We start from the raw sequence: 57,671 nt of genomic DNA, 5'->3' as shown, positions 1-57,671 counted from the left end.
TGGGAGCGATGCTGGTCTACGAGACCGTCGTGGGCCCCCTCGTCCGGCCGCCCGACCGAGTCCTGCTGTCCGGCTGCCGCGCGCCGCACGTACCGCGCGCGCTGCCCGCCATCCACACCCTGCCGCCGGAACGGTTCCGCGCGGAACTCGGCAGGCTGGCCGGAACGCCCGCCGCCGTCCTCGCCGACCCCGCCTTGATGGCCCTGCTCGACCCGATGCTCCGCGCCGACATCCGGCTCGCCGAGCTCTGGGCGCATCCCGTACCGGCCCCGCTGCCCGTGCCCGTCACCGCGTTCTGGGGCGCGGACGACGAGGTCGCGCCACCGGACGCGGTCGCCGCCTGGCAGACGCTCGCGCCGCACGGGTTCCGCGCACACCGCATCGACGGGGGCCACTTCTTCCTGCACGAACGTGCCCGGGACCTGCTCGGGCTGCTCGCCGACGAGATCACCCCGCCCCCGGCGCGACGACGAAGGAGCGACAGCTCGTGAGGTCACCCTATTTCGACGACGGCCATGCGGTGTTCCGCGAGGAGGTCCGCGCGTTCCTGGCCGCCGAGGTGCTGCCGTACGCCGCCGATTGGGAGAACCAGGACACCGTGCCCGGCGCCGTGTGGAAGCTCCTCGGCGAGCGCGGCTACCTGGGACTGCTGCACCCGCGGGCCGTCGGTGGCGGCGAACGCGACCTGTTCACCTCCATCGTCTTCCTGGAGGAACTCGGCCGCACCGGATGCGGCGGGCTGCGGGCCGCCGTCTCCGTCCACGCCTACATGGCCACCCACTACCTCGCCCAGGTCGGCGGCGACGACCTGCGCCGGACGTACCTGGCGCCCGCCGTCCGGGGCGAGCGCCTGGCGGCCCTGGCGATCACCGAACCAGGAGCCGGCGCCGACCTGTCGGGACTGGGCACCACGGCTGTCCGGGACGGCGACCACTTCGTCGTCGACGGCGCCAAGTCGATGGTCAGCAACGGCATGACCGCCGACTTCCTGGTCACGGCGGTTCGCACCGGTACCGCCGTACGCAGCCCCCGCGGCGCGACCGGCCTGTCCCTGCTGGTGGTCGACACCGCCCTGCCCGGTGTCGCCAGGACCCCGCAACGCACCCTCGGCTGGCGCTCGGCCGGCACGGCCACCGTCACCCTCGACGCGGTACGGGTCCCCGCCGACCGGCTCATCGGCCGGCTCCACAACGGCTTCTACTACCTGATGCGTGGACTGCAGTTGGAACGCCTCGTCGCCGCCACCCTGGCACTCGGCGGGATGGACCACACCCTGGACGACCTGCGCGGATTCCTGCGCGCCCGGACCGTCGCCGGCGACGCCCTGGCCCGGAAGCAGGCACTCGTGCACCGCGTCGCCGACCTGGCCACCGACCTGGCCGCCGCACGCCTCCTCGTGCACCACACCGCCTGGCTGTACGCGCAGGGCGAGCTGCCCGCCGTGGAGTGCTCGATGGCCAAGCTGCACACCACCGAGCTGGCCTGCCGGCTGGCCGACACCGCGCTGCAACTGCAGGGCTCGCACGGCTACGTGGAGAGCTCCGCGGCGGCCCGCGCCCATCGCGACGCCCGCGCCGCCACCATCGCCGCCGGGCCCAGCGAGGTGATGCGTGACCTCATCGGCCGCGCCGTGCTCAACGAGCGTGCCACACACCTACTCTGATTGCGCGTCAGGTCACTCTCCCTGGCGCGGGCCCTCGTACTCCATGCCGCACCCGGGGGGACGGCCCCGGGGCGGGCCGCCGGAAGGCGCCCCGCCCCGGGCGCGAGCAGGAACTGCCCTGAGCGCACCTCCGCTCAGCCGGGCCGCACGGACTCGTCCCGCACACTGGTGCGCAGCAGCCCGTCCCGGTGCAGTCGCTGCTCCAGCTCCAGCACCTCCTGCGCCGCCTGCCGCGGACACGGCCCCGCCACGCCGATCAGACCCCAGCGCCCGGCCACCGACGTGATCGCCCGCGCCCACCCCTCGGAACGGGGGCGCTCGACGGCGTCCTGCAGCCGCTTCAGATCCGTCTCCGCGGTCGGCCGCACCACCTTCGTCGCCGCGTACACACCCTGTGGCCGGCCGAGCACCTGCCTCGCCTCGGCGAGGAACGCCCGGACGTACTCCGCGCCGTTCGACGAGAGGTTCAGGTCCTGCATGGCGACAACCGGGGTCTGGCCGAAGCGTCCACCCAGTCGGGCGATGGCGAAGTCCACCCCGCCCTTGACGAACCCCAGGTCGCGCCCCTGCCCCTCGAAGGCGCCGTGCAGTGCCGCCACCCCCTCCCGCGCGGCACGGAACTGGGCGGGCGTGATGTCGAAGCGGGCGCAGGTGTCCTCGTCCACATAGACACTCCCCTCCCAGACGCTGCCCCGGGTGATCTGGACCGTTCCGCCTTCGGCGGGCCGGCCGGCCACCACGTGCGCGGAGGGCGCGAGGATGAACTCGTAACCGGGGACCCGGTGGCGCAGGTAGTGGGTGTGCGCCTCCAGGACGTAGTCCTCCTCCGTCTCCATCGCCTGGCGGGCCAGCGCGTCGAGCGCCGCGACATCGTTCAGCGGCACCGCCATCCGGATCCTGCTGCCGGTGAGCGCCTCGGCCGGCTTGAAGCAGCCGAGTTCCAGCCCGTACCGTTCGCGCAGCAGCCGGCCGGCGGTGCGCACCCGGTGGCGCAGCAGTTCCCCGTCGGCCCCGCGGCGGGAGATCGAGTAGCCGGGCAGGCGCGGCAGCAGTACGCCGAACTCCCGGTAGAACGCGGTGACTTCGGCCTCCGTGTCCAAGGTGGCGCGCGGGTCGTCGGTCACCTTCGGCTCGGCGAGGACCACCGCGTCCTCGACCGTCGGGTACAGCGTCGTCTTCCGGTTCCACCGCTCGGCGATCTCGGGCCCGTTGGCGTCCACCCGCAGCCGGGACAGTCCCGCGGCGCGCTTCAGCCACAGCAGCAGCACCCGCGCCTCGGGGTCGATCGCGAAGAGCCGCACCACCGTCTGCGGCGCGGTGCGCAGCTGCTGGACCAGGCGCGCCAGGGGTGCGGCCGGCCGCTCCGCCGGTGAGTCGAGCGCCATCGCCAGCAGGGCGTGGGTCAGGTAGTAGTAGCGCAGCTCGGGGACCTCGACCGGAACGGCCTCGGAGGCCGCCACCGCCTGCCGCCACGGCTCGCCACGCCCCACGACCAGGTCACCCGGCGTGGCCAGGTACACCGACCGGGCCTCGTTGTAGGCGGAGAAGTCGTCCGGCGACCGGCCCAGGGCCAACTGGGCGACGTCGGCCTCGAAGCAGCCCTTGAGCGTGGAGGCGGTGCCCAGGACGATGGCCGGCACCTCCCCGCGCGGCGCCCCGAACGGCTGCAGTTCCTCCCCTGCCGCCTCCTCCGCGCCGGCGAGATCCACGCCGAGCAGACGCCGCGAGACCTCCTCCAGCTGGTCGCGCGTCAGCAGGCCGGGCCCCGTGCAGAACCCCTCCCACGCCAGCGTCCTGCCACGGTAGGTGACGGTCTGTTCCTGTTCCTGCATCCACGGCTCCCTGAATCGGTGAGGACAGTGACAGGTGGATCACATTCTGTGTGCACTCGCAGGATAGCCAGACCGCCCGCCGCCCATGACGGCTTCACGGGCCCCGGCCGGCCGGACCCGCCACCGGCACGGCGCACGCCGGGGCCCGCCGAGGCCGGTGGCCTCGCCCTGGACCAGTTCGCCGAAGCGCGACAGGTTGACGGCGAAGGCCGTGTTGTGGAGTCAGCAGCCGATGCGGCGCCGGAAGCGGGTTCGGCGCGGAGCGCGTCCGGCGCGGTGACGCGACGCCGGCAGCGGTACCGGATGGCGTGGCGGTGAAGTGGCCCTTTCCGGGCGACAGCTGCCCCGAGCCGGCGGCCACGTCGGACCCGATGTACGCCGTGGCGGCCCAGCGGGCGCGGGGGTCGGAGGTGGACCCCCGGGGACCGGCGGCCGCCCGGGGGCCGCCCGGGGGCCGTCGGTCCCCGGGGTTCGGAACCGCCTCCGGCCTCAGGCCGACTGCAGCCTCTCGACGATCAGTTCGCAGAGCTCGTGCGTGCGCAGGGCGTCGTGGGCGTCGATCGCCTTGCCGGTGCGGACGGCGTCGAGGAAGGTCAGGACGACCTGCTCGATGCCGCGCTGGCGGGCCACCGGGACCCAGTCGCCGCGGCGGCGGACGGTGGGCTGGCCGCGGTGGTCGATGACGTCGGCCAGGTTGTGGACCTCGCGCTTGGAGTCGCCGCCGGAGACCTGGAGGATCTCCTCGGTCGATCCGGAGACGCGGTTCATGATGCCCAGCGCCGTGAACCCCTCGCCGGCGAGGGTGAGGACGACGTGCTCGACCAGGCCGTCGCGCACCCGGGAGCGGACGTCCACGTGCTCGATCTCGCCGGGCACCAGGAAGCGGAGCACGTCCACGACGTGGATGAAGTCGTCGAAGACCATCGGGCGGGGCGCCTCCGGGAGGCCCTCGCGGTTCTTCTGCAGGATGATCAGGTCGCGCGGCCGTTCCTTGGCCTGGACGTAGCCGGGCGCGTAGCGGCGGTTGAAGCCCACCATCAGGGAGCGCCCCGTGCGGTCGGCGAGCTCGACCAGCCGGCGGGACCCGTCCAGGGTGTAGTCGAGGGGCTTGTCGACGTAGACGTCGACCCCGGCGGTGAGCAACTGCTCGACGATCGGGACGTGCTGGTCGGTGGCGGCGTGCACGAAGGCGGCCCGGATGCCGCTGTCGATCAGCGCGCCCAGGTCGGTGAAGCGGTGTTCGGGCGCGATCCGGTGGGTCTCGCCGAGCCGGTCGAGCTTGGCCCGGTCCCGGGTCATCAGCCGCAGGTCGAGGCCGGGCAGCGCGGTGAGGACCGGGAGGTAGGCCTTCTGGGCGATGTCGCCGAGCCCGATCACCCCGACCGGGAGCAGTGCGTCAGGGGTGGGGGTCAGGCTCATCGGGTACTCCAGTGGTCCAGACAATCATCGGCCGGGCCCACCCTACTCGCCGCCCGCTCGCGGCCGTGCCGCCGCCGGGGCGAGGCGCGGCGGCGGGTGGCGGGGGTGCCGGCCACGGCCGGCACCCCCGCCACGGTTCGTCCGTCAGGCCACGTCGAGCGCCACCGTCAGCGGGAGGTCCGCCGCGTTTCGGCCGGCCGAGACCGTGTAGACACCCGGGCGGGTGGCCCAGCCGTGCGCGGCGGTGTCCCAGGTCTGCACGGCGCGCAGCGGGATGCTCACCCGGGCGGTGACGGCCTCGCCGGGGCGGGCCTCCAGTACGGCGAATCCGGCCAGTTGGAGGTCGGGGCGGGTCCGGTCGACGCCGTCCGGGGCGAGGTAGACCTGGACCACCTCGCGGCCGGGCCGGTCCCCGGTGTTGCGCACCCGGACGGCGACCTCGGCGACCGTGTCGCGATCGCCGACGAAGCGCGCCTCCAGGCCCTCGTAGGTCCAGTCCGTGTAGCCGCCGCCCGCGCCGAACCAGTAGGCGGGCGCCGCGCCGGACCGGCGCCGCCAGGCCCGGTAGCCGATGAACAGGCCTTCCGTGTAGGCCAGTCGGCCTTCGGTCGGGTCGACCTCCCAGACCGGGCTGTCGGCCTCGTCCGCGGGCCAGGTGGTGGGCAGCCGGCCGCCCGGCTCGACGGTGCCGAGCAGGACGTCGGCGAGCGCCTCGCCGGCCTGCTGCCCGGGGAACCAGGCGAGCAGCACGGCCGCGGCCGACTCGCGCCACGGCATCAGGACCGGGGCGCCCGCGTTGACCACCACCACGGTGCGCGGGTTGGCGGCGGCGACCCGGGCGACCAGTTCGTCCTGGCGGCCGGGCAGCCGCAGCCCGGCCCGGTCGATGCCCTCGCTCTCCACCTCCTCGGTGGTGCCGACCACGACCACCGCGACCTCGGCGGCGCGGGCCGCCTCGACGGCCTGCTCGATCAGCTCGTCCTCGGAGGCGGTCGGCGCGGCGTGGCCGAGGGTGAAGGAGACCAGGCCGAAGCCGGCGACGGCGGCGCCCTCGGGCGTCGTGTACGTCAGGGTGACCGCGGTCCGCGTGCCCGCCGCGAGGTCCAGCCCGAAGCGGCGCTCCGGCGGGTTGAGGAAGGCCGCGGCCGGGTCCTCGCCCTCGGGCAGCAGCGGTCCGTCGAAGAGCACCTCGCCGTCCGCCTCCAGCCGGAACCGGCCGACGCCGCGTACGGACAGCTGGTGCCGCCCGGCCTCGGCGACCAGGAGGTCCCCGGCCAGCCGGACCTCGGCGAGGTCGGCGAAGGAGACCTCGCCGGGCAGCCCGCCCAGCCAGCGGACGCTGCCGTCGGGCAGTCCGGCCGTGCCGAGGGTGCGACCGTCGGCGCCGAGCAGTTCGGCGGTGCGGACGAAGGCGGCCGCAGGGAGGAAGGTGCGCGGGTCGACGCCGACCGCGTGGACGAGGGCCGTGCCCTCGCCCAGCGCCGCGCGCAGGCCCTCCAGCGGGCTGACCACCCGGGTCGGGAAGACCTGGGCGCTGCCGCCGCCGCCGATCCGGGCCTCGGCGGCGGCCGCGCCGATCAGCGCCACGCGGGCCGGCGCCGGGTCGAGCGGCAGGACGCCGCCCTCGTTGCGCAGCAGGACGAAGGAGCGTGCCGCGAGTTCGCGGACCAGTGCCTCGCCGTCGATCGGCGCGGGCAGCCGGTCGGCCGGGACGGCGGCCGGCGCGCCGGCCAGCAGGCCCACCCGGGCGGCCAGCCGCAGCACACGGCGGGCCAGGGCGTCCACGGTGGTCTCCGGGACCAGCCCCTCGCGGACCGCCCGCACCAGGTGCTCGCCGTAGACGGTGGCCGGGCCGGGCATGGCGATGTCGAGGCCGCCGAGCGCCGCCCGGACGGTGTCCCGGGCGCCGGTCCAGTCCGAGACCAGGACGCCGTCGAAGCCCCATTCCTCGCGCAGCACCCGGTTGTTGAGTTCGTCGTGCTCGCTCATCGACGGGCCGTTGACGCCGTTGTAGGCGGCCATCAGGCCCCACGGGTGGGCCTTGGCGACGATCGTCTCGAACGGCGCCAGGTACAGCTCCCGCAGGGTCCGCTCGTCCACCCGGACGTCGACGGTGTAGCGGTCGGTCTCCGAGTCGTTGGCGACGAAGTGCTTGGGCGTGGTGGCGACGCCGCCGTCCTGGACACCGGCGACCAGGGCCGCGCCGACCTCGCCGGTGAGCAGCGGGTCCTCCGCGTAGCACTCGAAGTGGCGGCCGCCGCGCGGCGTGCGGTGCAGGTTGACCGTCGGCGCGAGGACGACGTGGGCGCCCTTGCGGCGGGCCTCCTGGGCGAGCAGCCGGCCGGCCCGGCGGATCAGGTCGGTGTCCCAGGTGGCGGCGAGCGCGGTCGGCGAGGGCAGGGCCACGGACGGGTCGTCAGCGGTCCAGTGCTCGCCGCGGACGCCGGCCGGGCCGTCGGACATCACCAGCCGGCCGAGGCCGATCTCCTCGTTGGCGGGCAGCGACCACATGTCGGCCCCGCTGAGCAGGGCGACCTTGGCGGTCAGGTCCAGCCGCGCGAGGGCGGCCTCGACGGCGGCCTCGCGCCGGGCGTCGGCGGTCATGGCGGTCTCCTCGTGGTCGTTCATCGTTCAGATCCAGCCGTCGAACGCGGTCAGGAAGCCGTCGTGGTCGTCCCGGTGGACGGTGTGGCCGGCGCCGGGCACGGTGCGCACCTCGAAGCCGCGGGCGCGCAGCAGTGCGGCGTCCTCGTCGCCGACCAGGAAGCTGCCGTCGGCCAGGATCACCAGCGAGGGCACGGCGGGGACGGCCGGCAGACCGCTCTCCTGGCCGGACAGCGCCAGGGCCGAATCCTCGTCCCAGGCGGCGAGGGTGGCGAGCTCGACATCGACGTCGGCGGCCTCCCAGCGGGGGTTCAGCTCGGCGATCTGCTCCCGGGTGGCGTGCCGGAACTCCACGAACATCCGCGGGTCGACGCCCTGGACGCGGCCGAACTGCCAGGCCGGGTCGACGTACACGGCGCGGGCCGGCCTGAGCCGCTCGACCGCGCCCAGCAGGCTGATGCCGCCGAGCGAGTGGCCGACGGCCAGCTCGGCCCCCATCGGCAGGGTCTCGACCAGGTCGTCGGCGTACGCCTCCAGGGCGTAGCGCTCCTGCGGGGTGCGGCCGGTGCCGCGCGGGCTCTCACCGTGGCCGCGCTGGTCGACGGCGATGACGCGGTAGCCGCGCTCGGCCAGGGCCGGGCCGACCCGCCGCCAGGTGCGGTGGTCGGACATGATGCCGTGCACCAGCAGGGCGACGCGGTCGCCGGAACCCCACTCCTGGGTGTGCAACTTCATGGGAGGAACCTTTCGGGGAGTGCCTGGGCGTGGGGGCACGCCCGGGCGGGGAGGAGGCAGGCGCGAAGACGGCGGAAGGCCCGGGTTTCGCGAAGCGCTCAGCGGACGCCGCGGATCGGCATCAGCGCGAGTGCGCCGAGGACGGCGAGAACCGCGCCGAGCAGGAACAGCGGGGTGTAGCCGCCGAGGCCGACGACGACGGAGGCCACGAAGGGCGCGAGGATCTGCGGCCCGGCGTTGGCGATGTTGAGCACGCCCATGTCGCGGGCGGCGTCCTGCGCCTTGGGCAGCACCATGGTCACCAGCGCGGTGTCGACGGCCATGAAGCAGCCGAAGGCCAGGCCGTTGACCACGGAGAAGACGAGCATGCCGGGCCAGGTGGGGCTGACCACCGGGATCAGCAGGGCGACCGCAGAGAGCACGGCCGAGACCGCGACGAAGAGCTTGCGGCGGTCCAGCCGGTCGGAGAGCACCCCGCCGGCCACCGTGGAGACGGCCATCGCCACCGCGGAGACCGGGGTCAGGACGGCCACCGCGTCGGCGGCCGCCATCCCGTCGGGCAGCGTGATGTGGTCCTGAAGGATGTAGAGCTGGTAGCCGACCACCGCGAAGTAGCCGAGCACCAGCAGGAACCGGCCGATGAAGGCCCAGCGGAAGTCGGGTGTGCGCAGCACGCCGAGGAAGGCGGCCGCCTGGTCCCGCAACGGGGTCGGTGCCTTGGCCGGCATCCGCTGTTCCTTGGCACAGGACGTGAAGAGCACCGCGGCGGCCGCGACGATCAGGCCGAGCAGCAGGTAGCCGGTGCGGTAGTGGTCGGCGAACGCGGAGCCGATCACCACGCCGACGGTGCTGCCGACCGGCAGGCCCAGGCCGACGGCGGCCGAGGCCGCGCCCCGCCGCGCCGTCGGGACCCGGTCGGGGACCACGGAGGTGAGGGCCGCCTGGTAGAAGTTCATCACGGCCTGGCCGAGGCACCAGACGATGGCGAGCAGCAGCACGGTGTCCACGCTGCCGAGCAGGGCCATCGCGCCGACGGCGGCCAGCCCGCCGCCGAGGATCCAGGGATTGCGGCGGCCGGAGCGGTCGGAGAGCGCGCCGGCGAAGGGGTTGAAGACGGTCGCGAAGATCGCGGAGACACCGCTGACCAGGCCGAGGTTGGCCACCTTGGCGGCGGGGTCGATGTGCTCGATCTGCAGGGGCAGCAGGACGCCGCCGACGCCGAGGTAGAGCGCGTACATCGCGGCGTTGCCGGTGAACAGCAGGGGGAGGAGGCCCCGGCCGGGGGTCGTGCCGGACCCGTGGTCCGCCGCGGCGCCGGGGGTCGGGTCGGGGGTGACGCCGGCTGCCGGGTCCGGTCTGTTCTCGGGTCTGTCGTCGGGTCTGGTGGGGGAAAGGGCCACGTTGCCCTCCAGGGGGAGCGCCCGGCGGATGGGTGGGGGGCCGGGCGGGCGGAAGAGAGGTTCGGGCGGCTCAGGTGGTGACACGAGACATGCTTACACGTGTTACCACCGCCATGAGGAGATATCTATCAGGGGATCCGCCTCCACGCCAGCCCCCGGCCGTGAAAAGATTCCAACCGTTATGGCCATCCACACGAATCCGAGCACGCCGCCGACCAGCGCCGATGTCGCACGCCTGGCGGGGGTGTCCCGCGCCACGGTGTCCTTCGTGCTGAACGACACCCCGGGCGGCCGGGTCGGCGAGCAGACCAGGCAGAAGGTCCGGGCCGCCGCCGAGGAGCTCGGCTACGTCCCGCACGCCGCGGCCCGCTCACTGCGGGCCGGGCGGAGCGCGATCGTGCTGCTGGTCGGCCACTCCTGGCCGATCGGGCCGCTGTTCAGCTCCTTCTACCGGGAGTTGCAGCACGCCCTCCAGCGGCACGGGTACACCGGCGTGCTGTACGGCCGGAGCCCGGACGCCGGGGACGATTCCGCGCGCGCCTGGGCCGAGCTGCGCCCGGCGGCGGTGCTCTGCCTGGAGCCGGTCCTCACCCCCACCGGCGTGCGGACCCTGCACCGGGCCGGCACCCGGGCGGTCGTGACCCTGGGCATTCCCCCCGTCGAGGGTGCGCACAACCTGGTCCTGGACCAGAGCGAGGTCGGCGCCGCCGCCGGAGCGCACCTCATCGCCACCGGCCGCCGCAGGATCGGGGTCGTCGTACCGACCGACCCCGGCCTCGACGCGTTCAGCGCGCTGCGGCTGGCCGGGGTCCGGGCCGCCGCGGCCCCGGGCGGGCCGGCCGCCGCCGTACACGTCGAGCCGCTGCCGCTCGACTACACCGAGCAGAGCGCCGGCGAACTCGCCGAACGCTGCCGCGCCCTGGCCCTGGACGCGGTGTTCGGCTACAACGACGAGTACGCCATGCTGGTCCAACGCGCCCTCCAGGACGCCGGTTTGGACGTACCGGGCCAGGTCGCCGTGGTCGGCGCCGACGACCTCATGCTGGCCCGGCTACTGCGCCCGCGGTTGACCACCGTCCATCTGACCCTGCCCGACGGCGAGGAACTCGCCGCCCTGGTGGACCGGTTGGTGACCGAGCCCGACCAGGCGCCCACCACGCAGAACCTGCTGGGTGTGCGCATGGTCGTGCGCGATTCCGCCTGACGCCCGGCGCCACCCGAACGGCGCCGCCGTGCGCGGCGGTGACGACGGCCGACCGGCCGGTGCCGCCACACCATGGTGGTGGCACCGGCCGGCCGGGGGCGGCGCTTCAGGTGGCGATACTGGCCACCGGCTCCAGACCGTACGTCCGGGCGTAGCCGTTCTCGGTGCCCACGAGCAGGTCCACGACGTCGAAGTAGCGGTCCCAGAAGGGGGTTTCGCGCAGCGCGTCGATCAACAGCCGGTAGGCGTCGTGGTCGTCCGCCTCCCAGACCCAGATGTCGGTGACCCGCGCCGAGTAGAACTCCGTGTCGTAGAACCGGGAGCGGACGCCGCAGGTGCGGGCCTCGATCACCGGGACGACCTGGGTGGTGAAGGCGTGGACGCGTTCGGTCACGGTCATCGCCAGCCACTCGGGCGTGGTCTTGACCAGCATGAACGCGGTCACCGGCGGTTCGGTTCGGTCAGCGGGCATCGGCTGCCTCCGGTGCGGCGGCGAGGACGGCGGGCTTGAGGGTCTGCGCGCACCACTGCGCGAACCCGGTGGCCGGGACCGCCCGCGACGAGCGGTCCACGCCCGCGTCCAGGCCCCGGTCCTTGGCGCGCTTCATGTCGACCATGCCTTCCACGAACGCCGGGTCGAGGCCGTAGCCGAGCATGGTGGACCGCAGTTCGTCGAGCGACTCGCGCCGATAGCGCACCGGACGGCCCAACTCCTCGGTCATGATGCGGGCCAGGTCGTCGGGCGACAGGTCCTGCGGGCCGAGCACCGGCACGCTGCCGACGCCGCTCCAGGAGCGGTCCAGCAGCAGCCCGGCCGCCGTCGCGGCGATGTCCGCGACGGCCACCATGGGGGCCGGCCGGTCCGCGGCGGCGGTATCGGTGAAGACGCCGTTCTCGCGGATCGAGTCGGCCTCCTCCAGCAGGTTCTCGAAGAAGGACGGGTTGGCCAGGGCGCGGTAGGCGACGCCGGAGCCGGCGATCAGGTCGTCCATCGCCAGCGAGGCGGTGACCAGCCCGGCCTCGGCGGCCTGCGGGGTGCCGCGCCCGAGCGCCGAGACGCCGACCACATGGCCGACGCCGTGGGCGGCGAACGCCCGGGCGGCCGGGCGGGTGAATCCGCTGTACGCCTCGTCGGGCGTGACCGAGGCGTCCGGGGGCACCAGCCAGAAGACGGCGTCGGCCCCGGCGAAGGCGCGCTCGACGGTCGCGGCGTCACCGTGCGAGCCGGTGATCACCTCGACCCGTCCGCGCACGGTTCCGGGGAGCCGGGCGGGGTCGCGGACCACGACCCGCAGCTCCTCGCCGTGTGCGGGCGCGGCCTCGACCAGCAGCGACAGCAGCCGCCGGCCGATGTTCCCGGTGGGGGCGGTTATGACGATCATGAAATCCTCACGGTCTGTAGCGGATCGGTACGACCCCCTCATCGTGCGGATCCGCACCGCATTGCCACAATGGGAACTTCAGCAACCCATCATTGCCTGAAACGGAATAATGCCGGTGACCAGCCCAGATCCGAAGCTCGACGCCACCCTCGACGCCAATCTCGCCGTCGCCCTCGACGCCCTGCTGACCGAACAGAGCGTCACCCGTGCCGCCGCGCGGCTGCACACCTCCCCCGCGGCGATGAGCCGCACCCTGGCCCGGCTGCGCCGGGTGCTCCAGGATCCGCTCCTGGTGCGGGCCGGACAGACGATGGTGCCCACACCCCGCGCCGAGGCGCTGCGGGACGAGGCCTCAGCGGTGGTGCGCCGGCTGGAGGCCCTGCTCACCCCGAGCGGCGGGGTCGACCCCGCCGCACTGCGGCGCACCTTCACCGTCCAGACCGCGGACCTGGTCGGCGCGGCGCTGGCGCCGGGTCTGCTCGGGCTGGCCCGGCGCCGGGCGCCCGGCGTCTCGCTGCGGGTGCTGGCCGAGGAGTGGGAGGCGGGCCCGGCCCTGCGTGACGGGCGGATCGACCTGGAGATCGGGGCCATCGACCACGTCGACCCGGAGACCCGGGTCGAGGAGCTGGTCACCCTGGGGATGGCGGCCGGCGTCAGGGCCGGGCACCCGCTCGCCGAAGGAACTCTCACTCCGGCCCGGCTGGCCGCGGCCGAGCACGTGGCGGTCAGTCGCCGGGGTCGCTTCACCGGCCCGCTGGACGCGGCCCTGGCCGAACAGGGGCTCAGCCGGCGGGTCGGCGCCGTCCTGCCCGGACACCTGGCGGCGATGGCGCTGGCCGCGGTGGGCGACGTGGTCTGCCTGGTGCCGACCGCGCTGCCGGGTGAGCCCCCTTCACCGCTCAGCGACGCGGCGCACGCGCTGGGACTGCGCCTGCTGGAAATCCCGCTGCCGCTGCCGCCGTTGACGATCGGCATGGCCTGGCACCCGCGGCACACCGCCGACGGGGCCCATCAGTGGCTGCGCGGCGCCGTGCGCCGGGTGCTCCGTCCGGCCGCCCGGGAGCGGTAGCCCACGGCCCGGGTCCGCGCGGACCCGGGCACCCCTCGCGCCCCGGCAGCCGGACGCCTGCCCGGACCCGACGGCCGCCGGGACAGCCGTGCGTCCCCGGGGCCGCACGGCCCCGGGGACGCCCCGGGTCGGAGTTCGAACAGCGGTTCAGAGCTTGAACATGGCGGTGTACGGCTGGGTGATCCGCTCCTGCCGTGAGCCGAAGTCGACGAGTACCGCGATGTCGCCGTCGCCCTCGACCGCGATGGCCCGACCGAGGCCGTAGGTGTCGTGGGTGACCCTGTCGCCCACGGCGAACCTCTTGAGTGGTGCTTCGACCCTGGCCTTGAAGGGGCTGGTGGGCAGGGTACGCCGGACTGCTGCTGATTTCGTCATCTCCCCCAGTATGCGCCGGATCATGCGGGAGCGGGCCGTTCGGAAGGTCTCGAATTCGCACATAAACGGAATCGGAACGATGCTCTTCGCGGCTCCGCCGACCGGAATTGCGGCCGCCGGCGGGCCGGCGCCCGGGCGGCGGCCCGGCCGGCGACGGTGCCCGCGCCAACGGCCCCGCACCCGTCTCCGCCGGTATTCACGGAGCGCCGACGGCCCGGACCGGCCTGCTCGCCGGTCGCCAACTCCGCCGGACCGGCCACCCATTGGGTGGGCCGGCGCGGTCGCGGAAGTCACCTCCGGGAGGCCGTCCGGAGGCGTCGGGGGTGAAATCCTTCACCACGGCGACCCCCGGCCTGCTAGAGTCGACTGAGTTGCAGTAGTGGTTCCCATGAACTTTGTGTGCGCCTGCTGAGGTATCGCAGGCACATTTTCTGTTTCCCGGCTCTTCCCCGGGTGGGTCATCATCGCGGCATCTCGGAGCACGCACGGTGCGGGCTCCGGACAGCCCCTTGAAGGAGATTTCTTTATGGCTAATGGCACTGTGAAGTGGTTCAACGCGGAAAAGGGCTTCGGCTTCATCGAGCAGGAGGGTGGCGGTCCTGACGTGTTCGCCCACTACTCGAACATCAACGCCAACGGCTTCCGTGAGCTGCTCGAGGGCCAGAAGGTCGAGTTCGACGTCACGCAGGGCCAGAAGGGCCCGCAGGCCGAGAACATTCGTCCGCTGTAGTTTTCGCCGCGGCACCCGCCCGGCAGCGAGGGGCCCGCACCGCGTACATGCCGGTGCGGGCCCCTCGGCATTGCAGGACCACCGACGCCCGGTCACCCGGGCGCGCCCGGCTCCGCCACCGGCGGCCTTCCCCACGCGAGTCGCTCCGCACCGCGTCCGGGTCGGCCCCCCGCCGTGACTCTCACGGTTCGAGGTTCTTCGCTCCCGCCCCGTGCGCCGAGCTCAGACCGTAGGTGACGTGCCGCACGGTTTCACCGTCCACGCCCCGCTCGTCCCTGTTCCGGCCCGTTCCTTGCAGCCTCCGCCCGGGTATCCGTGGGCGCGGAGCCTTCCTCGTGACGTGCCACCTTGAGGAAGGTCTCCATATGAACCGTTCCAGTCGCTCCTCGTACCAGAATGCCGATTCCCGCTCCGGCGGCGGCTCGTACGGCTCCCGCTCCGGCGGTGGCTCCTACGGCTCCCGTTCGGGTGAGGGCTCCTACGGCTCCCGCTCCGGTGACGGGGCGTACGGCTCCCGCTCCGGCGGCGGCTCGTACGGCTCCCGTTCGGGCGGTGGCAGCGGCTACGGCTCGCGCTCCGGCGGCGGGCCGCGGCGGCGCCAGGGCTCCTCCGTTCAGGGCGAGTTCGCGATGCCGGTCAGCACCACCCCGGCGCTGCCCGCCGTCGAGTCCTTCGACGAGCTCGACATGCCCAGGGCCCTCCTGTCGACGCTCACCCGCCAGGGCGTCACCTCGCCGTTCCCCATCCAGGCCGCGACGCTGCCGAACTCGCTGGCCGGCCGTGACGTCCTCGGGCGCGGCCGGACCGGGTCCGGAAAGACCATCGCGTTCGGGCTCGCCCTGCTGGCCCGCACCGCCGGCCGGAAGGCCGAGCCCGGCCGCCCGCTGGCACTCGTCCTGGTCCCGACGCGTGAGCTCGCCCAGCAGGTCACCGAGGCGCTCACCCCGTACGCCCACGCGGTGCGGCTGCGGATGGCGACCGTGGTCGGCGGTATGTCGCTCGGCCGCCAGGCACAGATCCTCGGCCGCGGCGCCGACGTCGTCGTCGCCACCCCCGGCCGGCTCAAGGACCTGATCCAGCGCGGTGCCTGCCGGCTCGACAGCGTCGGGATCACCGTGCTCGACGAGGCCGACCAGATGGCCGACATGGGCTTCCTGCCCCAGGTCATCGAACTGCTCGACCAGGTCGAGTCGGACGGCCAGACGATGCTGTTCTCCGCCACCCTGGACCGCAACGTCGACCGTCTGGTGCGCCGGTTCCTCAAGGACCCGGTCACCCACTCCGTGGACCCCTCCGCCGGCGCGGTCAGCACCATGGAGCACCACGTCCTGCACGTGCAGAACAGCGACAAGAACGCCACGATCGCCCACATCGCCTCCCGCGAGGGCGGTGTGATCATGTTCATCGACACCAAGCACGGCGCCGACCGACTGGTGGACGAGCTGCTCGCCAGCGGGGTGAAGGCGGCCGCGCTGCACGGCGGGAAGTCCCAGCCCCAGCGCACCCGCACCCTCCAGCAGTTCCGCGACGGCCAGGTCACCGCGTTGATCGCGACCAACGTCGCGGCCCGGGGCATCCACGTCGACGGCCTCGACCTGGTCGTCAACCTGGACCCGCCGACCGACCACAAGGACTACCTCCACCGCGGCGGCCGCACCGCCCGGGCGGGCGAGTCCGGGACCGTCGTCACGCTCGTGCTGCCCAACCAGCGCCGTGAGACGGCCCGCATGATGGCCACCGCCGGGATCACCCCCGAGGCCACCCGGGTCCACCCCACCGACCCCGAGCTCGCTCGGATCACCGGCGCCCGCGTGCCCACCGGCGTGCCGGTCGTGATCGCCGACCCCGTGGTCGAGCGGCCCCGTCGCGGTGGCTCGGCGGGTCGCAACCGCCGCGGCCGCCCCGGATCCTCGGACCGTACGTCGCAGAGCCGGACGTCGCAGGGTGGCACGTCGCAGGGCCGTACGTCGCAGGGCGGCAACGGCCCCCGCCGCGGCGGGCCGAGGCGCGTCGACCTGGCCGCGTAGCACGCCCGGAGCAGCATCGGCGGCGGCCGTCCCCAGGGGCGGCCGCCGCCGCGGCTCTCGGGCGGGCCCGCTCAGCCGGCGGCCAGGGCGGCACGTCGCAGGGCCGTACGTCGCAGGGTGGCAACGGCCCCCGCCGCGGCGGGTCGAGGCGCGTCGACCTGGCCGCGTAGCACGCCCGGAGCAGCATCGGCGGCGGCCGTCCCCAGGGGCGGCCGCCGTCGCGGCTCTCGGGCGGGCCCGCTCAGCCGGCGGCCGCGGCCACCTCGGTGAGGGCCGCCAGCACCGGGCGGATCAGCGGGTGGCCGTCCCCGCCCGCCCGGACGGCGGCGAAGACCCGCCGGGTGGCGAGAGCGCTGTCCACCGGCCGCACCGCGACCCGGCCGAGCTCCACCCCGAGCAGCGCGGAGCGCGGTACCAGGGCCACCCCCGCACCGGCCGAGGCGAGGGCGACGACAGCGCGGAAGTCGTCCGAGGAGTGCACCAGGCGCGGCTGGAACCCGGCGTACTCGCAGGCCAGCAGCACCACGTCGTGACACGGATTGCCCGGGTAGGGCCCGATCCACGGCTCGTCGGCCAGGTCGGCGACGGCGATCGGGCCCGCGCCGGCGGCGAGCGGGTGGCCGAGCGGCAGCACCGCCTCGAACGGCTCGGCGTACAGCGGTACCCGGGTGAGCCGGGCGTCGTCGGCCCGCGGCGCACCCCGGTACTCGACGGCCACCGCCAGGTCGGCGCGCCCGTCCAGGACCATCGGCAGGCTGGCGTCGCCCTCCGCGTCCAGCACCTTCAGCCGGACCCCGGGCGCCTTGTCGGCGAGCGTGCCGATGGCGGGCGCCAGCACCAGGGAGATCCCGGTGGCGAAGGAGGCCACGGTGACCTCGCCGGCCACACCGGCACTGTAGGCGGCGAGATCGGCCTCGGCCCGCTCCAGTTGGGCGAGGACGGCGTCGGCGTGCCCGAGCAGGATCTCGCCGGCCGCGGTGAGCCGCACCCCCCGGCCCTCACGGGCGAGCAGGTGGTGCCCGGTCTCCTGCTCCAGCGCGGCCAGCTGCTGGGACACCGCCGAGGGGGTGAGGTAGAGGGCGGCCGCCGCGGCGGTCACGGTGCGGTGGTCCGCCACGGCCCGCAGGGTCCGCAGCCGTCGTGCGTCGATCACACGCCAATTCTGCCAGCGTGCCGCAGGGCGCCGGACCACCGGAGGACCGGCCGCCGGGACGGCACGGCGCGACCGGCGGCGGGAGCGCGTCCGGAAGCCCGCCCGGAACGGCAGCGGAAGCACGGCGGGCATGGTGGAAACACTCCAAGGCCGGCTCATGATCATTGTCCCCGGCGGTGCCACTGCCCGTGTCCGCGCTGTCGCAGACTTGCGGGACGCGGTGGCCCGACCGGTCGCCGCGTCCCTGTCCCCGGCCGACCCAAGGACCGCACCCGTGACCGAGCGCGTTCTCACCCCCCGCAACCGGGGCTTCCTCTTCCTCGACTCCCACCCGGCGGGCTGCGAGCAGTCGGTGACGGACATGTGGCAGGCCTGCCCCGACCCCGCCGACGCACCGGAGGGTGCCGGGCCGGTGGCCCTGGTCATCGGCTCCTCGGCCGGGTACGGCCTGGCGGCCACGCTCGCCGGACTCAAGCGCGCCGGCATCCGGGGCGTCATGGTCTCCTTCGAGAAGGCCCCCACCGAACGGCGGACCGCGACGGCGGGCTGGTACCGCACCGCGGCCACCGCCGAGCTGGCCCGCACCGCCGGGCGGGATCTGGTCTTCCTCAACGGCGACGCGTTCTCCGACGCGATGAAGGACCAGGTCGCCGACCTCGTCGAGCAGCGCTTCGGCGGCAGGCTGGACTACCTGATCTACTCGGTGGCCGCGCCCCGGCGCACCGATCCCGACACCGGCCTCACCCACTCCTCCGTCCTCAAGCCGATCGGCCGGGCGAACCGCACCAAGACCCTCCTCTTCGACGGCCAGGGCGTTCCCGAGGTCCGCGAGGTCGAGACCGGGCCGGCCGAGGGTGACGACGTGGAGCAGACCGTGGCCGTGATGGGCGGTGCGGACTGGGAACGCTGGATCGACCACCTCGCCGGCCGGGGCCTGCTCGGCGAGGGCTTCACCACCGCCGCGCTGTCGTACATCGGATCGCCGCTGACGGCGGCGATCTACCGGCAGGGCACCATCGGCGTGGCCAAGGCCCACCTGGAGGCCACCGCCCGCACCCTGGACGCGCGACTCGCCAGGACGGTGGGCGGGCGGGCCCTGACCTCCGTCAACGGCGCCGCCGTCACGCAGTCCTCCACCGCCATCCCGGGCATCGGCCTCTACACCGGCCTGCTGCGCGGCGTCCTCGGCACGGGCCTGGTGCCGCCGGTCCACCAGCTCGCCGCCCTGTGGGACCAGCTCACCGGCGCGGCCCCGCTCGCGCCGGACGACGAAGGCCGGATCCGCCTGGACACCTGGGAACTCACCGACGGCGTCCAGGCGGCCGTCGCCGAACGCTGGGCGGCCGCCACCACCGACAGCATCGCCGGCCTCGCCGACCTCGGCTGGTTCCGGGACGAAGTCCACCGCCTGTACGGATTCGCCGTGCCGGGCGTCGACTACACCGCCGCCGTCGCCACCGACGTCCCCTGGCCCGACCACACCTCCTGACCGGTCGGGCCGGGCACGGCCGGGAGGGGTCCCGGCGGCCGTGTGCCGACGGTCCTGCGGCCCGGGCACCGTCCCGCTCCGCGCGTCCCGTCGCCGGACCGCCGCGGCCGTGTGCCGCTGGAGGCCCCTCCTCGACCGAAACCCCGGAGCGGGACATCGGCCGGGCCGACGTCCCGCTCCGGGGCGGGAGGGTGGGGCAGTTGGTCTGTGGTGGTGTGCCGTGCGGGGGAGGCGGTCCGGGCCGGCCCCCGCCGCACGGCGGTCCGGGTGCCCGTGGCACGTCCGGTTCCGAGCGGACGTGCCACGGGCGGTCCTCGGGGCGGCCCGGGAGCACCGGGGTGCTCGGGCCGGGGACGCGGTCCGGGTCATCGGGCCGGGCACCCGGTCCCGGCTCCTGGGCGCGGGCGCCCGACGGGGCTACTCCCCCAGTGCGGCGCGCGCGTCGACGAAGGCCGCGACGGCGCGCTCGACGTCCTCGGTGGAGTGCGCGGCGGACAGCTGCACCCGGATCCGGGCCGCGCCGTGCGGCACGACCGGGAAGGAGAAGCCGATCACGTACACGCCGCGCTCCAGCAGCAGCTCGGCGAGCCGGCCGGCCTTGGCCGCGTCGCCGATCATGACCGGAGCGATCGGGTGGTCGCCGGGCAGGATCTCGAAGCCGGCCTCGGTCATCCTCGACCGGAACAGCGCCGTGTTGGCGGCCAGCTTCTCGCGCAGCTCGGTCGAGCGCTCGACCAGGTCGAGCACCTTCAGCGAGGCGGCGGCGATCACCGGGGCGAGCGAGTTGGAGAACAGGTAGGGCCGCGAGCGCTGGCGCAGCAGCGCGACGATCTCGCGCCGCGCCGCGACGTAGCCGCCGGAGGCGCCGCCGAGGGCCTTGCCGAGGGTGCCGGTGATGATGTCGACGCGGTCCATCACACCGTGCAGCTCCGGGGTGCCGCGCCCGTTCGGGCCGACGAAGCCGACCGCGTGCGAGTCGTCGACCATGACCATGGCGTCGTAGCGCTCGGCCAGGTCGCAGATCTCGCGCAGCGGGGCCACGTAGCCGTCCATCGAGAAGACGCCGTCGGTGACGACCAGTCGGCGGCGGGCGCCCTGGGCCTCCTTGAGCTGCTGCTCCAGGTCGGCCAGGTCGCGGTTGGCGTAGCGCAGCCGGCGGGCCTTGCAGAGGCGGATGCCGTCGATGATGCTCGCGTGGTTCAGGGCGTCGGAGATGACGGCGTCGCGCTCGTCGAGCAGGGTCTCGAAGACCCCGCCGTTGGCGTCGAAGCAGGAGGAGTAGAGGATCGTGTCCTCCTGGCCGAGGAACCCGGACAGGCGGTCCTCCAGCTCCTTGTGCACGTCCTGGGTGCCGCAGATGAAGCGGACCGAGGCCATGCCGTAGCCCCAGCGGTCCAGCGCGTCCTTGGCGGCGGTGAGCACCTCGGGGTGGTCCGCGAGGCCGAGGTAGTTGTTGGCGCAGAAGTTCAGCACCTCTCCGGGCCGCCCGCCGGCGGTGACGGTGACGGCGGCGCTCTGCGGGGAGCCGATCACCCGCTCGGGCTTGAAGAGGCCGGCCTCGCGGATCTCGTCGAGGGTGGCGGCCAGGTCGTCGCGCACGTTGTCGAACACGGTGTCTCCCTAGAGGGGGTCAGACGGTCTCAGACGGTCCAGTCGAGGATGATCTTGCCGCAGCGGCCGCTCGCGGCCTCGTCGAAGGCGGCCTCGTAGTCCGCGGCGGCGTAGCGGCCGGTGATCACGGGGCTGAGGTCGAGCCCGCCCTCCAGCAGGACGGACATCGCGTACCAGGTCTCGAACATCTCGCGGCCGTAGATGCCCTTGATGGTGATCATCGACGTGACGACCGAGGCCCAGTCGACGGGGAACTGCTCGGCGGGCAGCCCGAGCATGGCGATCTTCCCGCCGTGGGTCATGTTGGCGATCATCGACTGCATCGCCTCGGGGCGGCCGGACATCTCCAGGCCGACGTCGAAGCCCTCGCGCAGGCCGAGCTTCTGCTGGCCCTCCTCGATGGTGTGCTCGGCCACGTTGAGGGCGAGCGTCACACCGACCTCACGGGCCAGGTCGAGGCGGTACGGCGAGACGTCGGTGATCATCACGTTGCGGGCGCCGGCGTGCTTGGCGACGGCGGCGGCCATGATGCCGATCGGGCCGGCACCGGTGATCAGCACGTCCTCGCCGACCAGCGGGAAGGACAGCGCGGTGTGCACGGCGTTGCCGAAGGGGTCGAAGATCGCCGCGACGTCGAGGTCCACCGGGACCCGGTGCACCCAGACGTTGGAGGCGGGCAGGGCGACGTACTCGGCGAAGGCGCCGTCGCGGCCGACCCCGAGGCCGACGGTGTTGCGGCAGAGGTGGCGGCGGCCGGCCAGACAGTTGCGGCACTTGCCGCAGACCAGGTGGCCCTCGCCGCTGACCAGGTCGCCGACCGAGATGTCCGCGACGGCCGCGCCGATCTCGGCCACCTCGCCGACGAACTCGTGGCCGAGCACGAGCGGGGTCCGGATGGTCTGCTGCGCCCAGCCGTCCCACTTGCGGATGTGCAGGTCGGTGCCGCAGATGCCGGTGCGCAGCACCTTGATCAGCACCTCGCCGGGGCCGATGGCAGGCTTCGGGACGTCCATCAGCCAGAGTCCCGGCTCGGCCTTCTGCTTGACGAGTGCCTTCACTGCGGCGGCTCCTGACGCATGGTGGGGCGGCCTGGTGTGGGCAGGCCGACGGGGCCCGGCGGGGTGGCTGCTCCTGCCCCCTCGCACCTGGCATGGAGCAATCTGCCTGGTGGGAGGGGGTGCGGTCCATCGAGGAATTCTTAACGGGCGCCACAGCTGGGCTGAACGATCGTGCCCGAGCCGGGCCCGGCGGCCGTCGCGGCGTGCCGGTGGCCACCCGTTCGGCGCAGCGCCCGGGGCGTACTCGGGCCGGGCCCGGCACCCCGGGGAGCGGGGAGCCGGTCGGACCCGGCGGGCCGCCGTCCGGGCGCGCGGGCGCGCGCCGGGACCGCGCGGGGCGGCCGGGGGTGGGGCCGTTCGGGCCAGCGGCGCGGCGGCCCGCGCGCGGGCCGGTCACGGCGCGCATACCGTGGCGATCGCTCCCCCCATGGCCTCGTGGAGCGCCGCTCCGGGGCCGTTCGGCCCAGAGAGGCGCCTCGATCATGACGAAGACACGACGGCCGCTCGCCCCACGGCCCCGCCGGTACGGGCGGGCGGCCACCGCGGCACTGGCCCTGACCGGTCTGCTGGCCGCCGCCGGCTGCTCCGGCGGGGCGGCGTCCGACGCGCCGGCCGCCGGAGCGATCACGGCGGTGCCGGCCGCGCTCAGCCCGTCGGCCACCACCCCCGGCCCGTCGAGCGGCCCGTCGAGCGGATCGCCGAGCGGGTCGCCGAGCGGCTCGGGCACGCCGGGCGCGAGCGCGTCCGGCTCCTCGCCCTCCTCCGGCGGCACCGTGGTGGCCCTCACCCCGGACGTCACCGCGCGGCTGGACTCGGCGGTGCAGCGGGTGTTGAGCGAGGCCTCCGTGCCCGGCGTGATGGTCGCGCTGACCACGCCCGACGGTGCCTACCTGAAGGCCTTCGGCGTCTCCGACAAGGTCGCCGGCACACCGATGGTCACCGGGCTGAACATGCGGATCGGCAGCGAGACCAAGACCTTCACCGTCACCGGGCTGCTGCGGTTGGTCGACCAGGGCAAGGCCGGTCTGGACGACCCGGTCGGCACGTACATCGCGGGCGTGCCCGGCGGGGACGTGATCACCCTGCGCCAGCTCGCCGACATGCGCAGCGGCCTCTTCAACTACACGGCGGACCCGGACTTCCAGCAGGCGGTCATCAACAATCCCCAACAGGTCTTCACCCCGCAGCAGTTGCTGGGGTACGCCTTCAAACACCCCGCGGACTTCGCCCCGGGCACCGAGTTCGAGTACAGCAACACCAACACCGTGCTGATCGGCCTGGTGGTGGAGAAGCTCGCCGGGCAGCCGCTCGACGTCTTCCTGAAGCAACAGGTGTTCGACCCGGCCGGGTTGGGCCGGACGGTCTTCCCGACCGACGCCGCGTTCCCGCAGCCGCACGCGCGCGGCTACACCGACCAGACCCCGGACGGCACGATCGCGGACGCCACCGACTGGAACCCGTCCTGGGCCTGGGCGGCGGGCGCGGTCATCTCCGACCTGGCCGACATGCAGAAGTGGGCGAAGGTCCTGGCCACCGGCACGCTGCTCACACCGGCCACCCAGGCCCAGCGGCTGGTGACGCCGCCCTCGCCGCTGCCGGGCGTCGGCTACGGGCTCGGGCTGTTCGTCAACCACGGGTGGATCGGGCACAACGGCTCGCTGCCGGGGTACCAGAGCGCGGTGGTCTACCTGCCGTCGGCGCAGGCCACCCTCGCGGTGCTGCTGAACACCGACATCTCGTCCCAGGGCGAGGAACCGTCGACGCTCTTCGCCAAGGCGATCACCGAGATCGTCTCGCCGGGGAACGTCTACTCGTTCCCGCCCGCGGCCGGGAGCTCCTCGCCGTCCGCCTCGGTGGCCTGACCGGCCCGCCGGGAAGCGGGACCACCAGGAGCATCGAACGCCGCGGCACCGCCGCCCGGGGAGCGACCCGCTCCCCGGGCGGCGGACCGGCCGGCCGGTCAGCCCCCCAGCACCCGGGCCAGGTCGTAGGAGACCGGCTCCTCCAGCTGCCCGTAGGTGCAGCTCTCCGGGGTGCGGTCCGGGCGCCAGCGGCGGAACTGGGCGGTGTGCCGGAACCGGGTGCCCTCCATGTGGTCGTACGCCACCTCGACCACCCGCTCGGGGCGCAGCGCGACCCAGGAGAGGTCCTTGCCGCCGGTCCAGCGGCTGACCGCGCCGGGCAGCCGGGCGTCGGCGTGGGCGGCCTCGTCCGCCCAGCCGCCCCACGGGTGGGCCGCGACGTCGGTCATCCGCAACGGCGCGAGTTCCTCGACGAGTTCACGCCGCCGGGCCATCGAGAAGGCGGCGCAGACTCCGACGTGCTGCAGCCGCCCCTCGGCGTCGTTGATGCCGAGCAGCAGCGAGCCGACCACCGGGCCGCTCTTGTGCTCGCGGTAGCCGGCCACCACGCAGTCGGCGGTGCGCTCGTGCTTGATCTTGAACATGGTCCGCTCCCCCGGCCGGTAGGGCTGGTCCAGCGGCTTGGCCACCACACCGTCCAGTCCGGCCCCCTCGTACTCGGCGAACCAGCTCTGCGCGAGGTCGCGGTCGGTGGAGGCGGGGGCGGTGAAGACCGGGTCGGCGGCGTCGGCGAGCGTCGTCTCCAGGGCCGGGCGCCGCACCGAGAGCGGCGCGTCGAGCAGCGAGACGTCGTCGAGCGCGAGCAGGTCGAAGGCCACGAAGGAGGCGGGGGTGCGCTCGGCCAGCATCCGCACCCGGCTGGCCGCCGGATGGATCCGCTCCAGCAGCTCCTCGAACCGCAGCCGGCCGTCCCGGGCGATCACCACCTCGCCGTCCAGCACGCAGCGCGGCGGCAGCTCCCGCTTCAGGGCCTCCACCAGTTCGGGGAAGTACCTGGTCAGCGGCTTTCCGGTGCGGCTGCCGAGCTCGACCTCGTCGCCGTCGCGGAAGACGACGGTGCGGAAGCCGTCCCACTTCGCCTCGTACTGCATTCCCGGCGGGATCTTGGCCACCGACTTGGCGAGCATCGGCGCCACCGGCGGCATCACGGGCAGGTCCATGGCTCCGATCCTCGCGCCAACCGTTCCGGGGCGCGCGCCGGGCGGAGCGCGTCTAGCGTGAGAGGCATGGGCTCAGCCGTGGAACTGGATGTCGCCGGGCGCAGCGTCCGGCTGTCGAATCCGGACAAGGTGTACTACCCCGAGCGCGGCTTCACCAAGCTGGACGTCGCGCAGTACTACCTGGCCGTCGCGGACGGGGTGCTGCGCGGGCTGCGGGACCGGCCGACCACGCTGCAGCGCTTCCCGGACGGGGTCGAGGGCGAGTTCTTCTACCAGAAGCGGGCGCCCAAGGGCCTGCCGGAGTGGCTGCCGACGGCCCGGATCAACTTCCCGAGCGGGCGGTCCGCCGACGAGATCTGCCCGACCGAGCCGGCCGCCGTGCTCTGGGCGGCCAATCTGGGCTGCCTGACGTTCCACCCCTGGCCGGTGCGCCGCTCCGACACCGACCACATCGACGAGCTGCGGATCGACCTCGACCCGCAGCCGGGCACCGACTTCCACGACGCCGCGACGGCCGCCCACGAGCTCCGCGCGCTGCTCGACGAGCACGGGCTGCGCGGCTGGCCGAAGACCTCCGGCGGGCGCGGGGTGCACGTCTACGTGCCGCTGGAACCGCGGTGGACGTTCACCGACGGCCGGCACGCGGTGATCGCGCTCGGCCGGGTGCTGGAGCAGCGGATGCCGGGCCGGGTGACCACGGCGTGGTGGAAGGAGGAGCGCGGCGAGCGGATCTTCGTCGACTACAACCAGATGGCCCGGGACCGGACCATCGCCTCCGCCTACTCGCTGCGCGCCCGTCCCCGGGCGACCGCCTCGACACCACTGCGCTGGGAGGAGCTGGACGACGCCGCCCCGGAGGACTTCGACCTGCGGACGGTACCGCTGCGGCTCGCCGAACTCGGCGATCTGCAGGCGGAGATGGACGACGAGGCGTACCGGCTGGACGGGCTGCTGGAGCTGTACGAGCGGCAGCTGCGGGACGAGGGCCTCGGTGAGCTGCCGTACCCGCCGGACCACCCGAAGGCTCCCGGCGAGCCGAGCAGGGTGCAGCCGAGCCGGGCGCGGAAGGCGTGACGGGGGCGGGACCGGGCCGGAGCGTGCCGGGGCGGGACCGGGCCGGAGCGGCCGGCCGATGATCACATAGGCTGGCGCCCTTCGAGCGAGAAGCTTCACGGGTGGAGGGGTGCGGGGTGGGCGAGCGCGGGTTGCGGGAGATCCTGGCCGACGCGGCGGGCGGGCTCTTCCCGCCCTCGGACGGGTCGGTGACGGTGGTGCCGCAGCCGTCGGCGCGCGAGGCCGGGGTGCTGTCGTTCTCCGCGCACGCCGTGGTCTTCACCGACGAGGACCCGGCCTGGGTGCACGAGGTGCTGGCCGCGGTGCCGAGCGACCCGCTGGCCGCGCCGCTCTGCCCGCCCTTCCTGACCGCGTTCGCCGAGCGGACCGGCCGGGTGGTCAACAACATCGACCTGATGACCGTGGCCGGCCGGCTGCCCGGCAGCCCGCCGCTGCCCCTGGCCGAGGTCCGCGACCGTGAGCACCCCCGGGTGGTGCGCGCCCTGCGCTACCGGGAGGACGTCCGGGTGTTCACGGTCGACGGCGGGGTCCTGGTGCTCGGGCGCGGGGTGGCCGGGCGGTGGGAGTGCGCGATCGAGGTGGATCCGCAGGCGCGCGGCCGGGGCCTGGGGCGCGCGCTCGCGGCGAGCGCCCGGCATCTGCTGCCGGAGGGCGAGTGGATCTGGTCGCAGCAGGCGCCCGGCAACGCGACCAGCGTGCGGGCCTTCCAGGCTGCCGGCTTCCGCCCGGTCGGCGCGGAGGCACTGCTGGTGCTGGGGCAGCCGTGACCGGGGACGAGACGGTTCCGCGCGACCTGGTGACCGTACCGGCCGAGGTCCAGGACCGGCTGACGGTCCGCTTCGGCCCGGCGGCCGAGGCCTGGTGCGCGGCGCTGCCGGCGCTGGTGGACGACCTGGCCCGGCGCTGGGGCCTGACGGTCCGCGCGGCCGGCGGCGGCGGGACGTCGCGGGTGTTCCGCTGCGAACGCGGCGACGGCGCCACCGTCTGGCTGAAGCTGACACCCGATCCCGAGGTGGCCGCGCAGGAGGCGACGGCGCTGCGGGCCTGGGCGGGACTGCCGTGCGTCGTCCGGCTCCTGGAGACGGACGCGGCGGCGAACGCCCTGCTGCTGGCGGACGTCGCGCCCGGGGTGACGCTGCGCCGGCGAACCTGGCACCCGGCGGAGGTGGCGCCGCTGCTCGGCGCCCTGCGGTCGGTTCCGGTGGACGGGCTCGCCCTGGGGCCGCTCGGTGACCGGGTGGAGTTCCTCTTCGACCTCACCGAGCGGCGGGCACCCGGCGCGGTGCCGCCCGGGGCACGGGCCGCCGCCCGGGAGCTGGCGGCGGGCGGACCGGTGGCGCTGGTACACGGGGACCTCCACCCGGCCAACGTCATGGACGGCCCGGCCGGGCCGGTGGCGATCGACCCCCGGCCGTCGCTCGGGGATCCGGACTTCGACCTGGTGGACTGGGTACTCGACGGCGTGACCGACCGGGCCGCCCTGGAGCGGCGGATCGCCGGCCTGAGCGCACTCGTCCCGGGCGCCGATCCGGCCCGGGTCCTGGCCTGGTGCCGGACGCTCGCCGTGATCGTCGCCGCCCCGCGCACGGCGGCGGGGCGGCAGGACGCGGAGACGGCGTTCCTGCTGGAGCTGGCGGGGCTCTGAGCTCGCCCGCCGCACAGGACGTCGGCCGGTCCGACGTCCTGTGCGGCAAGCCCGTCGGGCGGCCCGGGCTGCTCTTGGAGTGCACCAGGGGGTCAGCCCGCGGCGAGGCCGCCGAGGAGGAAGGCGAAGGCGCCCGTGAGCAGGGCGCCGGTGAGGATCGCCAGTGCCGGCACCAGCCACCTCCACGGGAGCAGGGACCGCGACAGTCGGGCGGCCAGGCAGGCTCCGAGGGCGATCGCGGTCAGGGCGAACAGGAAGAGGCTCAACCACTTGAACAGCCCGACCGTGCCCGCGAGCCGGCACTCGCCGTCCTCGCAGGAGACCCGGACCCGGGTGTGGGTGTCCACCCTCCAGTCGATCCTGGCGTGCTCGGTGGGGAGGCCGCCGCCGTCGGGGAAGAAGGTGCCCCGGCAGTCGCCGGTCTCGGTGGGGACGGCCTCGGCGGAGTCGCTGCGCAGGCACCGGTCGGCGACCAGCACGCCGGGCGTACCGGTCCAACCGGCCGCGTACCCGAGCCTCTCACCCGCCGTCACCGCGCCCCAGCCGCCCACCCCGAGCAGTGCCAGTACCGCCGCCACGATCGTCAGCGCCTTGACCAGCGCCCGCCGAACGTCCGGATCCATCCCCGCCCCGTCCGTCGCCCCGGTTGCAGGGACGCACGGACGGGCCGCCCGGTTCGGCACCCGGCGGTGCGCGGTCGGACGGAACGCGGTCGGACCGGCGTGCGGTCAGCGGCGTGCGGTCAGGCGGTGTGCGCGCCCGCCGGGGCGAGCGCGGCGATGATCCTTACCGCGTCGGTGATCTGGGTGTCCGTCAGGTCGCCCCGCGCGGTAAGCCGCAGCCGCGAGATGCCGTCCGGGACGGAGGGCGGGCGGAAGCAGCCGACGGCGAGACCGGCCCGGCGGCAGTCGGCCGCCCAGGCGACGGCGGCCTCGGGGCCCGGCGCGCGGACCGAGACCACGGCCGCGTCCGGGTCGGAGGCGTGCAGCCCGGCGGCGGTGAGCCGGTCGGCGAGGGAGCGGGCGACCTCGCGGGCGCGCTCGGCGCGGTGCGGCTCGGCCCGCAGCAGGCGCAGCGCGCCGAGGGCGGCGCCCGCGGCGGCCGGGGCCAGGCCGGTGTCGAAGATGAAGGTGCGGGCGGTCTCGGTGAGGTGGCGGATCACCCGGCGCGGGCCGAGCACCGCGCCGCCCTGGGAGCCGAGCGACTTGGAGAGGGTGACGGTGGCGACGGTGTCCGGTTCGCCCGCCAGGCCGGCGGCGGCCAGGGCGCCGGCACCGCCGGGGCCCAGGACGCCCAGCCCGTGCGCGTCGTCCACCAGCAGGGCGGCGCCGTGGGCGCGGGCCGCGGCGGAGAGACCGGTCAGCGGGGCGGCGTTGCCGTCGACGGAGAAGACGGAGTCGGTGACCACCAGCGCCCGCCGGTGGTCGCGCCCGGCGAGGGCGGCGCGGACGGCGTCCGGGTCGCTGTGCGGGGCGCGGTGGACATCGCCCCGGGCGAGCCGGCAGCCGTCGATCAGTGAGGCGTGGTTGTAGGCGTCGGAGACGATCAGGGTGTCCGGGTCGGTGAGCGCGGTCAGCGCGGCCAGGTTGGCGGTGTAGCCGGAGGAGAACACCAGCGCGGCCTCCACCCCGCAGAACTCGGCCAGCTCACCCTCCAGTTCGGTGTGCAGGGCGGTGGTGCCGGTGACCAGCCGGGAGCCGGTGGCGCCGCCGCCCCAGCGCAGCGCGGCGTCGGCGGCGGCCCGGGTGACGGCCGGGTGGCGGGTCAGCCCGAGGTAGTCGTTGCCCGCGAGGTCGAGCACCGCGTCCTCGGCGGGCCGGCTGCGCAGCGTGCGGGTGAGGCCCGCCCGGGCGCGCAGTTCGGCCGTCTCGTCGAGCCAATCGAAGACGGCGCCGGGGGCGAGGGCGGCCGTCGAGGTGAGGACGGGCGGTTCGGACGCGGTGCGGTGGGCCATGTCCGGCACTCTGGCACGGCGGGCGCGGGACGGGCAATGTGCGGAACGGCACATGTTCGATGCGCCATTCATGTTCCGTTCAGCTGGAATTCATATCAATAAAGCCATTCCTTCGTATGAATTGCCATGATTTCGCAAAGAACCCCAAGGCTTTCCCAAGGATTATCGACCATCCGCTCGATCGGTTACGCTCCCCGAGCGATCTGACATGGGGGGACGACGCAGATGGCGGACTTGGAATTCGAACGCCGAATGAATCCGTGGCTGTTCGACAGCTCGGGCAACCTGACCGCGGACGCGAAGAAGCAGTTCCCGGACCTCGCCGCGACGGCCGCCGGCACCACGGCCCCGGTCACCGTGGCGGCGGGCGGTGGCGGGCAGACCGTCACCACCAACCCCGGCCTGCTCCGGACGGCCGGCAACAACGCCGCCGCCCTCCAGGGCTCCGTCCGCACCGAATGCGGCCGGCCCTGGGAGCACGTCAACAGCGCGGTCTCCTCGCTGATGGGATTCGACCTCTGCGCCGGGCTCAACAACGCCTGGAGCGTCTGGCAGGGACAGACCCACACGCTGGAACTGGCCGTCGGCACGATCAGCCGGAACCTGCAGACCACCGCGCAGAACTACGAGGCCACCGAAGCCTCGATCCACAGCCAGTTCGCTCAGCAGCACGACTGAGGCCCGGGGGAAGATCCAGACCACCATGGTGACGTTCAGCCAGCTCCAGCACCTCGACCTCGCCGCGCTCAACGGAGCCGCCGGCGACTTCGAGGCCATGGTCCGCGCATGGGACCTCTCGACCAGGATGCAGAACGAGGTCATCGGCCCCGTCCAGCAGTCCGGTTGGCACGGCCCCAGCGCCGACGCGGCCGCCGGATCACTCACCCGCACCCGCGACCAGATCCACGCCGCCTTCGAAGAGGCCTCCGCCATCGCGCGCACCCTGCGCGAGGCGCACGACGAGTTCGCGGCCGCCAAGAAGGACCTGCAGACCGCCGTCCAGCACGCCGGGGACAAGGGCCTCACCGTCGACGCCGGGGGCAGCGTGCACTGGCCGCCCGCCACCGACCCGGCGGACAAGAAGGACCCGGACTACGCCAAGAGCCGGCAGTCCGACGCCCAGGCCACCGCCGAGGAGATCGGCAAGGCCCTCGACCGCGCCACCGAGGCCGACACCGCGGCCACCGCCGCTCTGGCCGGCGACACCGGCACCGACGCCACCACCTTCAACAGCGCCCCGGTCGGCAGCCTCGCCGAGGCCGAGGCCAAGCAGGCCTCGCAGATCCTCAGCCTCGGCTCCAAGGCCACCGACGCCCAGCTCGCCCAGCTCCAGACCCTGCTCCAGCACCACGGCGGCGACCCGCGCTTCGCCGCCGCGTTCTACGGCGGACAGGACCCGGCGACCTTCCTCGCCTCCTACGGCGCGATGGCGCAGAGCGGCGACTTCGCCAACAGCCCGGCCCGCAAGGACGCCGTCAAGGGCATCCAGGACGGCCTCGGCCTCACCCTGGCCACCGCCACCGACAGCACGAAGCAGCCCCACGTCGGCGACGACTGGGAGCAGCGCCTGCGCAAGGCCGGCGGCGAGCAGATCCCGCTCGACCCCAGGGCCAACCCGAAGTCCAGCCCGTACGGCTACCAGATCCTCGGCAACATCCTGCGGCACGGCGACTACGACCCGCACTTCATCAACCCGATCGCCGAGCACGTCACCCAGCTGACCAGCGAGAACCCGGGCCGCTGGGACGCCGTGGCGGCGATGCACGGCTCGCCGTTCCAGGAGTTCCAGTTCACCGGCGTGCCGGACAAGGACGGCAACGTCCACGGCTTCAACCCGATGTCCTCCGTCCTGGAGGCGCTCGGCCACAGCCCCGAGGCGGCCACCAAGTTCTTCAGCGACCCGCCGACCACGTACAACCCGGACGGCACGGTGAAGAGCCACGGCGGGGAGAACAGGTACTTCGAGCTGCTCACCGACAGCGGCGAACGCTCCCTGCTGCGCGACATGCCCTACCCGCTGCGCCCCAACCCGGGCACCGCCGACGCCTTCGAGGTCGGCGCCCTCGGCCACGCCCTGGAGGCGGCCACCACGGGCCGGGCGTACGACGACGCGGACGGGCCGCTCCCGCAGCACACCAAGGAGATGGGGGGTCTCATGGACAGGGTCGTCAGCAAGTTCGGCGGCGAGGACGGCAAGGACCTGCTCTACGGGGAGAAGGCCCTGTTCGGCGACATGAACGGCAGCCTGGGCAACATGACCGCCTCCTACATGGGCGATGTCCAGCACTCGCTCGGCGGGACGAAGACCCCCCTCTCCACGGGCGGGGTGCCGGTCGCGCTCGACCAGAACGCCACCCAGCACCTGCTCGCGACCCTCGGCCGCAACCCGGAGGCGTACGCCGCGATCGCCAACGCGCAACAGGCCTACACCACGGCTCAGATCGCTGATGTGATCAACCATGCCGGCAGCCACGGGGACCTGACGGCGGCCATCGAGAACGTCACCAGGCCGGGCGGGATCGTCAGCGGGATCATCACCAGCTCACGGGTGGACGAGGTGTACGAGACCCACACCGCGACCGACAAGGAGTACAACGACGCCGTCGACCAGAAGGCCGGATGGGCCGGCAAGGTCTGGGAGCTCACCGGAGGAAAGGCCCTGGAGGCGACCCCCGGAGTCGGCGCCGCGGCGAACTTCACCGTCGACAAGATCATCGAGCACGTCGCCGAGAGCTACAAGGTGGATACCAGCAACGAGGCCAGCCAGGAGGCGGCCGGCGCCGGCGGAAAGGCCCGGCAGCCCGCGATGGACGCCGCCGACGCCGCGGTTCGCGAGGCCGGCGCCGCGGCGGGACTGGACCCCAAATACATCGAGGACATCGCCCCGCACGCGGCCGGCGAGTTCCAGATCGGGTACAGCCTGGGTGCGGGCATGTACCGGGAAACGGTGAATCATGGTTGACGTCGCCCACATCATCCCCCGCTCCCCCGACGATCCGCCGCGACGGCGGCTGCCGGTCAAGCCATGGCACGGGGCCGTCGCCGCCGTCGTGGCCGCCGCGGTCGCCGGCGGACTCTGGGCCTGGAAGCCGTGGCAGTCGGTGGAGCTGCCCGCCAGCGCCTGCTGGACCGTGCTCGGCCCGGCGGATCTGCGGCCACTGGCCGGGCCGGACGGGAAGGCGTACGAGAGCCGCAGCTTCGCCCGGATCGCCACGCCCGCCGGCCCGGACGAGGCGTTGATCCGCAGCGACAGCTGTACCGTCCACTGGGACAAGCACGACCTGCTCCACGTCAGCGTCCGGCCCGCCTACGACGGGGTGGACGCCGACCGCTCCGTGGCCGCCGGCCGGGGGCCGTTGGCGCCGCTGGACTTCGGGCCGGGGGCAGTGGCCTGGACCGGCAATGAGCGGTACTCCGGTCCGAACGTTCGGCTCTACGTGCGGTGCGACTTCGTGACACCCCCTGGCCGGCCCGCCGACACGGCACCCTACTTCGGCGTGAAGGTCAGTGGCGGCGAGGTCCCCGGGGCCTCCGCCGCCCGCACCCGTCAGGCCTACGCGGACATCGCGCTCAAGATCGCCAGAACGGCCGCGGCCGAGTACGGGTGCAGCAACCAGGTGCAGCTGCCCGCTGAGGCACCGACCGTGCCGGACCTCTCCAAGGAGCAGGCTCATGGCTGAGCGGGCGGCCCGGCGACCCCGCCCCCGCGTCCTGCCCCTCGCCGTCGCCGCGGCGGTGCTGGCCGCCGGCGCGGGCGGCGGCCTCTGGCTCTGGCAGCCGTGGCACACGGTCGAGGTGCCGGCGAGTGGCTGCTGGTCCGTGCTGGGCCAGCACGAGATCAGAACGCTGGTGGGCGAGGACGGCAAGGCCGCCGACACCACCGTCGGCACGCTCGCGAACACCCGCTCGAACACCGGCTGCGGCATCAGCTGGCTGTCCGGCGGCAAGCGCCGGACAGCTCTCCAGGTCGACGTCCAGGAACGGGACGAGAAGTTCCGGGAGGCGAAGACCCGGACCGAGGCCGGCGGCTCACCACAGACCCGCCCGGTGCCGCTCGACTTCGGAGCCGGGGCACAGGGCTGGCTCTTCCACGACGGAACGACGCAGCTGCTGTTCCGTTGCGAGGACCCGGCAGACCCGACGAGCGGATTCGTCTATCGCGACCTCATCGTCTCGGGCGACGCCACGATCGCCGGCGCCCCGCGCGCCGACGTGTACCGGGTCCGGATCGGGGTCGCTCTGCGGACCGCCCGGGAGATCGTCCGGCAGCAGTCGTGCGCCAATGCCCCGCAGCTCGCCGCCCAGACGCCCCCGGTGCCGCCGATCTAGCCCCGGGCTTTGCCCGGGGTGTACGCGAGCAGGCAAGATAGCCGGGTGACCCTCCTTGATCTGATGCCGAAGCCCGCCACCCCCGACGCGCTGTACGAGACGTTCGCCGCCTGGGCGGAGGAGCGCGGGATCACGCTGTACCCGGCGCAGGAGGAGGCGCTGATCGAGCTGGTGTCGGGGAACAACGTGATCCTGGCGACGCCGACCGGCTCCGGCAAGAGCCTGGTCGCGGCGGGCGCGCACTTCGCGGCGCTGGCGGAGGGCAAGCGGACCTTCTACACCGCGCCGATCAAGGCGCTGGTCTCGGAGAAGTTCTTCGACCTGTGCAAGATGTTCGGCACCGAGCAGGTCGGCATGATGACCGGCGACGCGAGCGTGAACCCGACCGCGCCGATCATCTGCTGCACCGCCGAGGTGCTGGCGCAGATCGCGCTGCGGGACGGCGCCCGGGCCGACGTCGGCCAGGTCGTGATGGACGAGTTCCACTTCTACGCGGAGCCGGACCGCGGCTGGGCCTGGCAGATCCCGATCCTCGAACTCCCGCAGGTGCAGTTCCTGCTGATGTCCGCCACACTCGGCGACGTCCGCCGCTTCGAGGAGGACCTGACCCGCCGCACCGGCCGGCCGACCACCGTGGTCCGCTCGGCGACCCGGCCCGTCCCGCTCTTCTACGAGTACCGCCGCACCACCATGCACGACACCCTGGAAGAGCTGCTGAAGACCGGTCAGGCCCCGGTCTACGTGGTGCACTTCACGCAGAAGGAGGCGGTGGAGCGGGCCCAGTCGCTGATGAGCATCAACATGTGCTCCAAGGCGGAGAAGGACGCCATCGCCGACCTGATCGGCAACTTCCGCTTCACCACCAAGTTCGGCCGCAACCTGTCCCGGTTCGTCCGGCACGGGATCGGCGTGCACCACGCGGGCATGCTGCCCAAGTACCGCCGGCTGGTCGAACGCCTCGCCCAGGCAGGGCTGTTGAAGGTGATCTGCGGCACCGACACGCTCGGCGTGGGCGTCAACGTGCCGATCCGCACGGTGCTGTTCACCGCGCTGTCCAAGTACGACGGCGTCCGGGTGCGGGTGCTGCGCGCCCGGGAGTTCCACCAGATCGCCGGGCGGGCCGGGCGGGCCGGGTTCGACACCGTCGGCCAGGTCGTCGCGCAGGCGCCGGAGCACGTGATCGAGAACGACAGGGCCGTCGCCAAGGCGGGCGACGACCCGAAGAAGAAGCGCAAGATCGTCCGCAAGAAGGCGCCGGAGGGCTTCGTCGGCTGGTCCGAGGAGACCTTCGAGCGTCTGATCGCCGCCGACCCCGAGCAGCTGGTCTCCCGCTTCAGGGTGAGCCACGCGATGCTGCTGTCGGTGATCGGCCGGCCGGGCAACGCCTTCGAGGCGATGCGCAAGCTGCTCACCGACAACCACGAGGAGCGCGGCGCGCAGCGCCGGCACATCCGCACCGCGATCGCCATCTACCGCTCGCTGCTGGAGGGCGGCATCGTGGAGCGGCTGCCGGAACCGGACGCGGAGGGCCGGATCGTGCGGCTCACCCTCGACCTCCAGGAGAACTTCGCGCTCAACCAGCCGCTCTCCACCTTCGCGCTGGCCGCCTTCGAGCTGCTCGACCCGACCTCCCCCTCGTACGCGATGGACGTCGTGTCGGTGGTCGAGGCGACCCTCGACGACCCCCGCCAGATCCTCGCCTCGCAGCAGAACAAGGCGCGCGGCGAGGCCATCGGCGAGATGAAGCGCGACGGCATCGAGTACGAGGAGCGGATGGAGCGGCTCCAGGAGATCACCTACCCGAAGCCGCTGGAGGAGCTGCTCACCCACGCCTACGAGGTGTACCGCCGGGCGCACCCGTGGATCGGCGACCACGAGCTGCGGCCGAAGTCCGTGGTCCGCGACCTGTACGAGCGGGCGATGACCTTCACGGACTACGTCGGCCACTACGACCTGGCGCGCACCGAGGGCATCGTGCTGCGCTACCTGGCCGGTGCGTTCAAGGCACTGGAGCAGACCGTCCCCGACGACCTCAAGACCGACGACCTCAAGGACGTCATCGCCTGGCTCGGCGAACTGGTCCGCCAGGTCGACTCCAGTCTGCTGGACGAGTGGGAGCAGCTGGCCAACCCGGCCGACCCGCAGGCCCCGGAGGTCGCCCTGGACGACAAGCCGGCGCCGGTGACGGCGAACGCGCGGGCGTTCCGGGTGCTGGTGCGCAACGAGCTGTTCCGTCGGGTCGAGCTGGCCGCGCTGGAGCACTACGGCGCCCTCGGCGAGCTGGACGGCGAGTACGGCTGGAACGCGGACCGCTGGGCGGACGCGATGGACGGGTACTGGGACGAGTACGACGACCTGGGGACCGGCCCGGACGCGCGCGGCCCGAAGATGCTGCTGATCGAGGAGGAGGACTCCTCCTGGAAGGTCCGGCAGATCTTCGACGACCCGGCGGGCGACCACGACTGGGGCATCAGCGCCGAGGTCGACCTGTACGGCTCCGACGAGGAGGGCCGGGCGGTCCTGCGGGTCACCGCGGTGGACCGGCTGGACGGCTGACCGGCTGAGCGGCCTGCCGGCCCGGGCCGGTGACGCGGCGGCGGGGCTCACGGACGGTGGGCCCCGCCGCCGCGTCACATCCAGATGAAGGGCGCGCCGGCCGAGTAGGAGATCGCCCGGGTGGCCTCGTCGAGCACCTGCTCACCGCCGGGCGGCGGGGTGGACGGCACGCCGACCGGGGTGGTGGGGGCGGCCGTGGCGGCGGGCGAGGGGCCGTGCGGCTCGACGGGCCGTGAGCTGGTGACCGTCACGTAGTGGCCGACCGCCGCGACGCGGGGCTCCGAGCCGGGCTTGGCGGTGCCGGCGGGCTGGGCGGGGGCGGTGGAGGCGTCCTGGAGGATGAAGGCGATCGCGCCCGGCTTGGCCCGCAGCGCCTCGGCGGCCCGGTCGGCGGCGGCCTGGTCGGCGAAGCGCAGCAGGGTGACGCTGCTGAGCACCGGCTTCTCCTGGCCGGCGAAGCTGACGGCGAGGTAGGCCTGGCAGCCGCTGTCGCGCAGGAGGTCCTGGGTGCGGTCCTGGAGGGTCTCGGAGCAGTTCTCGCCCTGCCGGACGCCGGAGCGCCTGCCCTTGTACCCACCGACCTCGATCACCCGCTGGGCGGGGAAGAGGATGTCGACGTTGAGGCCCTCGGGGTCGGTCGCGGCGCGCGGCGGCGGGCTGCCGACCACGGGCGGGGTACTGGCGGCGTCCCTGCTGGCCGGGCCGAGCCCGGGTATCCAGTCGCCGGGTGTCGGACGGGTGATGATCCAGCCGCCGGCGGCCACCACACCGACCACCACGATCCAGCCCACGACCCGGCGGGCGCCGATCCGGCCGGCCGGCCGCCGGTAGGCCCCGGCCCCCTGGGTGGCTTCGTGCTGTTCCTGGTCACCCGATGACGGGGTCCGCTCCCCCTGCGTGGTCATGGCGCAGATTCTAAGCAGTGCGCGGGTGGTGGAGATCACGGGGGCGGGCCGTTGACGAACCCGCGTGCTACCGGCCGGTAATACCCGCCGCCGGGGACGTGACCTGCACCACTACCGTGAGCTGTGACACTGTGACAACTCGCACATCCTCCCGGGGATCTTCTGGTGGGTTTCCTCTGGCGTCGCCGGACGGCCAGCAGGCAGGATCAGCCTCATGGATCTGCTCGATACCCTCACCGCCAAGGGCCTGCGCGGGGAAATCCCCACCCGCGAGGAGGCGCTGGCCGTCCTCGCCACCACCGACGACGAGCTGCTGGACGTGGTCGCGGCCGCCGGGCGGGTGCGCCGGCAGTGGTTCGGCCGCCGGGTCAAGCTCAACTACCTGGTGAACCTGAAGAGCGGGCTCTGCCCGGAGGACTGCTCGTACTGTTCGCAGCGGCTGGGCTCCAAGGCCGAGATCCTCAAGTACACCTGGCTGAAGCCGGACCAGGCCGCCGAGGCGGCGAAGGCGGGCGTCGCCGGCGGCGCCAAGCGGGTCTGCCTGGTGGCCAGCGGCCGCGGCCCGACGGACCGTGACATCGACCGGGTGGCCGACACCATCTCGGCCATCAAGGACGCCGACCCGGCCGTCGAGATCTGCGCCTGCCTCGGCCTGCTCTCCGACAACCAGGCCGAGCGGCTGAAGGCGGCCGGCGCCGACGCGTACAACCACAACCTGAACACCTCCGAGGGCACCTACGGCGACATCACCACCACCCACACCTACGCGGACCGGGTGGACACCGTGCAGAAGGCGCACGGCGCGGGCCTGTCCGCCTGCTCCGGCCTGATCGCGGGCATGGGCGAGAGCGACGGGGACCTGGTGGACGTGGTCTTCGCGCTGCGCGAGCTGGGTTCGGACTCGGTGCCGGTCAACTTCCTCATCCCCTTCGAGGGCACCCCGCTGGCCAAGGAGTGGAACCTCACCCCGCAGCGCTGCCTGCGGATCCTGGCGATGGTCCGCTTCGTCTGCCCCGACGTGGAGGTACGGATCGCGGGCGGGCGCGAGGTCCACCTGCGCTCGCTGCAGCCGCTGGGCCTGCACGTCGCCAACTCGATCTTCCTGGGCGACTACCTGACCAGCGAGGGCCAGGCCGGCCAGGCCGACCTCGACATGATCAAGGACGCGGGCTTCGAGGTGGAGGGGGCCGGCGAGGCCACCCTGCCCCGGCACCGGGCCGACATCGCCGCCGCCGCCGAGGGTGGCGCCTGCGGGACGGGCGGCGGCTGCGGGCCGTGCGGCGGGCACGGCGCCCCGGCCGTCGAGGAGACCGGGGCCGACGCCGAGGCCGGGGTCGATGCCGGGGCCGAGCCCGGGGTGACCGACGACGGGTCGCGCAGCGACCTCGTCCGGGTCCGCCGGCGCGGTGCCGGTACCGAACTGGCACCCAACGCCTGACCGTCCCCAGCGAAAGACTCCCCATGGCTCAGCTGCCCACCGACACCCTCCTCGCCCTCGACCGGGCGCACGTCTGGCACCCGTACGGTCCGATGCCCGGCACCGCCACCCCCTACGTCGTCGAATCGGCGTCCGGGGTCCGGCTGCGGCTCGCCGAGCCCGTCGCGGGCCGGCGCGAGCTGGTCGACGGGATGTCGTCCTGGTGGGCGGCGATCCACGGCTACGGGCACCCGGTACTGGACGAGGCGGTGCGCGACCAGCTGGGCCGGATGAGCCATGTGATGTTCGGCGGGCTCACCCACGAGCCCGCCGTACGGCTGGCCGCCCGGCTGGTGGAGATCACGCCGGAGCCGCTGCGGCACGTCTTCCTGGCCGACTCCGGCTCGGTGGCGGTCGAGGTCGCCATGAAGATGTGCCTGCAGTACTGGCAGTCCGTCGGGCAGCCCGCCAAGAAACGGCTGCTCACCTGGCGCGGCGGCTACCACGGGGACACCTTCCACCCGATGTCGGTCTGCGACCCGCAGGGCGGCATGCACCACCTGTGGGGCGGTGTGCTGCCCGGCCAGCTCTTCGCACCGCAGCCGCCGGCCGGCTTCGACGCCCCGTTGGACGCCGGCTACGCGGCGGAGTTCGACGCGCTGATGGAGCGCCACGCGGGTGAACTGGCCGCGGTGATCGTCGAGCCGGTGGTGCAGGGCGCGGGCGGCATGCGGTTCCACTCCCCCGCCTACCTGCGGATGCTGCGCGAACTCTGCGACCGGCACGGGGTCCTGCTCGTCTTCGACGAGATCGCCACCGGCTTCGGGCGCAGCGGCGCGCTGTTCGCGGCCGACCACGCGGGCGTCTCGCCGGACGTGATGTGCCTGGGCAAGGCGATGACCGGCGGCTACCTGACCATGGCGGCCACGCTCTGCACCGCCGAGATCGCGGACGGCATCAGCCGGGGCGAGATGCCGGTGCTGGCGCACGGGCCCACGTTCATGGGCAACCCGCTGGCCTCGGCGGTCGCCAACGCGTCGATCGACCTGCTGCTCGGCCAGGACTGGCAGGTCGAGGTGAAGCGGATCGGGACCGGGCTGCGGGACGGCCTGGCGGACACCGCCGAACTGCCCGGAGTCCTGGACGTGCGGGTGCAGGGCGCGATCGGCGTGGTGCAGCTCGACCACCCGGTGGACGTCGCGGCGGCCACCGGGGCCGCCGCCCGGGAGGGGGTCTGGCTGCGGCCGTTCCGGGACCTCATCTACACGATGCCGCCCTTCGTGACCGGGGACGACGACGTGGCGCGGATCGCCGCGGCCGTGACGGCGGCGGCGGTGGCCGGATGAGCGCGCGGATCCTGTTCGTCACGGGCACCAACACCGAGGTCGGCAAGACCGTCGCCACGGCGGCGCTCGCCTCGGCGGCGCTGCGGAGCGGCTCGCGGGTCGCGGTGCTGAAGCCGGGCCAGACCGGCCTGGCCGCCGGCGAACCGGGCGACGTCGACGACGTCCGGCGGCTGGCGGGCGCGCTCACCACCCGGGAACTGGCCCGGTACCCGGAGCCGCTGGCGCCGGACACCGCGGCCCGGCGCGCCGGGCTGCCCCCGGTCTCGCCCGCCGAGGTGGCGGCCGAGGTCGCGGAGCTGGCCGGCACGCACGACCTGGTCCTGGTCGAGGGCGCCGGCGGGCTGCTGGTGCGTTACGACGACGAGGGCCGGACGCTGGCGGACCAGGCGCGGGCGGTGCTCGGGGCCGGACTGGCGGCGGAGGTGCTGCTGGTGGCCTCGGCCGGCCTGGGCACGCTCAACATCGTCGCGCTCACGGCCGAGGCGCTCCGGGCGCGCGGGCTGCCGCTGGCCGGGGTGGTCATCGGCTCCTGGCCGCGCCGGCCCGGCCTCGCCGAGCGCTGCAACCTCGCCGACCTGCCGCGGTCGGCGGGCGCCCCGCTGCTCGGCGCCCTGCCGGAGCGCGCGGGCACCGCCGCGGACTTCGCCGCACTGGCCGCCGCCTCGCTGGCACCGGAGCTGGGCGGCGACTGGGACGCGCGGGCCTTCGCCCGGACCCACCGGCCGGACGCCGGCTGACCCGCCGGTGCGGGCGGGCCCCCGGTGGAGCCGGGGAGCCGCGCCGCGCACCGGCGGGGTGCCTCAGACGGGTGCCGTGTCGTGCATCAGCACCGGTTTGACGGCCGTTCCGGCGACCGCGTCGGCGACCGCGCGGTTGATCTCGGCCAGCGGGTACGGCCGGACCAGCCGGTCCAGTGGGAACCGGCCCGCCAGGAAGAAGTCCAGCAGCCGCGGGATCAGCAGCTGCGGGACGCTGTCGCCCTGGAGGATGCCCTTCACGGTGCGGCCCAGCAGCTGGACCAGCCCGACGGAGAGGTCCTGGCCGGTGCCGGCCGACCCGACGATGCCGGCCGTACCGCCGACCGCGAGCGACTCGACCGCGGCCCGACCGGTCCGCGGCAGGCCCACCGCGTCCAGCGCGAAGTCGACGCCGCCCCCGCTGAGCCGGACCACGGCGGCCGCCACGCCGTCCTGGGCGCCGTCGAACACGTCGGTGGCCCCGAGTTCGAGCGCGAGGTCCAACCGGGCGCGGTGGAGGTCGACGGCGACGATCCGTGAGCAGCCGGCGATCCTGGCCGCCATCACGGCCGCCAGCCCCACCGGCCCGGCGCCGAACACCACGAGGCTGCTGCCGGGCGGGGCCGCGAACACCCCGAGCACCGCGCCGGCACCGGTCTGCAGCCCGCAGCCCAGCGGGCCGAGCAGCTCCAACGGCGCGTCCGCGCGGACCTTCACGACGCTGCGCCAGTGGGCGACGACGTGGTCCGCGAAGGAGGACTGGCCGAAGAAGTGCCCGTTGATCTCGGCGCCGTGCGCGTCCCGGTAGGCGGTCGAGCCGTCCGCCCGCCGGCCGCGCAGGTTGAGCGGCAGGAAGGCGACGCAGTGCATCGGGTGGCCGGTGAGACAGGGACGGCAGGAGCCGCAGCTCATCGGGGCCAGCACGACCGGGTCACCGGGGGCGACCGAGGTCACCCCCGCGCCGACGGCCACCACCACGCCGCTGCCCTCGTGCCCGAGGACGGCGGGCAGGCCCGGCGGGAGGATCTGGTCCAGGGCCAGCAGATCGGTGTGGCACAGGCCGGTGGCGACCAGCCGGACCAGCACCTCGTCGGCCCGGGGTGGCTCCAGCAGGACGTCCTCGATGGTGAACGGGCCGCCCTTGCCTCGGGCGACGGCGGCCTTGACGGACAGCATGCGGTCCTCCTCGTGATTGCTGGTGGGGCCGGGGCCGGGGCCGGTGGCCCCGGCCCGGCGCGGGTCACCGGGGCGGGATGGCCGGGTGATCGTCCGGTGGGGTGGTGGTACTGGTCACCCGGCCGCCGGCGAAGCGCAACCGGTGTTCCCCGGCGACGACCAGATCGGCGAACTCGAAGCGGGTGATGCCGGTGTCCGCCGCGACCACCCACGCCTGCCCGGTCCGCCCGTCCCGCACCGCCACGGCCATCGCGTCCACCACCAGGTCCGGCGCGGCCACCGCCACCCCGGCGGCCCGCCAGGCGGCGAGACGCCCGGCGATCAGCGGCGTCTCGACCGCGCCCGGGCAGAGCACGTTGACGGTGATGCCGTCCCCGGCGAGGGCCGGCGCCAGCGACCGGACCAGCCCCACCACGGCGTGCTTGGAGGCCGCGTAGAACACGTCCGGCGAAGGGCGCAGGCCGGTGGTGCTGGCGGTGACGACGACCGAACCCCCGCCACGGGCCCGCAGCGCCGGCAGCGAGGCCTGCACCCCGTAGACCACCGAGTCGATGTTGACCGCCAGCAGCCGCCGGTACGCCGCGCCGTCGAACCCGTCGCCGATCGAACTCCCTGCGAGCACACCGGAGTTGAGCCAGACGATGTCCAGGCCGCCGAACCGGTCGACGGCGGCCCGCACCAGCCGCTCGTTGTCGGCCAGGTCCGACGTGTCGGCCGGCACGAACAGGGCACCGGTCTCCCGGGCGACCGCCTCGCCGCGCGCCCGGTCGATGTCCGCCAGCACGACCTGCCCGCCCCGGGCGGTGAACCGCCGGGCGGCGGCGGAACCGATTCCGCCGCCCCCGCCGGTGATCAGTACGACCTTGCCCGCGAAGTCCGCGAGGTCCGCCGGTTCCGCGAGGTCCGCTGAACCTGTGGAGCCCGCGGCGTCCGCGGAGCCGGCCTGGTCCCGAGTCGCGTCCATGCGCCCGGTCAGGAGAGCAGGGTCGAGAAGAAGACCAGCTTGGCCTCGGCGACCTTGCCGGGGTCGACCGGGCGCCACTGCCGGACCCCGGTCCGGCCGGCGTAGCGGCCGCTCACGCCGACGGCCGGGCAGTACAGCCACTCGCCCGACACCAGGTTGCTGAACCGGGCCCAGGCCTCGACGTGCACGTCGCCGTCGGCCAGCGCGATCTTCTCGGTGATGCAGGTCATCAGCTCGTCGTCGGCCTCGCGGCGCGTGACGATCTTGTAGAAGCCCTCGACCGTACCGATCGCGGCACCGGACGGATCACGCAGCTCCGCCGTGTAGGTGCCGCTCTGGCCGACCTTCGGGTCCTCGAACTCGATGTCGTTGGCGAAAGTGACCAGGTGCTCACTGAGGTGCTCGAACATGTCCATCGTTCCTTCGGTAGGGGTGCCGGGCGGTCCGGCGGTCATCGCGGGTTGTGGGGGTGGTGGGGGTGGTGGGTCGCGGATCTCGGGTCGCGGCGCTCAAGCCACGGGGTCAGGCCTTGCGGAAGACGTCCTTGACGAGGATCAGGCCGTCCTTCAGCGTGAAGAGGTCCACGCCCCGGTCCAGCACCCGGCCGGTGGCGTCGCGCAGGGTGAACTCGATGATCTGCCGGTCCCCGGCCACCACGGCCGGCTCGAAGACCAGCGCGATCCCCTGGTCGCCGAACTCCTCGCGCTTCTTGACCAGGTCCACCAGGTACGCCCGGATCTCGTCGCGCCGGTAGCTGGTCCCGGGCTCCGGGCCCTCGGCGACGCTCCAGACCCCGCCCTCGGCGAAGCAGGCGACCGCCTCGTCGAAGGCGTCCCGGGCGCAGGCGTCGAAGAAGGCCGCGACCTTGCCCTCGCCGACGGCCGCGCCGGCCACTGTGTTGTCGGTCATCGTGATCTCATCTCTCCCGGTCGGTTCTCCGGGTCGGTTCGCAGGAGCGGTTTCGGTGGTTCGGTTTCGGTGGTTCGGTTTCGGTGGTTCGGTTTCGCCGGTCCGGGGTGCGGCCGGGCCGCACGGGTGCCGGTCAGGACATCCGGACCGGCAGGCTCTCCAGGCCGCGGAACTGGAGGCTGTGCCGCCAGACCAGCCGGTCGGCCGGCACGGCGAGCTCCCAGCGGGGGAAGCGGCGCAGCAGCCGGCCGAACAGGGCCTCGCCCTCCAGCCGGGCCAGCGGGGCGCCGATGCAGTGGTGGATGCCGTGACCGAAGGACAGGTGCGGGTTCCTGCCGCGCCCCACGTCCAGCCGGTGGGGGTCGTCGAAGACGGCGGGGTCCCGGTTGGCGGCGCAGAGCGACACGAAGACGATCTCGTCCGCCGGGATGGTCACCTCGCCCACCTGGACCGGGCGGGTCGTCCACCGAATGGTGGCGAGGTTCAACGGGCTCTCGTAGCGCAGGAACTCCTCGACGGCGCCCGGCAGCAGGGTGGGCTCGGCCCGCAGTCGGCCCAGTTGCTCGGGGTGCTGGATCAGGGCGAGCACGCCGCTGCTGATCATGTTCGCGGTCGTCTCGTAGCCGGCGTTCATCAGCAGGAACAGGCTGGAGAGCAGTTCACCGCCGTCCAGCCGGTTGCCGTCGTCCTCGGCCTCGATGAGCGCGCTCACCAGGTCGTCGGCGGGATCCGTGCGCTTGGCCTCGACGACCGCCGCCAGGTGCCCGTAGGCCAGCCCGATCGCCTCCCGCTTCTCCGCGGCGGTGGACCGGACGCTGGTGAGCACGCCGTTCCAGCGGCGGAGGTCGTCGAAGTCGGCCACCGGCACACCGAGCAGGGCACCGATCACATAGATGGGGAAGGCCAGCGCGACCTGTTCGACCAGGTCGAACTCCGCGTCCGGCACGATCCCGTCGACCAGGTCGTCGGCCAACTGCTCGATCCAGGGCCGCAGTCGCTCGACCCGGCGCATGGTGAACGCCTTGGAGACGATCCTGCGCAGCCGGGTGTGGTCCGGCGGGTCGCTGAAGAGCATGCTGCGCGGGTTGCTGCCGGCCGAGCCGTCGGGGTGCAGGGCGTGCCGCTCGATGATCCGGGGCAGGCCGAGCGCGTCCTTGGACAGCGACTGGTCGGCCAGCAGCATCCGGACGTCCTCGTGCCGGGTCACCACCCAGGCGTTGACCTCGGAGGCGAGCGTCTTCACCACGTGCCGGCCGACCGGCGCCTCGGTGCGCAGGACGTCGTAGGAGGGGTAGGGGTTCTGCGTGAACGTCGGGCCGAACACGGTGTCGGCCGAGGTGGATTCGGTGGTCATGCTGCTGCCTCCGGTACCGCTCCGGACAGCCACGACTCGACCGCGTGGCCGGTCGAGGGTCCGGAGTCTCCGATGATGGTCAGGTGATCCGCCGGCACGTCGAGCGTCGTGTGCCGGGTGGGCCAGGACGCCGCGGGGACGGCGGGGCCGGCCGGGGTGCCGGGGAGGGGCTCGGTCGCCCGGACGAGCAGGGTCGGGCTCGCCACCGGGCCCGGCCGCCAGTCGCGGAACAGGTCGAAGTGACGGCCCATCGCGCCCAGTCCGGCGTCCGTGGTCGCCTCCACCAGCTCGGCGCGGTCCGCCAGGGCGGTGAACAGCGTCGACTCCAGGGCGGTGAGCCCCGGGCTGCCCGGCAGGTGACTGTCGAGCAGGACCACGGCGGCCGGGGCCGCCCCGCCCCGCGCCAGCGCCTCGGCGACGGCGTGCGCGACCCAGCCGCCCGAGGAGTAGCCGACCAGGACGACGGGTCGGTCACCGTGGTCGGCGCGGACGGCGGCCGTCTGGCGGTCGACGAACTCCGCCAGGGTGCGGGGCAGCGCCTCGCCCGCCGCGTACCCGGACGGTGCGAGCACCGTCAGGCCCCGGTGCCCCCGGAACGCGGTGGCGAACCGGGCGTACTGGTAGGCGTGCGCGGGTGCCACCAGCGAGGGGAAGCAGACCAGCGGCGGTCCGGCCGGGCCGGCGGCGAAGCGGGACCGGCGGGGTGCGGGCGCCGTCGCCTCCGGTGCGTCCCGCAGGTGGGCGGCGGCGGCGAGCAGCCGCAGCCCGTCACCGGCCCGGCCGGCCAGGCTGGCCTGCCGGAACAGCGTCACCAGCGGGGTCGCCGGCGGCCCCGCGGACGGCTCGGCCGTGACGGGCGTGGCGGCGGCCCCGGCCGGGGGCGCGTCGACGATCCGCTCGGCCAGCAGGGCGGCCAGCGCCGCGCCGGTCGGGCGCTCGGCGACCGCCGACGGGGCGAGCCGGACGCCGGTCGCCTCATGCAGCCGGGTGCGCAGCTCGGCCGCGCCCAGCGAGTTGAGCCCGAGCTCGGTGAAGGTGTCCGCCGGCCCGGCGGGCTCGTCCGGGTCGCCGAGCACGGCGGCGACCTGGCCGAGCACCACCTCGGTCAGCAGGGCCGTCCGGGACGCGGGCGGGGCCTCGCGAAGCCGTCGGCGCAGCGCCTCGCTCCCGGTCTCGGCCTCGTCCGGCTTCCCGTCCGGCTTCCCGTCCGGGTCCTGCCCGGCGAAGGCGTCCTGCCCCACGAAGGCGTCCTGCCCGGCAGCGGTGGCGGCCGTGGACGGGCCGGCGGCGGAGCGTGTCCCCGACAGCCAGTGGCTCCGGCCCTGGAACTGGTACACCGGCAGGTCGACCCGGCGGCCGCCGCCGTCCGGGGCGGTCAGGTCCACCGGCAGTCCGCGCACCTGGAGGCGGGCCAGCGCGGCCGTCAGCGCGGCGCCGTCCGGGCGGTCGGCGCGCAGCAGCGGGACGGCCGCGGCGGCCCCGGGGTCGGTGAGGCAGTCCTGGGTCATCGCGGCCAGGACCGCGTCCGGCCCGAGTTCGACGAAGGTGCGCACCCCGCGCCGTTCGAGCGTCCGGATGCCGTCGGCGAACCGCACCGGCTCCCGGACGTGCCGCACCCAGTAGTCCGCGCCGGCCACCTCGGCCGGATCGGCCAGGGCACCGGTCAGGTTGGAGACCAGCGGGATCCTCGGCGGGTGGTAGCCGATCCGCTCGGCCTCGGCACGGAACGCCGCCAGCATGCCCGCCATGTGCGGGGAGTGGAAGGCGTGGCTGACCCGGAGTCGCTTGGTCCGGCGACCCCGGGCGGCCAGCACGGCGGCGACCTCGTGCACGGCGTCCTCGTCGCCGGAGAGCACGGTGGCGGTCGGGCCGTTGACCGCCGCGACCGAGAGCCGGTCGGCACGCTCCGCGACGAGCTCCGCCACCTCCTCCGGCCCGGCCTCGACGGCCGTCATCGCGCCGCCCGGCGGCAGCGCCTCCATCAGCCGGGCGCGGGCCGCGACCAGCGCGGTGGCGTCGGCGAGGTCGAACACCCCGGCCACATGGGCGGCGGCGAGCTCGCCGATCGAGTGCCCGGCCACCACGTCCGGCACCAGGCCCCGGCTCTCCAGGAGGCGGAACAGCCCGACCTCCAGGGCGAACAGCGCCGCCTGGGCGTGACCGGTCCGGTCGAGCAGGGCGGCCTCGGCCGATCCGGGGGCGGCGTGCAGCACGCCCCGGACGGAGTGGCCGAGCCGCGGTTCCAGTCCGTCGCAGACCGCGTCGAAGGCCTCCCGGAAGGCGGCGGACGACGCGTACAACTCCCCTCCCATGCCCGGACGCTGACTGCCCTGACCGGTGAAGAGGAAGGCCACCGCGCCGTCGGCGGCCACCCGTCCGGTGATCACCTCCGGCACCGGCCGGCCGGCCGCGAGGGCGGCGAGGCCCGCGTCGAACCCGGCCCGGTCCTCGGCGAGGACGACCGCCCGGTGGGTCAGCGCGGCCCGGCCGGTGGCCAGGGACCAGCCGAGGTCGGCCAGTGTCTGGTCGGGGTGCGCGCCGAGGTGGGCGCGCAGGGCGCGGGCCTGGGCGCGCAGCGCGTCCGCTCCCCGGGCGGACACCGGCAGCGCGAGCGGGGCCGGTGCGGCCGCCGGCAGCGGCGCGACGGCGGCGGGTTCGACGGCGGGTTCGGCAGCGAGGTCCGCCGCGGGCTCGGGGGCGGGCGCGGGCTCGGGGGCCTGCTCGATGATCGCGTGCGCGTTGGTACCGCTGACGCCGAAGGAGGACACCCCGGCCCGGCGCGGCCGCCCGGTCTCCGGCCACACCACCGGTTCGGTCACCAGCGACACCGCGCCCGAGGCCCAGTCGACGTGCGGCGACGGCGCGTCCACGTGCAGCGTCCGGGGCAGCACCCCGTGCCGCATCGCCAGCACCATCTTGATCAGCCCGGCGAGACCGGCGGCGGCCTGGGTGTGGCCGATGTTCGACTTCACCGACCCCAGGTACAGCGGCCGCTCGGCCGGCCGGTCCTGCCCGTAGGCGGCCAGCAGGGCCTGCGCCTCGATCGGGTCGCCCAGCCGGGTACCGGTGCCGTGCGCCTCCACCGCGTCGACCTCGGCCGGTGTCAGGCCGGCGTCGGCCAGCGCCTCGCCGATCACCCGCTGCTGGGCGGGCCCGTTCGGCGCGGTCAGGCCGTTGCTGGCACCGTCCTGGTTCACCGCGCTGCCGCGCAGCACCGCGAGCACCGGGTGACCGTGGCGGCGCGCGTCGGAGAGCCGCTCCAGCACCAGGACGCCGGCGCCCTCGCCCCAGCCGGTGCCGTCGGCGCCCGCGGCGAACGGCTTGCAGCGGCCGTCCTCGGCCAGCCCGCGCTGGCGGCTGAAGTCGACGAACACGCCCGGTCCCGCCATCACCGTGGCCCCGCCGACCAGGGCCAGCGAGCACTCGCCCTGACGCAGCGACCGGGCGGCGAGGTGCAGCGCCACCAGGGAGGAGGAGCACGCGGTGTCCACCGTGATCGCCGGGCCGCGCAGGCCCAGGGTGTAGGCGAGCCGGCCGGACAGCACGCTGGCGGCGTTGCCGGTGCCCAGGTAGCCGTCCAGGCCCTCCGGGATCTCCCGGACGAAGGACAGGTAGTCCTGCCCGTTGGTGCCGATGAACACCCCGGTCCGGCTCTCCCGCAGGGCGAGCGGGTCCAGGCCGGCGCGTTCCACCGCCTGCCAGGCGATCTCCAGCAGCAGTCGCTGCTGCGGGTCCATCGCCGCCGCCTCGCGCGCGCCGATCCCGAAGAACGCCGCGTCGAAGCGGTCGGGACGGTCGAGGAAGGCGCCGTGGCGGGTGTAGCTGGTGCCGGGGCGGTCCGGGTCCGGGTCGTAGAGGGCGGCCAGGTCCCAGCCCCGGTCGGCCGGGAAGGCCGACACCGCGTCGCGGCCGGTGCGCAGCAGCTCCCAGAAGTCCTCCGGGCCGGCGACACCGCCGGGGAAACGGCAGTCCATCGAGACGATCGCGACGGGGTCGGTGTCGGGGTCGGCCTCGGTGCCGTCCCCGGTCGCGGAGGCCGCGCGGTCCGCCCGGTCGCTCCGCTTCGCCGGGGCCTCGTGGTTCTCCGCGTCCTCGCGCAGCAGGGCGCCCAGATGGGCGGCGAGTGCCTGCGGGCTCGGGTGGTCGAAGGCGAGGGTGGGGGCCAGGGTGAGACCGAGGCCGGTGCCCAGCGCGTTGCGCAGCTCGACCGCCGTGAGCGAGTCGAGGCCGAGTTCACGGAAGGGCTTGTCGGCGACGACCGCGACCGCGTCCCGGTGGCCCAGCACCTGCGCCGTCGTGGCCGCCACCAAGTCCCGCAGGGCGCGTTCGCGTTGGGCCGGCGGCAGGGTGGCGAGCCCGTGCGCGGCGCTCCCGGGTACGGCCGTCGCGGCCCCCGGGCCCGGCTCCGGCCGGGCCTCCGGCAGGTCGGCGAGCAGCGGCGGCACCGGCGTTCCGCCGGCGGCCAGGCGCGCCCAGCGGACGTCGGCGACCACGGCGGTGCCGGCGCCGCCGCCCACGGCCGCGCCCAGCGCCGCGAGGGCGGGCCCGGTGGCCATCGGCTCGACCGCGAGCCGGGCCAGCTTCTGCCGGGCACCGTCGCCCGAGGCCATCCCCGCCCCGGCCCACGGCCCCCACGCGATCGAGGTGGCGGGCAGGCCCTCCCGCACCCGACGCTCGGCGAGGGCGTCCAGGAAGGCGTTGGCCGCCGCGTAGTTGCCCTGGCCCGCGCTGCCCAGCGTCCCGGCGACGGAGGAGAAGAGGACGAACGCCGACAGCTCGGTCCCGAGGGTCACTTCGTGCAGGTTCAGCGCGGCGGCGGCCTTCGCGCGGGCCACCTCGGCGAGCCGCCCGGGGGTCAGCGCGGTCAGCACACCGTCGTCGAGCACCCCGGCGGCGTGCACCACGGCCGTGACCGGGGCCGGCAGGGCGGCCAGCAGCGCGGCGAGCGCCGCCCGGTCCGCCACGTCGCAGGCCTCGATGCTCACCTCGGCGCCCAGCGCGGCCAGTTCGGCGGCCAGTGCCCCGGCGCCCGGCGCGTCGGGCCCCCGGCGGCCGGTCAGCACCAGGTGTCCGGCGCCCTCCCGGGCGAGCCAGCGGGCGACCTCGGCGCCCAGCGCGCCCGTCCCGCCGGTCACCAGGACGGTACCGGTCGGCCGCCAGCGCGGCGGGGTCGGCCCGGGCCGGGAGCGGACCAGCCGGGGGACGAACACGGCGGCGCCGCGGATCGCCGCCTGGTCCTCCCCCGCCGCCCCGGTGAGCAGCCCGGCGAGCCGGGCGCCGGTCCACTCGTCCGGCACGGCCGGCAGATCGACCAGGCCGCCCCAGGTCAGCGGCTGTTCCAGCCGTGCCACTCGGCCGAGCCCCCACAGCGGGGCCTGGGCGTAGCCGCCGAGGCCGTCCTCCGGTGTCGCCGGCACGGCGTCCCTGGTCGCCGTCCACAGCGGGACGGCGAGGCCGAGGTCCGCGGCGCTCTGGAGCACCGCGAGGGCACCGGCCAGGCCGCGGGTGATCTCCGGGTGGTCCGGGTCCGGCCGCTCGTCGACGCCGGCCAGGCAGAGCACGCCGGCCAGGGCCCGGCCGGGGGCGGGGGAACCGCCGAGGGCGTCGGCGGGGCCGGCGCCGAGGGCGGTGCGGATCCGGTCGGCGAGCTCCGCCCGCCCGGCCACCGGGACGACCAGCGGTTCGACGTGCCCGCGCAGTGTCCCGACCACCTGGTCCGCCCACTGCCGCTCGTCCTCGCCCTCCGGGACGACGACCAGCCAGTTGCCGCCCGGGGTGGCGGTCGGGGTCGCGGCCGGGCGGGCCTCGGGCAGCCGCTGCCAGCGCGTGCGGTAGAGCCAGTCGGCCGCCTGTTCGCCGGCCCGCTGCGAGCGGTGCCGGGAGGACAGCGCGGGCAGGGCCCGGCTCAGCGGTACATCGCCCGGCAGCTCCAGCGCGGCGGTGAGCCCTTCGAGGTCGCCCCGTTCCACCAGCCGCCAGAACTCCGGGTCGGCCTGCCCGGTCCGGTCCGCCCCGGCCTCGACGGCGTCCTCCTGGGACAGCCAGTACCGGTCGGACCGGAACGCGTACGTCGGCAGGTCCACCCGCCGGGGGCTGCCGTCGACCCCGGCCGCGACGACCCCGGCCCAGTCGACCGGGACCCCGGCGGTGAACAGGGCGGCGGCGGCCGCCAGCGCGGCGCCGCGCTCCGAGCGGCCCCGCCGCAGCAGCGGCACGGCCAGCGGGGCGCGCGGCCGGTCGTCCCGGGCGTCCCGGTCGGCCTGCGCCGCCCCGCCCGCCCGGCCGGCCGCGACGGACTCGGTGACCATCGCGGACAGCACCCCGTCCGGTCCGGCCTCCAGGCAGGTGTCGAACCCGTCCGCGAGCAGGACGGCCGTCACGTCCGCGAAGCGCACCGGCGCACAGACCTGGTCCACCCAGTAGGCGGCCGAGCCCCAGGACGCCGCGTCGCTCCACCCGCCGGTCACCGCGGCGACCCCGGGCAGCCCGGGTGACCGGGTGGACACCCCCGCCAGTACCTCGGCGAACGCGCCGAGCATCGGCCGCATCAGCGGCGAGTGGAAGGCGTGGCTCACCGTGAGCGCCTTGACCCGGCAGCCGGCCGCCCGGGCCGCCCGGCCGACCTCCTCGACCGCGTCCGCCCGGCCGGACACCACCACCGAGTCCGGGCCGTTGACCGCGGCGACCGCCACCTGTCCGGGAGTACGGGCCTCCTGCGCGGCCACCCAGCCCAGCACCTGCTCCGGGCCGGCCTGCACGGCGAGCATCGCGCCGCCGGCCGGCAGTGCCTGCATCAGCCGGCCACGGGCCGCGACCACGGCGCAGGCGTCGGGGAGCGACCAGACGCCCGCGACGTGCGCGGCCGTCAGCTCGCCGATCGAGTGCCCGGCCACCGCCGCCGGCCGGACGCCCCACGACCCCGCCAGCCGGACCAGCGCGACCTGGAGGGCGAACAGCGCCGGCTGGGCCAGGTCGGTACGGTCCAGCGACCGGCCGTCCGCGGCGGTCCCGGTGGCCATCGCCTCGCGCAGCGGGACGCCCAGGAGCGGATCGAACTCCGCGCACACCTCGTCGAGTGCCGCCGCGAACACCGGGAACGCCTCGGCCGCCCCGGCCCCCATGCCGGCCCGCTGGGCGCCCTGCCCGGTGAACAGGAACGCCACACCGCGGCCCGTCCCGGTCCCGTCCCCGGCCCGCACGACGGCGGGGTGGGCCGCACCGGACGCGACCGCCCGCAGCCCGGCGAGCAGCTCCGACGAGCTGTCGCCCAGCACCACGGCACGGTCCTCCAGGGCCGGGCGGGTGGTGGCCAGCGACCACGCGACGTCGGCCGGGTCGGGGCCGTTCCCGGTACCCGCCCCCGCCCCGGTGCCGGTGCCGGTGCCGGCCGTCAGGAACTCGGCGAGCCGGCCGGCCTGGGTGCGCAGCGCCTCGGGACCGCGCCCGGACACCACCCAGGGCAGCGTCCCGCCCGCCACCGACCGGCCGGCCGGCGCCGGGTCGGCCGGCTCCTCCACCACCGGGGCCTGCTCCAGCACCAGGTGCGCGTTGGTGCCGCTGATCCCGAACGCCGACACCGCCGCCCGGCGCGGCCGCCCCGTCTCGGGCCACACCACCGGTTCGGACAGCAGCGACACCGCGCCGGAGGCCCAGTCCACGTGCGGCGACGGCGCGTCCACGTGCAGCGTCCGGGGCAGCACCCCGTGCCGCATCGCCATCACCGCCTTGATCACCCCGGCGACCCCGGCGGCGGCCTGGGTGTGGCCGATGTTCGACTTCACCGACCCCAGGTACAGCGGCGGGCCGTCCGCCCGGTCCCGGCCGTAGGTGTCCAGCAGCGCCTCCGCCTCGATCGGGTCGCCCAGCCGGGTACCGGTGCCGTGCGCCTCCAGCAGGTCCACGTCCTGCGTGGTCAGCCGCGCGTTGGCCAGGGCCCGCTGGATCACCCGGCGCTGGGACGGCCCGTTCGGCGCGGTCAGCCCGTTGCTGGCACCGTCCTGGTTCACCGCGCTGCCGCGCAGCACCGCGAGCACCCGGTGACCGTGGCGCCGCGCCTCGGACAGCCGCTCCAGCAGGACCAGGCCGACCCCCTCGGACCAGCCCGTCCCGTCGGCCGCCGCCGCGAACGACTTGCAGCGGCCGTCGGCGGCCAGCCCGCGCTGGCGGGAGAACTCCAGGAACAGCGTGGGCGTGGACATCACCGTCACGCCACCCGCCATGGCCAGCGAGCACTCGCCGGCCCGCAGGGCCTGGGCGGCCAGATGGATCGCCACCAGCGAGGAGGAGCAGGCCGTGTCGACGGTGACCGCCGGCCCCACCAGCCCCAGGGCGTAGGAGATCCGGCCGGAGACGACACTGTCGGCGCTGCCGCTGATCAGATAGCCCGCCACCTCCTCGGGCACCGTGCTCTGCCGTAGCGCGTAGTTCTGGTACATGGCCCCGACGAACACCCCGGTGTCGGTGCCGCGCAGCGCCAGCGGGTCGATCCCGGCACCCTCCGCGACCGTCCAGGCGGTCTCCAGCAGCTGACGCTGCTGGGGGTCCATGGCGAGCGCCTCGCGCGGCGAGATGTCGAAGAAGCCGGCGTCGAACTCCGGTGCCTCGTAGAGGAATCCGCCCGCCCGCGCGTAGCTGGTGCCCGGGTGGTCCGGGTCCGGGTGGTAGAGGTCGGCCGGCCAGCCGCGGTCTCTGGGGAACTCCGCCATCGCGTCGCGCCCGCCGTCGACCAGCCGCCAGAGGTCCTCCGGCGAGCGGACCCCGCCGGGATAGCGGCAGGCCATGCCGACGATCGCGATCGGCTCGTGCTCGCGGTCCTCCAGCTCGCGCACCCGCTGGCGCGACCGCTTGAGGTCGGCGGTGACCCGCCGCAGGTACTCGACGACCTTGTCCTGCTCCGGCCGGTCCTTCGTCCTGTCCTGGCCCGGCCTCTCCTGCTCCGGCCTGCTCTGCTCCGGCCTGCCCTGCTCCGGCTCCGACACCTGTCGTTCCCTTCTGTGCAGCGTCGTGTGCGGGTCGGCCACCGACCCGGTGTCCCGGTTGCCCACCGGATCGGTCACTGGGGGTCGAGTTCGGCGTCGATGATGTCGAACAGCTCGTCGACCGAGACGCTCGCGATCCGCTCCGAGTCCGCCGCCTCCTCGGGGCGGGCCATGGCGTCCCGCCACCGGGCGAGCAGCGTCTCCAGCCTGTTCGCGACCGTCCGGCCGTCCGGCCCCGTCACCGAGGAGGCGGCCAGCGCGGCCTCCAGCCGGTCCAGTTCCTCGCCGACACCGGCGACCGGGCGGTCCTGCGTGCCGGGCAGGACCAGGCGCTCGGCCAGGTGGGCGGCGATCGCCCCGGCCGTCGGGTGGTCGAAGACCAGCGCCGTGGGGAGCCGCAACCCGGTGACCAGGCCGAGCCGGTTGCGCAGTTCGACCGCGGTCAGCGAGTCGAACCCCAGCTCCGAGAGCACCCGGTCCGGCTGGACGCGCTGCGTGCCGTCGTGCCCGAGCACGGTCGCGATCGCCTCCCGCACCGCGTCCAGCAGGATCCGGTCGCGCTCGGCGTCACCGACCGCGGCGAGCCGCTCCAGCAGCGCCCCGGCCCGGCCGGCCGAGGCCTGGCGGCGACCGGCCGCCGTGCCCCGGACCAGGCCTCGCAGGACCGACGGCAGCGCCGCCCCCTGCGAGCGCAGCGCGCCCACGTCCCAGCGGACCGCCGCGAGCAGCGGCTCGCCGGTGCCGACGGCCTCGTCGAACAGCGCCATGCCGTCCTGGGCGGTCAACGGCACCAGTCCGCCCCGGGCCAGCCGACGCAGGTCGACCTCCGAGAGGTGCCCGGTCATCGCGCTCGCGTCCGCCCACAGGCCCCAGGCCAGCGAGGTCGCGGGCAGACCGCGCGCGGCCCGGTACGCGGCGAGCGCGTCCAGGAAGGCGTTGGCCGCCGCGTAGTTGGCCTGGCCGACCCCGCCCAGCACACCGCTGGCCGAGGAGTAGAGCACGAAGGCGGAGAGGTCCGCCGAGCGGGTCAGCTCGTGCAGGTGCCAGGCCGCGTCCACCTTGGGGCGCAGCACGCCGGCCACCTGCTCGGCCGTCATCGAGGTGATCAGGCTGTCGTCGAGCACACCCGCCGTGTGGACGACCGCCGTCAGCGGGTGCTCGGCCGGGATCCCGGCCAGCAGCGCGGCCAGCGCGTCCCGGTCGGCGGCGTCACAGGCCGTGAGGTCGACCTCGGCCCCCAGCCCGGTCAGCTCGGCCCGCAGTTCCTCGGCGCCCTCGGCGTTCGGACCGCTCCGGCTGACCAGCAGCAGCCGGCGGGCGCCGTGGGCCGTCACCAGGTGCCGGGCCACCAGACGGCCCAGCACCCCGGTGGCGCCCGCGACCAGCACCGTGCCCGTCGGGTCCAGGGTCAGGGACGGCTGCCCCGCGACCTGTTCCGCCGGGTGTGCCGGGTGTGCCGGGGTAAGCCTCGGCACCAGCAGTGCGCCGTCCCGGACGGCCGCCTCGGTCTCCTCCCCGAACGCGGCCCCTGCCAGGGCGGCGACGTCCGCCGCCCGGTCCAGGTCCGCGTCCAGCAGGCCGAACCGCCCCGGGTGCTCCGACCGCGCCGAGCGGATCAGGCCCCACGCGGCGGCGGCCACCGGGTCACGGCCGTCGGTCGCCCCCGGGCAGACGAACACCAGCCGGGAGTCGGCGAACCGCTCCTCGGCCAGCCACGCCTGGACGAGCTCCAGCGTCTCGCGGACCACCGCGTGGGCGGCGGCCGGCACGTCCCCGGCGGCCAGGGCGCCGGCGGGCGCCGCCACCCGGGCCAGCACCACCGACGGCACCCCGGCGCCGGCGTCGACCGCGCCGAGCAGCGCGCCGAGACCGGCGAACCCGCGGATGCCGGTCGCCCCCGCCGGCCGGTCACCGAGGACCGCCCAGTCGGACGGGTCTGCCGGAGCGGTGGTGCCGGCGGGCTGCCACGCCAGCCGGAACAGGGCGTCCGGCCCCGTGCGCCGACCGGCCGACGGCGGGGCCGCGAGCCGCACCGACCCGGCCGAGGCGACCACCGTCCCGTCGTGGTCGGTCAGGACCACGGACACGGTGTCCCCGTCGCGGTCGGTCCCGGCGTCCCGCGCCGTCCCCGCGTCCGCGTCCACATCCGGGTCCACGCGGCCGATCACGGCCCGGACGGCGGTGACCCCGGCCGCGTGCACCCGCACATCCGTCCAGGCCACCGGGACCAGCGGCCCCGGCGCGTCCTGGGCGGCGGTCCACGCCCGGACCGCCCCGTCGAACAGTCCCGGGTGCAGCACGAACGCGCCGGGTTCGGCCAGGTCGACCTCGGCCCACACCCGGTCCTCCTGCTGCCAGACCCGCCGCGGCCCCGGGAAGGCCGGCCCGTACGCGAAGCCCTGGTCGGCGATCCGTTCCACCACCGTCTCCGGGGACAGCTCCGCACCCGGCTGCCAGCGCACCGGACCGTCCGGCGCCCGCTCGGCGCCGACGGCGGCCGTCAGATGCACGGTCCACGCCTCCCCGTCGCCCGAGTCCGGGCACGACCGGACGACGACCGGACGCAGTCCGGCCTCGTCCGCCGCCCCGACGACCACCTGCACCCGCACCCCGCCCTGCTCCGGCAGGGCGAGCGGCACCGTGGCGGCGGCCTGCGTCACCCGGGGCGCGCCCACCCGGTCACCGGCGGCGATCACCAGGTCGAGCAGGAGGGAACCGGGCAGCACGACCGCGCCGCCGATCGTGTGGTCGGCCAGCCAGGGGTGGGTGCCGAGCGAGATCCGGCCGGTCAACACCGCGCCTTCCTCGGGGAGTTCCACCGCGGCGGCGAGCAGCGGGTGTCCGGTGGCGGACAGTCCGGCGGAGGCCACGTCACCCTCGACCGTCGGCTCCAGCCAGTAGCGCTCGCGCTGGAAGGCATACGTCGGCAGCTCGACCCGCCGCGGCTCCTGGCCCGCGAACAGGGCCGCCCAGTCGGCGTCGGCACCGTGCACGAAGGCGTGCGCAAGGGCCGTCACCGCCTGCCGGCACTCCGGACGGTCCGCACGCAGCATCGGCATGCCGTTGTCGACGAGGGTCGCGAGGACGGCATCGGGGCCCAGCTCGACCCAACTCTCCGTCTCGGCCACGGCGACGGCGTCGGCGAAACGGACCGTACGGGCGACATGGTCGACCCAGTACCGCGGGTCGCACCACTCCTCGTCGACCGGACGTCCGGTGACCGTCGAGACCACCGGGAGGCGGGGCGGGTGGAAGGCCAGACCCGCCACCACCGTATGGAACTCCGCCAACATCGGCGCCATCAACGGGGAGTGGAAGGCGTGACTCACATCGAGCCGCTTCGTCCGACGACCGGGAAGTGCCTCCACCACCTTGCGGACCTCGTCCTCAGAGCCGGACACCACCAGCGAGGTCGGCGAGTTGACCGCCGCGATCCCCGTGCTGTCCAGGCCGGCGAGCAGCGGGACGACCTCGTGCTCCGCCGCCTCCAGGGCCACCATCACCCCACCCGCCGGCAACGCGTCCATCAACCGCGCCCGCGCCGACACCAACCG

Annotated in this window: 41 protein-coding genes (1 of these 41 running past the window's edge); 19 read left to right on the top strand and 22 right to left on the bottom strand. The window is 74.7% G+C overall.

Annotation, left to right across the window (positions count from 1 at the left end):
• Together ACIQTO_RS17290 and ACIQTO_RS17285 are read left to right on the top strand one after the other, a co-directional pair.
• A protein-coding gene (locus ACIQTO_RS17290; RefSeq protein WP_402388439.1) for a thioesterase II family protein crosses the window boundary here: on the top strand, positions 1–491 show its 3' portion. Its footprint begins 301 nt before the window's first position; the window shows 491 of its 792 coding nt (coding positions 302–792); its start codon lies beyond the left edge, outside the window; it ends in the stop codon at positions 489–491.
• Complete coding sequence (locus ACIQTO_RS17285) at positions 488–1,663, top strand: acyl-CoA dehydrogenase family protein (protein WP_402388438.1); 1,176 nt, start codon at positions 488–490, stop codon at positions 1,661–1,663. Before ACIQTO_RS17290 ends, ACIQTO_RS17285 begins: the two co-directional genes overlap by 4 nt.
• A gap of 134 nt (positions 1,664–1,797) precedes the next feature.
• Here the strand turns inward: ACIQTO_RS17285 and ACIQTO_RS17280 are convergent, their stop codons facing one another.
• The 5 genes from ACIQTO_RS17280 to ACIQTO_RS17260 form a co-directional block, all read right to left on the bottom strand.
• Positions 1,798–3,495, bottom strand: a complete 1,698-nt coding sequence (locus ACIQTO_RS17280) for a hypothetical protein (protein WP_402388437.1) — start codon at positions 3,493–3,495, stop codon at positions 1,798–1,800.
• A gap of 489 nt (positions 3,496–3,984) precedes the next feature.
• Positions 3,985–4,914: a Gfo/Idh/MocA family protein gene (locus tag ACIQTO_RS17275; RefSeq protein WP_402388436.1), complete on the bottom strand. Its 930-nt coding sequence runs from the start codon at positions 4,912–4,914 to the stop codon at positions 3,985–3,987.
• Positions 4,915–5,058: 144 nt separating this feature from the next.
• The gene (locus ACIQTO_RS17270) at positions 5,059–7,542 is read right to left on the bottom strand and encodes a beta-glucosidase (protein WP_402388435.1); all 2,484 of its coding nucleotides are present in this window, start codon (positions 7,540–7,542) and stop codon (positions 5,059–5,061) included.
• A 3-nt stretch (positions 7,543–7,545) separates the two neighbouring features.
• On the bottom strand, positions 7,546–8,253 hold the full coding sequence (locus ACIQTO_RS17265) for an alpha/beta fold hydrolase (RefSeq protein ID WP_402388434.1): 708 nt from the start codon (positions 8,251–8,253) through the stop codon (positions 7,546–7,548).
• Between the two features lie 98 nt (positions 8,254–8,351).
• On the bottom strand, positions 8,352–9,653 hold the full coding sequence (locus ACIQTO_RS17260; protein ID WP_402388433.1) for an MFS transporter: 1,302 nt from the start codon (positions 9,651–9,653) through the stop codon (positions 8,352–8,354).
• Positions 9,654–9,834: 181 nt separating this feature from the next.
• Here ACIQTO_RS17260 and ACIQTO_RS17255 point away from each other — a divergent pair, with 181 nt between their 5' ends.
• The gene (locus tag ACIQTO_RS17255) at positions 9,835–10,857 is read left to right on the top strand and encodes a LacI family DNA-binding transcriptional regulator (protein WP_402388432.1); all 1,023 of its coding nucleotides are present in this window, start codon (positions 9,835–9,837) and stop codon (positions 10,855–10,857) included.
• 106 nt (positions 10,858–10,963) lie between these two features.
• Here the strand turns inward: ACIQTO_RS17255 and ACIQTO_RS17250 are convergent, their stop codons facing one another.
• Positions 10,964–11,329 (bottom strand): darcynin family protein, encoded by a 366-nt coding sequence (locus tag ACIQTO_RS17250; RefSeq protein WP_402388431.1) that lies wholly within the window; start codon positions 11,327–11,329, stop codon positions 10,964–10,966.
• Positions 11,319–12,239, bottom strand: coding sequence for an NAD(P)H-binding protein (locus tag ACIQTO_RS17245; protein ID WP_402388430.1), 921 nt, complete (start codon positions 12,237–12,239; stop codon positions 11,319–11,321). Before ACIQTO_RS17245 ends, ACIQTO_RS17250 begins: the two co-directional genes overlap by 11 nt.
• A 109-nt stretch (positions 12,240–12,348) precedes the next feature.
• Between ACIQTO_RS17245 and ACIQTO_RS17240 the strand changes: the two genes are divergently transcribed.
• A complete protein-coding gene (locus ACIQTO_RS17240) occupies positions 12,349–13,308 on the top strand; it encodes a LysR family transcriptional regulator (protein WP_402388429.1) in 960 nt (319 codons plus the stop codon).
• A gap of 147 nt (positions 13,309–13,455) precedes the next feature.
• Here the strand turns inward: ACIQTO_RS17240 and ACIQTO_RS17235 are convergent, their stop codons facing one another.
• Positions 13,456–13,683 (bottom strand): hypothetical protein, encoded by a 228-nt coding sequence (locus ACIQTO_RS17235; protein WP_360640631.1) that lies wholly within the window; start codon positions 13,681–13,683, stop codon positions 13,456–13,458.
• Between the two features lie 526 nt (positions 13,684–14,209).
• On the opposite strand from ACIQTO_RS17235, the gene ACIQTO_RS17230 reads away from it, so the two are divergent.
• Positions 14,210–14,413, top strand: coding sequence for a cold-shock protein (locus ACIQTO_RS17230; RefSeq protein ID WP_030918248.1), 204 nt, complete (start codon positions 14,210–14,212; stop codon positions 14,411–14,413).
• Between the two features lie 365 nt (positions 14,414–14,778).
• Positions 14,779–16,440: a DEAD/DEAH box helicase gene (locus ACIQTO_RS17225; RefSeq protein ID WP_402388428.1), complete on the top strand. Its 1,662-nt coding sequence runs from the start codon at positions 14,779–14,781 to the stop codon at positions 16,438–16,440.
• 241 nt (positions 16,441–16,681) lie between these two features.
• Here the strand turns inward: ACIQTO_RS17225 and ACIQTO_RS17220 are convergent, their stop codons facing one another.
• Positions 16,682–17,593 carry a LysR family transcriptional regulator gene (locus ACIQTO_RS17220; protein ID WP_402388427.1) on the bottom strand — a complete coding sequence of 304 codons (912 nt, stop codon included), beginning with the start codon at positions 17,591–17,593 and terminating at the stop codon, positions 16,682–16,684.
• Positions 17,594–17,867: 274 nt separating this feature from the next.
• Here ACIQTO_RS17220 and fabV point away from each other — a divergent pair, with 274 nt between their 5' ends.
• A complete protein-coding gene (gene fabV, locus ACIQTO_RS17215; RefSeq protein WP_402388426.1) occupies positions 17,868–19,082 on the top strand; it encodes an enoyl-[acyl-carrier-protein] reductase FabV in 1,215 nt (404 codons plus the stop codon).
• 417 nt (positions 19,083–19,499) lie between these two features.
• Here fabV and ACIQTO_RS17210 read toward each other — a convergent pair whose 3' ends face one another.
• Positions 19,500–20,693: a glycine C-acetyltransferase gene (locus ACIQTO_RS17210; protein WP_402388425.1), complete on the bottom strand. Its 1,194-nt coding sequence runs from the start codon at positions 20,691–20,693 to the stop codon at positions 19,500–19,502.
• 29 nt (positions 20,694–20,722) lie between these two features.
• On the bottom strand, positions 20,723–21,751 hold the full coding sequence (gene tdh, locus ACIQTO_RS17205; RefSeq protein WP_402388424.1) for an L-threonine 3-dehydrogenase: 1,029 nt from the start codon (positions 21,749–21,751) through the stop codon (positions 20,723–20,725).
• Between the two features lie 482 nt (positions 21,752–22,233).
• Between tdh and ACIQTO_RS17200 the strand changes: the two genes are divergently transcribed.
• On the top strand, positions 22,234–23,613 hold the full coding sequence (locus tag ACIQTO_RS17200) for a serine hydrolase domain-containing protein (protein ID WP_402388423.1): 1,380 nt from the start codon (positions 22,234–22,236) through the stop codon (positions 23,611–23,613).
• Between the two features lie 98 nt (positions 23,614–23,711).
• On the opposite strand, the gene ACIQTO_RS17195 is transcribed toward ACIQTO_RS17200, so the two are convergent.
• Positions 23,712–24,773 carry an ATP-dependent DNA ligase gene (locus ACIQTO_RS17195; protein WP_402388422.1) on the bottom strand — a complete coding sequence of 354 codons (1,062 nt, stop codon included), beginning with the start codon at positions 24,771–24,773 and terminating at the stop codon, positions 23,712–23,714.
• A gap of 66 nt (positions 24,774–24,839) precedes the next feature.
• On the opposite strand from ACIQTO_RS17195, the gene ligD reads away from it, so the two are divergent.
• The 3 genes from ligD to ACIQTO_RS17180 all read left to right on the top strand — a co-directional run bounded on the left by ligD (position 24,840) and on the right by ACIQTO_RS17180 (position 27,492).
• Positions 24,840–25,847 carry a non-homologous end-joining DNA ligase gene (ligD, locus tag ACIQTO_RS17190; RefSeq protein ID WP_402388421.1) on the top strand — a complete coding sequence of 336 codons (1,008 nt, stop codon included), beginning with the start codon at positions 24,840–24,842 and terminating at the stop codon, positions 25,845–25,847.
• A 116-nt stretch (positions 25,848–25,963) separates the two neighbouring features.
• Positions 25,964–26,614 carry a GNAT family N-acetyltransferase gene (locus tag ACIQTO_RS17185; RefSeq protein WP_402388420.1) on the top strand — a complete coding sequence of 217 codons (651 nt, stop codon included), beginning with the start codon at positions 25,964–25,966 and terminating at the stop codon, positions 26,612–26,614.
• Positions 26,611–27,492: an aminoglycoside phosphotransferase family protein gene (locus ACIQTO_RS17180; RefSeq protein WP_402388419.1), complete on the top strand. Its 882-nt coding sequence runs from the start codon at positions 26,611–26,613 to the stop codon at positions 27,490–27,492. The genes ACIQTO_RS17185 and ACIQTO_RS17180 overlap by 4 nt, the downstream gene beginning before the upstream one ends.
• A gap of 92 nt (positions 27,493–27,584) precedes the next feature.
• On the opposite strand, the gene ACIQTO_RS17175 is transcribed toward ACIQTO_RS17180, so the two are convergent.
• Complete coding sequence (locus ACIQTO_RS17175; RefSeq protein ID WP_402388418.1) at positions 27,585–28,115, bottom strand: hypothetical protein; 531 nt, start codon at positions 28,113–28,115, stop codon at positions 27,585–27,587.
• Between the two features lie 119 nt (positions 28,116–28,234).
• The gene (locus tag ACIQTO_RS17170; protein ID WP_402388417.1) at positions 28,235–29,446 is read right to left on the bottom strand and encodes an 8-amino-7-oxononanoate synthase; all 1,212 of its coding nucleotides are present in this window, start codon (positions 29,444–29,446) and stop codon (positions 28,235–28,237) included.
• Positions 29,447–29,671: 225 nt separating this feature from the next.
• On the opposite strand from ACIQTO_RS17170, the gene ACIQTO_RS17165 reads away from it, so the two are divergent.
• From ACIQTO_RS17165 to ACIQTO_RS17145, 5 genes are all read left to right on the top strand, one after another.
• Positions 29,672–30,124 carry a hypothetical protein gene (locus ACIQTO_RS17165; protein ID WP_402388416.1) on the top strand — a complete coding sequence of 151 codons (453 nt, stop codon included), beginning with the start codon at positions 29,672–29,674 and terminating at the stop codon, positions 30,122–30,124.
• Positions 30,125–30,149: 25 nt separating this feature from the next.
• A complete protein-coding gene (locus ACIQTO_RS17160) occupies positions 30,150–32,408 on the top strand; it encodes a hypothetical protein (protein WP_402388415.1) in 2,259 nt (752 codons plus the stop codon).
• The gene (locus tag ACIQTO_RS17155; RefSeq protein WP_402388414.1) at positions 32,401–33,126 is read left to right on the top strand and encodes a hypothetical protein; all 726 of its coding nucleotides are present in this window, start codon (positions 32,401–32,403) and stop codon (positions 33,124–33,126) included. The genes ACIQTO_RS17160 and ACIQTO_RS17155 overlap by 8 nt, the downstream gene beginning before the upstream one ends.
• Positions 33,119–33,775 carry a hypothetical protein gene (locus ACIQTO_RS17150; protein WP_402388413.1) on the top strand — a complete coding sequence of 219 codons (657 nt, stop codon included), beginning with the start codon at positions 33,119–33,121 and terminating at the stop codon, positions 33,773–33,775. Before ACIQTO_RS17155 ends, ACIQTO_RS17150 begins: the two co-directional genes overlap by 8 nt.
• A 63-nt stretch (positions 33,776–33,838) precedes the next feature.
• Complete coding sequence (locus ACIQTO_RS17145) at positions 33,839–36,331, top strand: DEAD/DEAH box helicase (protein ID WP_402388630.1); 2,493 nt, start codon at positions 33,839–33,841, stop codon at positions 36,329–36,331.
• 74 nt (positions 36,332–36,405) lie between these two features.
• Here ACIQTO_RS17145 and ACIQTO_RS17140 read toward each other — a convergent pair whose 3' ends face one another.
• Positions 36,406–37,236: a hypothetical protein gene (locus tag ACIQTO_RS17140; RefSeq protein WP_402388412.1), complete on the bottom strand. Its 831-nt coding sequence runs from the start codon at positions 37,234–37,236 to the stop codon at positions 36,406–36,408.
• 214 nt (positions 37,237–37,450) lie between these two features.
• On the opposite strand from ACIQTO_RS17140, the gene bioB reads away from it, so the two are divergent.
• The 3 genes from bioB to bioD are packed head-to-tail and all read left to right on the top strand — an operon-like array spanning position 37,451 to position 40,736.
• Complete coding sequence (bioB, locus tag ACIQTO_RS17135; protein ID WP_402388411.1) at positions 37,451–38,674, top strand: biotin synthase BioB; 1,224 nt, start codon at positions 37,451–37,453, stop codon at positions 38,672–38,674.
• Between the two features lie 23 nt (positions 38,675–38,697).
• The gene (locus tag ACIQTO_RS17130; RefSeq protein WP_402388410.1) at positions 38,698–39,999 is read left to right on the top strand and encodes an adenosylmethionine--8-amino-7-oxononanoate transaminase; all 1,302 of its coding nucleotides are present in this window, start codon (positions 38,698–38,700) and stop codon (positions 39,997–39,999) included.
• The gene (gene bioD, locus ACIQTO_RS17125) at positions 39,996–40,736 is read left to right on the top strand and encodes a dethiobiotin synthase (RefSeq protein ID WP_402388409.1); all 741 of its coding nucleotides are present in this window, start codon (positions 39,996–39,998) and stop codon (positions 40,734–40,736) included. Before ACIQTO_RS17130 ends, bioD begins: the two co-directional genes overlap by 4 nt.
• Before the next feature lie 63 nt (positions 40,737–40,799).
• Here bioD and ACIQTO_RS17120 read toward each other — a convergent pair whose 3' ends face one another.
• From ACIQTO_RS17120 to ACIQTO_RS17090, 7 genes are all read right to left on the bottom strand, one after another.
• The gene (locus ACIQTO_RS17120) at positions 40,800–41,912 is read right to left on the bottom strand and encodes an NAD(P)-dependent alcohol dehydrogenase (RefSeq protein ID WP_402388408.1); all 1,113 of its coding nucleotides are present in this window, start codon (positions 41,910–41,912) and stop codon (positions 40,800–40,802) included.
• 64 nt (positions 41,913–41,976) lie between these two features.
• The gene (locus tag ACIQTO_RS17115; RefSeq protein ID WP_402388407.1) at positions 41,977–42,876 is read right to left on the bottom strand and encodes an SDR family NAD(P)-dependent oxidoreductase; all 900 of its coding nucleotides are present in this window, start codon (positions 42,874–42,876) and stop codon (positions 41,977–41,979) included.
• An 8-nt stretch (positions 42,877–42,884) separates the two neighbouring features.
• Positions 42,885–43,286, bottom strand: coding sequence for a hypothetical protein (locus tag ACIQTO_RS17110; RefSeq protein ID WP_402388406.1), 402 nt, complete (start codon positions 43,284–43,286; stop codon positions 42,885–42,887).
• Positions 43,287–43,398: 112 nt separating this feature from the next.
• Entirely contained in the window at positions 43,399–43,785 is a 387-nt protein-coding gene (locus tag ACIQTO_RS17105) for a nuclear transport factor 2 family protein (RefSeq protein WP_402388405.1), read from the bottom strand.
• A gap of 133 nt (positions 43,786–43,918) precedes the next feature.
• A complete protein-coding gene (locus tag ACIQTO_RS17100; RefSeq protein WP_402388404.1) occupies positions 43,919–45,139 on the bottom strand; it encodes a cytochrome P450 in 1,221 nt (406 codons plus the stop codon).
• Positions 45,136–54,195, bottom strand: coding sequence for a type I polyketide synthase (locus ACIQTO_RS17095; RefSeq protein ID WP_402388403.1), 9,060 nt, complete (start codon positions 54,193–54,195; stop codon positions 45,136–45,138). The genes ACIQTO_RS17100 and ACIQTO_RS17095 overlap by 4 nt, the downstream gene beginning before the upstream one ends.
• A partial coding sequence (locus ACIQTO_RS17090; RefSeq protein ID WP_402388402.1) for an SDR family NAD(P)-dependent oxidoreductase occupies positions 54,192–57,671 on the bottom strand: 3,480 nt, incomplete at its 5' end. The genes ACIQTO_RS17095 and ACIQTO_RS17090, both read right to left, overlap by 4 nt.

The sequence above is a fragment of the Kitasatospora sp. NPDC091207 genome (assembly GCF_044768625.1).
GTDB lineage: Bacteria > Actinomycetota > Actinomycetes > Streptomycetales > Streptomycetaceae > Kitasatospora.
The sequence above is the reverse complement of the archived record's forward strand: the minus strand, read 5'-3'. Positions and strand labels throughout refer to the sequence as shown.

Excerpts from the sequence above, each read along its gene's own strand:
- ACIQTO_RS17155 (WP_402388414.1), top strand. The coding sequence starts at position 32,401 with ATGGTTGACGTCGCCCACATCATCCCCCGCTCCCCCGACGATCCGCCG.
- ACIQTO_RS17100 (WP_402388404.1), bottom strand. The coding sequence starts at position 45,139 with ATGACCACCGAATCCACCTCGGCCGACACCGTGTTCGGCCCGACGTTC.
- ACIQTO_RS17250 (WP_402388431.1), bottom strand. The coding sequence starts at position 11,329 with ATGCCCGCTGACCGAACCGAACCGCCGGTGACCGCGTTCATGCTGGTC.
- ACIQTO_RS17120 (WP_402388408.1), bottom strand. The coding sequence starts at position 41,912 with ATGCTGTCCGTCAAGGCCGCCGTCGCCCGAGGCAAGGGCGGCCCGTTC.
- ACIQTO_RS17105 (WP_402388405.1), bottom strand. The coding sequence starts at position 43,785 with ATGACCGACAACACAGTGGCCGGCGCGGCCGTCGGCGAGGGCAAGGTC.
- ACIQTO_RS17145 (WP_402388630.1), top strand. The coding sequence starts at position 33,839 with ATGCCGAAGCCCGCCACCCCCGACGCGCTGTACGAGACGTTCGCCGCC.
- ACIQTO_RS17235 (WP_360640631.1), bottom strand. The coding sequence starts at position 13,683 with ATGACGAAATCAGCAGCAGTCCGGCGTACCCTGCCCACCAGCCCCTTC.
- ACIQTO_RS17110 (WP_402388406.1), bottom strand. The coding sequence starts at position 43,286 with ATGTTCGAGCACCTCAGTGAGCACCTGGTCACTTTCGCCAACGACATC.
- ACIQTO_RS17240 (WP_402388429.1), top strand. The coding sequence starts at position 12,349 with ATGCCGGTGACCAGCCCAGATCCGAAGCTCGACGCCACCCTCGACGCC.
- ACIQTO_RS17175 (WP_402388418.1), bottom strand. The coding sequence starts at position 28,115 with ATGGATCCGGACGTTCGGCGGGCGCTGGTCAAGGCGCTGACGATCGTG.
- ACIQTO_RS17230 (WP_030918248.1), top strand. The coding sequence starts at position 14,210 with ATGGCTAATGGCACTGTGAAGTGGTTCAACGCGGAAAAGGGCTTCGGC.
- ACIQTO_RS17270 (WP_402388435.1), bottom strand. The coding sequence starts at position 7,542 with ATGAACGACCACGAGGAGACCGCCATGACCGCCGACGCCCGGCGCGAG.
- ACIQTO_RS17255 (WP_402388432.1), top strand. The coding sequence starts at position 9,835 with ATGGCCATCCACACGAATCCGAGCACGCCGCCGACCAGCGCCGATGTC.
- ACIQTO_RS17130 (WP_402388410.1), top strand. The coding sequence starts at position 38,698 with ATGGCTCAGCTGCCCACCGACACCCTCCTCGCCCTCGACCGGGCGCAC.
- ACIQTO_RS17140 (WP_402388412.1), bottom strand. The coding sequence starts at position 37,236 with ATGACCACGCAGGGGGAGCGGACCCCGTCATCGGGTGACCAGGAACAG.
- ACIQTO_RS17150 (WP_402388413.1), top strand. The coding sequence starts at position 33,119 with ATGGCTGAGCGGGCGGCCCGGCGACCCCGCCCCCGCGTCCTGCCCCTC.
- ACIQTO_RS17115 (WP_402388407.1), bottom strand. The coding sequence starts at position 42,876 with ATGGACGCGACTCGGGACCAGGCCGGCTCCGCGGACGCCGCGGGCTCC.
- ACIQTO_RS17275 (WP_402388436.1), bottom strand. The coding sequence starts at position 4,914 with ATGAGCCTGACCCCCACCCCTGACGCACTGCTCCCGGTCGGGGTGATC.
- bioD (WP_402388409.1), top strand. The coding sequence starts at position 39,996 with ATGAGCGCGCGGATCCTGTTCGTCACGGGCACCAACACCGAGGTCGGC.
- ACIQTO_RS17245 (WP_402388430.1), bottom strand. The coding sequence starts at position 12,239 with ATGATCGTCATAACCGCCCCCACCGGGAACATCGGCCGGCGGCTGCTG.
- ACIQTO_RS17200 (WP_402388423.1), top strand. The coding sequence starts at position 22,234 with ATGACGAAGACACGACGGCCGCTCGCCCCACGGCCCCGCCGGTACGGG.
- ACIQTO_RS17160 (WP_402388415.1), top strand. The coding sequence starts at position 30,150 with ATGGTGACGTTCAGCCAGCTCCAGCACCTCGACCTCGCCGCGCTCAAC.
- ligD (WP_402388421.1), top strand. The coding sequence starts at position 24,840 with ATGGGCTCAGCCGTGGAACTGGATGTCGCCGGGCGCAGCGTCCGGCTG.
- ACIQTO_RS17165 (WP_402388416.1), top strand. The coding sequence starts at position 29,672 with ATGGCGGACTTGGAATTCGAACGCCGAATGAATCCGTGGCTGTTCGAC.
- ACIQTO_RS17265 (WP_402388434.1), bottom strand. The coding sequence starts at position 8,253 with ATGAAGTTGCACACCCAGGAGTGGGGTTCCGGCGACCGCGTCGCCCTG.
- ACIQTO_RS17225 (WP_402388428.1), top strand. The coding sequence starts at position 14,779 with ATGAACCGTTCCAGTCGCTCCTCGTACCAGAATGCCGATTCCCGCTCC.
- ACIQTO_RS17170 (WP_402388417.1), bottom strand. The coding sequence starts at position 29,446 with ATGGCCCACCGCACCGCGTCCGAACCGCCCGTCCTCACCTCGACGGCC.
- ACIQTO_RS17280 (WP_402388437.1), bottom strand. The coding sequence starts at position 3,495 with ATGCAGGAACAGGAACAGACCGTCACCTACCGTGGCAGGACGCTGGCG.
- ACIQTO_RS17195 (WP_402388422.1), bottom strand. The coding sequence starts at position 24,773 with ATGGACCTGCCCGTGATGCCGCCGGTGGCGCCGATGCTCGCCAAGTCG.
- bioB (WP_402388411.1), top strand. The coding sequence starts at position 37,451 with ATGGATCTGCTCGATACCCTCACCGCCAAGGGCCTGCGCGGGGAAATC.